The sequence below is a fragment of the Pseudomonas orientalis genome (assembly GCF_001439815.1).
In the GTDB taxonomy this organism is placed as follows: Bacteria; Pseudomonadota; Gammaproteobacteria; order Pseudomonadales; family Pseudomonadaceae; genus Aquipseudomonas; species Aquipseudomonas orientalis.
The window spans coordinates 1-56,719 of the sequence record NZ_JYLM01000016.1 but is presented as its reverse complement, the minus strand read 5'-3'; the positions used below and the strand labels follow the sequence as shown (position 1 = coordinate 56,719).

52 protein-coding genes, 2 tRNA genes and 2 pseudogenes (1 of these 56 cut by a window edge) are annotated in these 56,719 nt (G+C 59.5%); 19 read left to right on the top strand and 37 right to left on the bottom strand.

Annotated features, from left to right (window positions below; genetic code table 11):
* The 20 genes from TU82_RS26400 to TU82_RS26315 all read right to left on the bottom strand — a co-directional run.
* Positions 1-1,865: the 5' portion of a hypothetical protein gene (locus tag TU82_RS26400; protein ID WP_057726182.1), read on the bottom strand. 16 nt of this gene lie to the left of the window's left edge; the window shows 1,865 of its 1,881 coding nt (coding positions 1-1,865); its start codon is at positions 1,863-1,865; the stop codon falls past the left edge of the window.
* 110 nt (positions 1,866-1,975) lie between these two features.
* A complete protein-coding gene (gene topA, locus TU82_RS26395) occupies positions 1,976-3,880 on the bottom strand; it encodes a type I DNA topoisomerase (protein ID WP_057726224.1) in 1,905 nt (634 codons plus the stop codon).
* A 99-nt stretch (positions 3,881-3,979) separates the two neighbouring features.
* Positions 3,980-4,177 (bottom strand): CrpP family ICE-associated protein, encoded by a 198-nt coding sequence (locus tag TU82_RS28455; protein ID WP_082632098.1) that lies wholly within the window; start codon positions 4,175-4,177, stop codon positions 3,980-3,982.
* Between the two features lie 177 nt (positions 4,178-4,354).
* Positions 4,355-4,780: a hypothetical protein gene (locus TU82_RS26390; RefSeq protein WP_057726181.1), complete on the bottom strand. Its 426-nt coding sequence runs from the start codon at positions 4,778-4,780 to the stop codon at positions 4,355-4,357.
* 108 nt (positions 4,781-4,888) lie between these two features.
* Complete coding sequence (locus TU82_RS26385) at positions 4,889-5,353, bottom strand: single-stranded DNA-binding protein (protein WP_057726180.1); 465 nt, start codon at positions 5,351-5,353, stop codon at positions 4,889-4,891.
* A gap of 15 nt (positions 5,354-5,368) precedes the next feature.
* Positions 5,369-5,908, bottom strand: coding sequence for a DUF3158 family protein (locus tag TU82_RS26380; RefSeq protein ID WP_057726179.1), 540 nt, complete (start codon positions 5,906-5,908; stop codon positions 5,369-5,371).
* 5 nt (positions 5,909-5,913) lie between these two features.
* Entirely contained in the window at positions 5,914-6,639 is a 726-nt protein-coding gene (locus TU82_RS26375; RefSeq protein ID WP_057726178.1) for a PFL_4669 family integrating conjugative element protein, read from the bottom strand.
* 507 nt (positions 6,640-7,146) lie between these two features.
* Positions 7,147-8,448, bottom strand: a complete 1,302-nt coding sequence (locus TU82_RS26370) for an STY4528 family pathogenicity island replication protein (RefSeq protein WP_057726177.1) — start codon at positions 8,446-8,448, stop codon at positions 7,147-7,149.
* Positions 8,445-9,140 (bottom strand): DUF2857 domain-containing protein, encoded by a 696-nt coding sequence (locus TU82_RS26365; protein ID WP_057726175.1) that lies wholly within the window; start codon positions 9,138-9,140, stop codon positions 8,445-8,447. Before TU82_RS26365 ends, TU82_RS26370 begins: the two co-directional genes overlap by 4 nt.
* Before the next feature lie 28 nt (positions 9,141-9,168).
* Positions 9,169-10,935 (bottom strand): ParB family protein, encoded by a 1,767-nt coding sequence (locus TU82_RS26360; RefSeq protein WP_057726172.1) that lies wholly within the window; start codon positions 10,933-10,935, stop codon positions 9,169-9,171.
* Complete coding sequence (locus TU82_RS29375; protein WP_057726168.1) at positions 10,932-11,168, bottom strand: Arc family DNA-binding protein; 237 nt, start codon at positions 11,166-11,168, stop codon at positions 10,932-10,934. Before TU82_RS29375 ends, TU82_RS26360 begins: the two co-directional genes overlap by 4 nt.
* Before the next feature lie 33 nt (positions 11,169-11,201).
* On the bottom strand, positions 11,202-12,203 hold the full coding sequence (yejK, locus tag TU82_RS26350; RefSeq protein WP_057726165.1) for a nucleoid-associated protein YejK: 1,002 nt from the start codon (positions 12,201-12,203) through the stop codon (positions 11,202-11,204).
* Entirely contained in the window at positions 12,203-12,442 is a 240-nt protein-coding gene (locus TU82_RS28450) for a type II toxin-antitoxin system HicA family toxin (RefSeq protein ID WP_082632097.1), read from the bottom strand. Before TU82_RS28450 ends, yejK begins: the two co-directional genes overlap by 1 nt.
* Positions 12,439-12,960 (bottom strand): hypothetical protein, encoded by a 522-nt coding sequence (locus TU82_RS26345; protein ID WP_057726161.1) that lies wholly within the window; start codon positions 12,958-12,960, stop codon positions 12,439-12,441. The genes TU82_RS28450 and TU82_RS26345 overlap by 4 nt, the downstream gene beginning before the upstream one ends.
* A gap of 180 nt (positions 12,961-13,140) precedes the next feature.
* Entirely contained in the window at positions 13,141-14,490 is a 1,350-nt protein-coding gene (dnaB, locus tag TU82_RS26340; RefSeq protein WP_057726160.1) for a replicative DNA helicase, read from the bottom strand.
* The gene (locus TU82_RS26335) at positions 14,487-14,705 is read right to left on the bottom strand and encodes a hypothetical protein (protein ID WP_032877851.1); all 219 of its coding nucleotides are present in this window, start codon (positions 14,703-14,705) and stop codon (positions 14,487-14,489) included. The genes dnaB and TU82_RS26335 overlap by 4 nt, the downstream gene beginning before the upstream one ends.
* Positions 14,689-15,408 (bottom strand): HNH endonuclease signature motif containing protein, encoded by a 720-nt coding sequence (locus TU82_RS26330; protein ID WP_057726158.1) that lies wholly within the window; start codon positions 15,406-15,408, stop codon positions 14,689-14,691. Before TU82_RS26330 ends, TU82_RS26335 begins: the two co-directional genes overlap by 17 nt.
* Positions 15,405-16,106, bottom strand: coding sequence for a DUF2786 domain-containing protein (locus TU82_RS26325; RefSeq protein WP_057726155.1), 702 nt, complete (start codon positions 16,104-16,106; stop codon positions 15,405-15,407). The genes TU82_RS26330 and TU82_RS26325 overlap by 4 nt, the downstream gene beginning before the upstream one ends.
* Complete coding sequence (locus TU82_RS26320; protein WP_057726152.1) at positions 16,103-16,861, bottom strand: hypothetical protein; 759 nt, start codon at positions 16,859-16,861, stop codon at positions 16,103-16,105. The genes TU82_RS26325 and TU82_RS26320 overlap by 4 nt, the downstream gene beginning before the upstream one ends.
* Before the next feature lies 1 nt (position 16,862).
* The gene (locus tag TU82_RS26315) at positions 16,863-17,723 is read right to left on the bottom strand and encodes a ParA family protein (RefSeq protein ID WP_032877846.1); all 861 of its coding nucleotides are present in this window, start codon (positions 17,721-17,723) and stop codon (positions 16,863-16,865) included.
* A 241-nt stretch (positions 17,724-17,964) separates the two neighbouring features.
* Here TU82_RS26315 and TU82_RS26310 point away from each other — a divergent pair.
* Positions 17,965-18,041 (top strand) — tRNA-Pro (locus TU82_RS26310).
* A gap of 117 nt (positions 18,042-18,158) precedes the next feature.
* Here the strand turns inward: TU82_RS26310 and TU82_RS26305 are convergent.
* From TU82_RS26305 to TU82_RS26295, 3 genes are read right to left on the bottom strand one after another with little or no spacing between them, the layout of a single operon-like run.
* Positions 18,159-19,457: an NAD(P)/FAD-dependent oxidoreductase gene (locus TU82_RS26305; protein ID WP_057726147.1), complete on the bottom strand. Its 1,299-nt coding sequence runs from the start codon at positions 19,455-19,457 to the stop codon at positions 18,159-18,161.
* Between the two features lie 60 nt (positions 19,458-19,517).
* The gene (locus TU82_RS26300; RefSeq protein WP_057726145.1) at positions 19,518-19,691 is read right to left on the bottom strand and encodes a DUF3094 family protein; all 174 of its coding nucleotides are present in this window, start codon (positions 19,689-19,691) and stop codon (positions 19,518-19,520) included.
* 53 nt (positions 19,692-19,744) lie between these two features.
* Positions 19,745-20,374, bottom strand: coding sequence for a DUF1780 domain-containing protein (locus TU82_RS26295; RefSeq protein ID WP_057726143.1), 630 nt, complete (start codon positions 20,372-20,374; stop codon positions 19,745-19,747).
* Positions 20,375-20,503: 129 nt separating this feature from the next.
* Here TU82_RS26295 and TU82_RS26290 point away from each other — a divergent pair, with 129 nt between their 5' ends.
* Complete coding sequence (locus tag TU82_RS26290) at positions 20,504-21,193, top strand: energy-coupling factor ABC transporter permease (RefSeq protein ID WP_057726141.1); 690 nt, start codon at positions 20,504-20,506, stop codon at positions 21,191-21,193.
* A gap of 63 nt (positions 21,194-21,256) precedes the next feature.
* The gene (locus TU82_RS26285) at positions 21,257-21,472 is read left to right on the top strand and encodes a hypothetical protein (RefSeq protein WP_057726139.1); all 216 of its coding nucleotides are present in this window, start codon (positions 21,257-21,259) and stop codon (positions 21,470-21,472) included.
* Here the strand turns inward: TU82_RS26285 and yacG are convergent.
* Genes yacG through TU82_RS26265 form a run of 4 tightly spaced genes read right to left on the bottom strand, consistent with a single transcriptional unit; the run spans position 21,469 to position 24,357 of the window.
* Entirely contained in the window at positions 21,469-21,669 is a 201-nt protein-coding gene (gene yacG / locus TU82_RS26280) for a DNA gyrase inhibitor YacG (RefSeq protein WP_003188437.1), read from the bottom strand. The two genes, TU82_RS26285 and yacG, sit on opposite strands and share 4 nt — an antisense overlap.
* On the bottom strand, positions 21,666-22,289 hold the full coding sequence (gene coaE, locus TU82_RS26275; protein WP_057726137.1) for a dephospho-CoA kinase: 624 nt from the start codon (positions 22,287-22,289) through the stop codon (positions 21,666-21,668). The genes yacG and coaE overlap by 4 nt, the downstream gene beginning before the upstream one ends.
* The gene (locus TU82_RS26270; RefSeq protein ID WP_057726135.1) at positions 22,286-23,152 is read right to left on the bottom strand and encodes a prepilin peptidase; all 867 of its coding nucleotides are present in this window, start codon (positions 23,150-23,152) and stop codon (positions 22,286-22,288) included. The genes coaE and TU82_RS26270 overlap by 4 nt, the downstream gene beginning before the upstream one ends.
* On the bottom strand, positions 23,149-24,357 hold the full coding sequence (locus tag TU82_RS26265) for a type II secretion system F family protein (protein WP_057726133.1): 1,209 nt from the start codon (positions 24,355-24,357) through the stop codon (positions 23,149-23,151). Before TU82_RS26265 ends, TU82_RS26270 begins: the two co-directional genes overlap by 4 nt.
* Positions 24,358-24,555: 198 nt before the next feature.
* Between TU82_RS26265 and TU82_RS26260 the strand changes: the two genes are divergently transcribed.
* The 3 genes from TU82_RS26260 (at position 24,556) to TU82_RS26250 (ending at position 25,603) form a co-directional block, all read left to right on the top strand.
* Positions 24,556-24,969, top strand: a complete 414-nt coding sequence (locus TU82_RS26260) for a pilin (RefSeq protein WP_057726131.1) — start codon at positions 24,556-24,558, stop codon at positions 24,967-24,969.
* 64 nt (positions 24,970-25,033) lie between these two features.
* Positions 25,034-25,109, top strand: a tRNA-Thr gene (locus TU82_RS26255).
* A gap of 188 nt (positions 25,110-25,297) precedes the next feature.
* Entirely contained in the window at positions 25,298-25,603 is a 306-nt protein-coding gene (locus TU82_RS26250) for a DUF6388 family protein (protein ID WP_057726130.1), read from the top strand.
* 119 nt (positions 25,604-25,722) lie between these two features.
* On the opposite strand, the gene nadC is transcribed toward TU82_RS26250, so the two are convergent.
* A complete protein-coding gene (gene nadC / locus TU82_RS26245) occupies positions 25,723-26,571 on the bottom strand; it encodes a carboxylating nicotinate-nucleotide diphosphorylase (RefSeq protein WP_057726129.1) in 849 nt (282 codons plus the stop codon).
* A 243-nt stretch (positions 26,572-26,814) separates the two neighbouring features.
* On the opposite strand from nadC, the gene TU82_RS26240 reads away from it, so the two are divergent.
* From TU82_RS26240 to TU82_RS26220, 6 genes and pseudogenes are all read left to right on the top strand, one after another.
* A complete protein-coding gene (locus tag TU82_RS26240) occupies positions 26,815-28,971 on the top strand; it encodes a DUF1631 domain-containing protein (protein ID WP_057726128.1) in 2,157 nt (718 codons plus the stop codon).
* 61 nt (positions 28,972-29,032) lie between these two features.
* Entirely contained in the window at positions 29,033-29,596 is a 564-nt protein-coding gene (gene ampD, locus TU82_RS26235) for a 1,6-anhydro-N-acetylmuramyl-L-alanine amidase AmpD (protein WP_057726127.1), read from the top strand.
* Positions 29,593-30,429, top strand: a complete 837-nt coding sequence (ampE, locus tag TU82_RS26230) for a regulatory signaling modulator protein AmpE (protein ID WP_057726126.1) — start codon at positions 29,593-29,595, stop codon at positions 30,427-30,429. The genes ampD and ampE overlap by 4 nt, the downstream gene beginning before the upstream one ends.
* Before the next feature lie 178 nt (positions 30,430-30,607).
* Positions 30,608-31,702: pseudogene (locus TU82_RS29655) on the top strand (methyl-accepting chemotaxis protein); the annotation flags it as partial.
* A complete protein-coding gene (locus tag TU82_RS29650; protein ID WP_428838893.1) occupies positions 31,676-32,605 on the top strand; it encodes a methyl-accepting chemotaxis protein in 930 nt (309 codons plus the stop codon). The pseudogene TU82_RS29655 and the gene TU82_RS29650, both read left to right, overlap by 27 nt.
* 126 nt (positions 32,606-32,731) lie before the next feature.
* Positions 32,732-33,164: pseudogene (locus TU82_RS26220) on the top strand (hypothetical protein).
* Here TU82_RS26220 and TU82_RS26215 read toward each other — a convergent pair.
* Positions 33,111-33,887 carry a TatD family hydrolase gene (locus tag TU82_RS26215; protein ID WP_057726124.1) on the bottom strand — a complete coding sequence of 259 codons (777 nt, stop codon included), beginning with the start codon at positions 33,885-33,887 and terminating at the stop codon, positions 33,111-33,113. The pseudogene TU82_RS26220 and the gene TU82_RS26215 sit on opposite strands and share 54 nt — an antisense overlap.
* 2 nt (positions 33,888-33,889) lie before the next feature.
* Positions 33,890-34,885 (bottom strand): catabolite repressor/activator, encoded by a 996-nt coding sequence (gene cra / locus TU82_RS26210; protein WP_057726122.1) that lies wholly within the window; start codon positions 34,883-34,885, stop codon positions 33,890-33,892.
* Positions 34,886-35,178: 293 nt separating this feature from the next.
* On the opposite strand from cra, the gene ptsP reads away from it, so the two are divergent.
* From ptsP to TU82_RS26190, 4 genes are all read left to right on the top strand, one after another.
* The gene (ptsP, locus tag TU82_RS26205; RefSeq protein WP_057726121.1) at positions 35,179-38,037 is read left to right on the top strand and encodes a phosphoenolpyruvate--protein phosphotransferase; all 2,859 of its coding nucleotides are present in this window, start codon (positions 35,179-35,181) and stop codon (positions 38,035-38,037) included.
* Positions 38,038-38,958, top strand: a complete 921-nt coding sequence (gene pfkB, locus TU82_RS26200) for a 1-phosphofructokinase (protein ID WP_057726120.1) — start codon at positions 38,038-38,040, stop codon at positions 38,956-38,958.
* Positions 38,959-38,969: 11 nt separating this feature from the next.
* Positions 38,970-40,673, top strand: a complete 1,704-nt coding sequence (locus tag TU82_RS26195) for a PTS fructose-like transporter subunit IIB (protein WP_057726119.1) — start codon at positions 38,970-38,972, stop codon at positions 40,671-40,673.
* A 192-nt stretch (positions 40,674-40,865) separates the two neighbouring features.
* On the top strand, positions 40,866-42,407 hold the full coding sequence (locus TU82_RS26190; protein WP_057726118.1) for an alkaline phosphatase D family protein: 1,542 nt from the start codon (positions 40,866-40,868) through the stop codon (positions 42,405-42,407).
* A gap of 196 nt (positions 42,408-42,603) precedes the next feature.
* Here the strand turns inward: TU82_RS26190 and TU82_RS26185 are convergent, their stop codons facing one another.
* Together TU82_RS26185 and TU82_RS26180 are read right to left on the bottom strand one after the other, a co-directional pair.
* On the bottom strand, positions 42,604-45,129 hold the full coding sequence (locus tag TU82_RS26185) for a PepSY domain-containing protein (protein WP_057726117.1): 2,526 nt from the start codon (positions 45,127-45,129) through the stop codon (positions 42,604-42,606).
* Between the two features lie 124 nt (positions 45,130-45,253).
* Positions 45,254-47,542 carry a TonB-dependent receptor gene (locus TU82_RS26180; RefSeq protein WP_057726116.1) on the bottom strand — a complete coding sequence of 763 codons (2,289 nt, stop codon included), beginning with the start codon at positions 47,540-47,542 and terminating at the stop codon, positions 45,254-45,256.
* Positions 47,543-47,746: 204 nt separating this feature from the next.
* On the opposite strand from TU82_RS26180, the gene TU82_RS26175 reads away from it, so the two are divergent.
* Complete coding sequence (locus TU82_RS26175) at positions 47,747-48,427, top strand: Fe2+-dependent dioxygenase (protein ID WP_057726115.1); 681 nt, start codon at positions 47,747-47,749, stop codon at positions 48,425-48,427.
* A gap of 1 nt (position 48,428) precedes the next feature.
* On the top strand, positions 48,429-49,178 hold the full coding sequence (locus tag TU82_RS26170; RefSeq protein WP_057726114.1) for a tetratricopeptide repeat protein: 750 nt from the start codon (positions 48,429-48,431) through the stop codon (positions 49,176-49,178).
* 70 nt (positions 49,179-49,248) lie between these two features.
* Here TU82_RS26170 and TU82_RS26165 read toward each other — a convergent pair whose 3' ends face one another.
* From TU82_RS26165 to TU82_RS26145, 5 genes are all read right to left on the bottom strand, one after another.
* Positions 49,249-50,412 carry a type III PLP-dependent enzyme gene (locus TU82_RS26165; protein WP_003188470.1) on the bottom strand — a complete coding sequence of 388 codons (1,164 nt, stop codon included), beginning with the start codon at positions 50,410-50,412 and terminating at the stop codon, positions 49,249-49,251.
* Positions 50,413-50,821: 409 nt separating this feature from the next.
* Positions 50,822-51,979, bottom strand: coding sequence for an osmoprotectant ABC transporter ATP-binding protein OsmV (locus TU82_RS26160; protein WP_057726113.1), 1,158 nt, complete (start codon positions 51,977-51,979; stop codon positions 50,822-50,824).
* Positions 51,976-52,629 (bottom strand): ABC transporter permease, encoded by a 654-nt coding sequence (locus TU82_RS26155; protein WP_057726112.1) that lies wholly within the window; start codon positions 52,627-52,629, stop codon positions 51,976-51,978. The genes TU82_RS26160 and TU82_RS26155 overlap by 4 nt, the downstream gene beginning before the upstream one ends.
* Positions 52,630-52,641: 12 nt before the next feature.
* The gene (locus TU82_RS26150) at positions 52,642-53,535 is read right to left on the bottom strand and encodes a glycine betaine ABC transporter substrate-binding protein (RefSeq protein WP_057726111.1); all 894 of its coding nucleotides are present in this window, start codon (positions 53,533-53,535) and stop codon (positions 52,642-52,644) included.
* Between the two features lie 19 nt (positions 53,536-53,554).
* Positions 53,555-54,307 carry an ABC transporter permease gene (locus tag TU82_RS26145; protein WP_370671691.1) on the bottom strand — a complete coding sequence of 251 codons (753 nt, stop codon included), beginning with the start codon at positions 54,305-54,307 and terminating at the stop codon, positions 53,555-53,557.
* A gap of 296 nt (positions 54,308-54,603) precedes the next feature.
* Between TU82_RS26145 and TU82_RS26140 the strand changes: the two genes are divergently transcribed.
* Positions 54,604-56,187: a peptide chain release factor 3 gene (locus TU82_RS26140; protein WP_057726109.1), complete on the top strand. Its 1,584-nt coding sequence runs from the start codon at positions 54,604-54,606 to the stop codon at positions 56,185-56,187.
* Positions 56,188-56,719 lie beyond the last annotated feature (532 nt).

The following is a 56,719-nucleotide window of genomic DNA, read 5'->3' as shown; positions in this document are numbered from 1 at the left end:
CGTTGGTTGATCCATTCCGCACAGGCCTGGGCATGCATTTTTTTCCGGTTTCGATTTGTATAGCGCGACATGGATAGTGTTTGGTCGGGCCATTCCAGGTTAATGGCGAGCTCACCCGATTTGATCTTTGCCCAAAACCATTGATAGGCCCGGTCAACCCTGGAGCCCGACTTAGGTGTGCGATTGCGGAGCCCTCTCAGTTGTATCGTCACCAGGTGTTTGGGAGTCAATTTTGCTAACGTTTCGCCCCAGGCACTTTCATCCATTTGGATTTCTGCAGAGGCCAACGATTTCCCGTTTTCGCGAACCGAAAAAAGACGGCAGATGCCCCGATAAGCACTGTAGTCGTAACCATCAATGCAATGGCCCAGCGCTCGATGTTCCGCATCAAGATCGGCGGGGCACTTCAGTTCGATAATTTGCAGCCCATTTGGACTCACGAGGGGTGTGCTGGTTGAATAAAGCAGCGGCTTCCAGGGCGTTAAAGAGTCTGTTCTTGTTTGTGGATCTACTGCATCTAAAGCCTCACGGATGTCTATCAACGCGAGGTGAAAGCCATTCACCAAGCTGGCGATCTGGTGATAGGAAGCAGTAGCAATGAAGCTTTTGAGTTTCTGCAATGCTTCGCCAGAAGCTGGTCCGTCGCTCTCATCAACGTTGTTAAAGAGCTCGTTCAGGTCTCGAAAGTCGTCGGCGATTTTGGACCAATTGTCGTCCGACCAATCAGTTGGACACCCTGACAGCAGCCTGTTCCAGTCCTGCGTTTGATCCAGCAGTTGATACGGGATTTTATCCAGCAGCGCGAAGAGAGTGATCCAGTGCGCTTTTTTAAGAGGACGGCGATTGCCCAGTGAGGCTCCCAGCAGCAGTCGATGCCAGGGTCCTTGTGGCCCCTCGCGGCTGATACGGGTCAATGCACTGCCGGTATCGAATACCCGCTGTTGACCCAGGTAGCGCACTGCAGTGCGCGGCGCCTGTAGCAGCCAAGCCAGTGTGTCGGAAAGGGGGAGGCCCGCGTCGGCTATGCGACCTAGCAGGCATTCTTCAGCGGAAATCAAATAACGGTCCTCACTCCAGTATGGGCGCCACGCCTGAAGTTCATCCCATGGGCAGTTCATGTATACCTGCTGCTGCCCATCCCACGGCCACGGCCATTGATCTGCTAGTACCAGAAGTGGAATCAGTACTGGCTGGGCTTTTAGGGCCTGAAGGCGGCGTTTTCGGTCACCTTGAGCCAGCCAGTTATAGAGCTTGGGTGAGGGACATTGCGCTGAACGAATGGCGAATAAAAGCTCTTGGTCCAGACACTGGCAAAACTGCTTCAGCGTGCTGCCAATCTGCTTCAGGTAAAATCGGGTGCGGGGATTGAAGTACCGGTTGTTGCTCGCCGTCCAATCGAAGCCGCGGCGATTAAAGCTTCCTAGATCTTCAATCGAAAGGGCTTTCGCCCTCTCTCCAGCCGACTTGCAGAAGGAGGTCAGTAGGACGTCTGCATACCAGCGTTTTTCAAACCTGAGCAGTAGCTGCTGGGCCACCATTGCGGTAGGTTTTCTCTTATGCACGCGGTCCTTGCTGAAGATTTTGCAGGCCTTAACCTGATGACCATCGAAGTACTGGAGGTGATCGCCGATTCTGGCCAGGACCGGCCGTGTTTGATCATCTGTAGAGGGCAGGGCTACGCACCAGCAACGAGTATGGACAGTGGAACTCAGATAGGTATCGATGAAGGAGGTCAGCTGGGAGGGCGGTACGTTAAATTGTAAAGCCCATGTCTGGGCGACTTCAATTTGCCGGTCTGAGAACTTCTCCAGCTTCGGCGCTAAGATGCGCAGCCCCACCACCGATTGTCTCTTCTGTACGCTCACCCATGACCTCCTCTGCTATTTCGCAGAGGACTGTCAGGTATAGGAATGGTGGGCTTCTAGGGTTAATGCGTAACGGCGTTGTCGGTGATTTATATCGGCAATGGCAGAAGTCACACCCCTCTGGGTTTATTGAGATCTGGTTTGCCATTCAAGTTTGGAAAACTCACCTTGCATCCATTCGATTTGAAGCCTGTACAACCCCAAAAGTCATAGCCACCGTCCCCTTTTTTCTGTCGCCTTGCGAGGGGCTGATTGCACTTTGGACAGTTGAAAGCGCCACCTGCTGTGGCTGGGCGTGGAGCGGACGCCATCGGCACACTCGGCATTCCACGTTGCTGAGACAGTTCCTCTTCCAGGCGTCTATGCAGACGCGCAACGACAGCTCCATAGGTGTCTTGGCCCTGGGCGATTTTGTCCAAATCGCGCTCCAGCTCCCTCGTAAAATCGAGCTCCACGAAACTGAAGAACCCTTCCAGCTTCGCGATTGTTTCCTCCCCCAGCGGCGCCGGTACCAGCTTGCGGCTTTTTTCCTCAATCATTCCTTTGCTGGTGATGTTCTTCAAGATCGAGGCGAACGTACTGGGACGACCAATACCGCGGCGCTCCATTTCTTTGATTAGACTGGCCTTGGTGTAGCGGGATGGCGGCTGAGTTTTCTTCTTCAGCAGTTCTCCGTTGTGCACAGAGAGGATCTGTTTTGGTGTGAGTGCAGGAACTGGGTTGCTCGCTGCTGCATCTTCCTCATCGTCTGTGTCATCGCCCTTGAGCAGTTTCCGCCACCCAGGATGAAAAAGGGTTTCACCATTTGCATTGAATCGCAAAGCCTTACCATTTGGGCCAACCGCGAGCAGTTTTACAGCACGCACGTCGAATACCGCCGCTTCGATCTGGCTGGCCAGCGCCCGGACCCAAATCAACTTGTACAGGGCGAGCTCCTCGTCGTTCTCACCAGCTTTTGTATCAGCCCAATGCGTCGGGGTAATAGCGGGGTGGCCTTCCTGCGCGCCTTCGGCGGCCTTGAATGTACGTCGCTCGTCGACGGTCTTCAATCCGATAGATCTAGCTACGGTTCTAATATCCTCCATGGCCTCGTCTGGTACGTTGGGATTATCCGTCCTGTGGTAGGTGATCACGCCTTGTTCATACAATCGCTGGGCGACTTGCATAGTCTTGTCCGGGTCCCATTTCAAGGCGTTGCTGGCTGCTTGTTGAAGGGTGGAAGAGATGAAGGGCGCGGGTGGGTGGCGCTCGGCCTTGCGGTCTTCACAGGACTCGACGACGACATTACGTGTGCCGGCGACGAGTTGGGCCAGGTTGGCATCTTGAACGTAAGGAAAGTCTTTGCTCGCGAAATCCGGTACCGGTTGCCAATCTGCATACCAGGTGGTGCCCTGATTCATATCCACAAAGTTCAGACGCACACCGAAGTGGTTGACTACCTGAAAATTGCGGATTTCGCGCTCGCGCAAAACCACCAGGTATACGGCAGGCGATTGCACGCGGCCTGCAGAGGTGGGCTTGCCCATCAGTCGGCGTAGCTCCTGAGTCACCAGGTAACCCACCAAGCGATCAAGTACACGCCGGCATTCTTGTGAGGCGACTCTGTTCAAATCGATTTGGCGAGGATTGGCTAGAGCCTCTGCGACACGCTTGAGGGTGATTTCATTGAAGGTGATGCGTTTGTAGGATTTGACCGCCAGTACTTGCTGAATGTGCCAGCTGATGCTTTCACCTTCGCGATCCGGGTCGGTTGCGAGGTAGATTTCATCGGCCTGTTTAGCTGCGGCCTTGATGGTCCGCACAGCCTTGGCGCTCTTATCCAGGATCTCGTACACCGGTGTGTAGTTTTTGCGTACGCCGGTAGTGATCATGCTGTCGTCCTGTCCTCTGGCCGGCAGGTCGCGGATGTGCCCACCACTGGCGACAACTAGCCAGTCTTCACCTGGACGCAGTTTCTTCATCATTGGCTGAAGCTTTTTGAGCTTCCCAGGTGCCTCGATGATCAATAGCTTCACGGTGTGCCCCTTCTCAATTATGCAGAGAGGGACTGTCACGTCATGGCAGGTAGGGCTTCAATGGGAAATGGTCAATGCACAACGGAAGGCTTTTAGCGGCTAGAGGTTCAGCGTCAGCTGCTGTTCCTGGGCAAAGCCCTTTAGCCACGACGCGCGCATCGCAGGATGGTGGTAAGGGCAGTCATACACCCGTAGCCCTTTTCGGGCGGCGTCAGCACCGGCTATTTGAACGGCAGTATGGGGGTTATTGAATTGCCGCCTATCTGCTGGTTTCAAAGAAGTTCGAGATTGCGCCATTGGCTATCGGTCCCCGAAGAACAGATCTATCAGACAGTAACATCACAACTAGCGCATTTTTTGCAAAAAAAACGGAAGTTTTAAACTTCTGTGCTTGAGATAGCCGAATGGAAGTATGACTCAACCTGAAAGTTAACGAATGGCGCGATTTTTTGCCAACCAATTGGCGTTTTGATGTCAATTCGAAGCTGGCTCGTCCGTCCAGTTCGCAGCTCTGATCCACGCGATGAAGTCCTGAGTGGATTGTCCGCTTTGCACACGTAGTTGTTCCAGCTTTCCGTATAAGTGTTCAGTCATTTCGTCGTCGTCGTCAAAGTCGACGCGGTATTCAGTATCTAAACGGTATTCATCGAGCAAGGTGTTGATAAATCGGTGGGCTTGCCAGGTATCAAGGTCTGTCTCTCCACGGCCCCCCATCAGATACTCTCCCGTTCGCCACCCAACTGGAGCCCATGATGCTCGGTTTAGGTCCAGGGTGAGCCCGTAGTAGTCCGGAGCATTCACCTCGCTTTCATCAAAGTAAGCCCAGTACATACGGCCTAAAGTTGGGTGCTCTGCGCCTATGACAACGTACCCTGTTGGGTCCCTCAAAACTTCATCCATCGGCACGTCCTAATTTGTAGTGGTCCCTATGAGGTCGGGGGAAACGATGAGCAGTTTCCCCCAACACCGACAGCTGCACGAATGGGCCGAAAAATTAAGCCCCTGTTTTCAGAATTGCGGTGGATCGGTATCTGGATATTCATCCGGGCCTGGAGCTGGCTGCGGCCGCGATTCGGGTCTGTTGGACTGTTGCGAGTTCTGGTTTTGCGAAGGCGCCAGATTCACCATGGTCACGCGGTGCGGCAGCATGCCGACCCGGCTGGCCTGAATTTTCAAAGCTTCGAATTCACCTTCGTCGTTCTTCCAACGGTCCATGACGGCGCGACCGGATACCAGCACTCGCATTCCTTTCTGGAACAGTTGCGAATAATGCTCGGCGTCCTTGTGCCACCACTCCACGTTCGCCCAAAAACCGCCACGATCTTCGTAGCCGCCTTTGCCATCCGGAATCGAGTTGTCGAAGTAAACGTTGGCTCGCATAAGTCGACGTGGGTCTTTATTGCCGTTGGGGAATTCTTTGAATTCCGGTGCAGAACCGATATTGCCTTCCCAGCCTTGTACGGGCGTGCCCATGAGTAATCTCCGAGGTTATTGGTGTTGCGTTGGGTTGTTGAGCTGCTGCAGGCGAGCGGTATATACGGCCTCTGCCTGGCCCATTTTTTCTGCGCACTCGGCGGCCTGTTTGGTGATCGAGTGCAGCAAACTCATTTGCATGTTCAAGGTGATGCGCTGCAGCTCCATCACGTAAAGATCCTGCAGCATGGATTCCGGTGTTCTGGGTGAGCCCATCATTTCTGCCCAAACTCCGACGCCCATCCTCCGGTCTGTCACCAGCTGCCATCTCAAAAACTGGGTACCGGCTTGGGTGTTTTGCTCAGTCAACCGCACTGGAACAAGGGTGAATGGATATCGGCGGGCCTGGCTCAGTACTTCCTGGGCAAGAGCTTTTAAGTCCGATTCTTGAGCTCGGCAAAGATCGGCAAATTGGGTCAGCTCCCCCTTACCTTTAAAAGGCTTTAAAAGGCCTTTTAGTGAGGCAGCCTGTTGCAGTCGCTGAAAGGCTTCCTGTTGCAGTGGCCGGAAGGCGGTCTGTTGCAGCGACCCATCATTGGAGGGAATCTGGTCCATACTCTTTAACCCTCAACGGAGTCATCGAGATGATCATCCGTCTCAGTTTGCTGCTGACCGCGGATGATCGGTGGCGCGAAACTCGAACGGCGGGTGCCTTCCAGGATGTCCTGTGGCAGCTCACCGTAGCGCTCGTACATTTTGCGGGCTGCTTCAGCTTTGGCATTGTTTGCCGCGAAGTCGTCGCGAGCAGCGCCTGAGTACTTATAGATCTGGGCCAGGCCAAACAGTCTCCGCAGTACCGCTGCGCCTTCATCGATCCAGGTTTCCATATCGTGCCGCCCGACAAGGCCAACGTGCTGGGCCAGTAGAATGCGCCTGACAATCTCGTCGTAGTTCGTCAGGAGGTACACAGCCTGAAATCCCAGGGGATTGGAGATGTACAGCGGGAGGCTGACAGGCTGGATCGACAGGTTTTCGCTAATGCTGATGGCCGGCGGAAGGGAGGCCATGGCTGTGTCCAGGCGATCTTCGATGGTCTTTAACGCTTCCTTGGAATCGTTGATCTTTTCTTCGAGGAGGATCATCCACCAGTCAGAGTAGGGATCATCCTGTTGGGCGCCTCGATACATTCGATTGACGACAGTGCAGAACCCTGACAGACCGATGATGCCGGCTTTGAGGTCATTTTTAGGGCGCCCCATCCATATACGAGCGGCGTGGTGAGTGTGAAGGGTGAGCTTCACATCGCTGCGCAGTGAACCGATGTTGAGCCGGAAGTTATCAGCCATGGTGCAGTGTTTCCTTGGGAAGAGGATTGACGTACCCATGCTGCAATTTGGCTATAGGCGACGCAGCATTAAATGCGTAGCCCGATGGAAGGGGATTTGTTGATGCTTCTATATATAGGAAGAGATGTAACTCGCCTGTGAGCTGATGACCTCCACTGATGCCGGCCCCTGTTGGTGTGTTGCGGGCCGCAACACTTGCGTAGTGGCCTCCACTGATGCCGGATCCTGTTGGTGTGTTGCGGGCCGCAACACTTGAGTAGCATCGACCACTCCTGCCGGATCCTATTGGGGTGGTGTGAGCCGCACCAGTTGCGTGGTGGTCTCCGCTGATGCTGGATCCTGTCGGGGTGTTGCGGGCCGCAACACTTGCGTAGCGTCGACCACTGATGCTGGAACTTAGCTGGGTAGGGTGGGCCACACCACGTGCGTGGTGGCCGACACCGATATCGAGTCCTGCCAGGGTGATGCCGGCCGCATCACTTCCATAGGCTGGCTCTACACCAAACTTCATGGAGGTGTACCCCGATTGGGCTTCAGCAAATGCAACATTCCGCTGAGTGTGTGTTTCGCGGTTTGTATCGACTCAGGGCTACGCGGCTGAGCAAGCGTCTTCGTAGGCTGCTCTGAGCCCTCTGGCGGGGTTGAAGCGTCTTCACGCTCGGAGCTCGCTTTTGCCTTGTCGTCAGGGTTCCAATGGCTGTTGAAATCGCCGCGAACGGCCATGCCAACGAGCGTCATTAGGTATCCCAGCGGGTTTCTGACCCCTCCCGAGTCACAGCGGTGGACCCATTGTTTGATGAGCGCAGGTTTCAACTCTGCAGGAACCTTTTGCAGCGCCAGGACCGCGTTCTGTTTTTGCTCGACTGGTAGTCGATGCAGTGCACCGAGCAAATCGGCAGCGATATCGTTTGATGCGGGGGGTACATGTACAGAGCTTTTACAAACATCTTTGTGTGTATCTGTATACGTACTATATGAGTTCGGATTCCGAACTAAGTCCGAACTCAGGGATTTACGGCTGAGTTCGGCATCCGAACTTTGCTCCAAAGCGATTCGCTCTTGGTCTTTTATACTGAGTTCGGTATCCGAACTCAGTGGAGATAAAGCTATATTTTGCTGAGTTCGGATTCCGAACTCAGCCGCTTTGATAACGACTTGAGCCTGCGCTTTGGTCCAGGCCTGGCTGTTCATTCGAGATTCGATGATGTCTAGCCGGCTTGGTAAGCGTTGGCCAACGTCAGGATCAGATGCAAATTCCTTCCAGGCAATTTCCGCTACTTCGCGAATCACCTTGGTCTGGTGCTGCATTGACTGCGCGAGTAGCTGCAAGTAGTCCTTGTCGAACTCTAGAGCTTCGGCCGGTGTGACCGGTTCGTCATGAAGCAGGTAGACGTTGCCTTGCACTTGTCCACTCAGATCATTGCGCACCCGTCGCCCCAGGCTAAGCCAACGAGTAAGCCGAAGGGTCACTAATGCTTTTGATACAGTTTCACGCGAGGCAGGCCTACCGGGTTGCATACCCAAATATGGCCGCAGTTGGTCATAGGTAGGGAACGCCGTAAGGCCGTCGTCATTGATCAGTAGGCGAAATACCTGCCAGGTGTTTCTTTCAAGCGGGGTTAAGCGATCATCCAAAAGCAATCGGCGAGGTACCGTTTCGTGTGGGTTCCCGCTGAAAATAATTCCGGAGTAGGGGGAGGACCCTTCAATCCCCGGAGGCGCCGACTCTTTTTTCTGAAGCAAGTGAGCTTCAAGGTGACCCGAGGCCGAGTCTAAAAGCGTCGACAAGGGGAGCCGAGACAACCTCATAATACAGAGTCACCTTCCACCGATGTCGCTGCAGGCTGTGCAAGTCGTTGAGAAGTCACAAGCTGTAGCCTTCTTGGAAGGCCCTGGTTTGCAGGAGGGTACAGCCCTTCCTTTATCCAGGACTGAATGCGATGCCAGATGATGGCCAGGCTGAGGTTTTCGTGGATTTCATCTGGGCTAGTATCCTGTGGAGCATTGAGTTCCTCGGCGACCAACATGGCGATGTCCAGCAACGCGAGACTGTCGCCAAGCTCTACCTGATGCTCTTGCATTAAGTGCGTCCATCGGTACCAAAGCTGAGCGTCCATCTCCTCACTGAATTCCCGCCAACGGCCACGACGTGCCGTCACGCCGATCATGAGGCGTTGAAGTGCCACATCCTGCGGAGACAGCCCGAAGAACTGTTGCAGCATTTGAGTGGTCGCGCCAAGTCGCAGAGCACGTTCAATCATGCGCACTTCTTCATCAGAACGCTGCGCGCCTGACAGTAGTTTTTTTACCATGTCCCCATCAATGGTGACGTTGCACCAAGACACGGGAGTGTTAAGCAGCAAGCTCAGTACTGAAGGTTGTTGGAGCTGAGCCAATATCTCTGGCTCTAGGCCCATTTCGATGCAGCGCCGAAGTTGGCCATTACGCATGTGATGAAGCACCTGTGACAGGATTGCTTCATTTATTGGTGTCTTGGACATGACGAATCCCCCTTGTAGAGTCCGTGTGTTAACTGGCTGAATTCGGACCGTTGTTGGCGACTGACTGGATTTCCAGGTCAATCAAACGTCTTGCGAGACGAATAATGCGGAACAGCTTCACTAGAGCGCCGTCGCTGAGACGGCATTCACTTTCAGGGGGCTGATCTTTTGTGTGAGGCTGGCCCAGTAAGATATGGCCCAGGCCGGCTGCGAACTCGAAGTCAGCCAACGCGTCGATTTGAAGCTCGGGTTGCTGCTGAATCATTTTCAGTACGATGGCCATTGAGCCGCTCAAAGACTGGAGCAGCGTCAAGGTATGTTGGGCTGTGGCAGTAATTTCGACTTCCGCTTCGGGGTGTCGGTAGCTGAACCCGACGCCACCATCGATATCGATAAATTGACCTGGGGCTTTGACCGAGCTGGCTATTTCGCGAGCCAATTGAGCGATGTGCTGACGCAGGGTCGCGGTATTGTCTATTTCGCGTTCGATGTACCAAAGGTCAGAAATGGGATTTAGTCCGCCAGCTTGAACAGGTATGGCCACCAGAGCATTGGAGGCGAAGTCGGGTAAGACCTCACCGTCAAGCGCAGCGAGCTCCCGTTTCATCTTGTCGACTCTGGGAGAAGTCTTCACAGGACTCGCAACGTGCCCATCGATACGTGCTTGGCGCTCTTGTGGGCTCATTTGCTCCTGCGGAGTAGGAGCCAGTTGCTGTTGCACCACTTGAGGTGAAGGACTCTCCTTGGAGGGCGTCATCTTATGTGTGCTGCCCCCCGAAGGAGTCGGGGGTAGTTGTAGAGGGTTCTGATTAGCCTCAATGCCATTGTTTGAGACGTTAAGTCGATTCCCCCCCTCAAATTGCGATGCAGGGTACTGTGGCAGCTCAAGAACCGGCGTAGACCGGCGCAATTGGTCCTGGTTCTGAGTGATTTCCAATAGTATCTGCTCGTAGCCGAGGTTCAGCGGCTTTTTAAGCTGATCAATCAGTTCGTCCTGAAATCGCTGGAATAGAAATTCTTCAGCGTCGCCTTCGAACTGGGACAGTACATCTTGGAATAGCGTATCGAAATCAAGGTGCTGCTCCTGCTCTTGATAATTGCGATCCCAGCACTGAAGAGCTGTTTTGCGTAGAGAAAGCAGTTTCGAGATCCGATCTACGCCCAGCCCTGAGTAAAGTACTCCAGGAATTGCTGGGAGCAAGTAACGTATGCTGTCCTGCATACGACTCAAGTGAGATGCAGATACCGGGTAGCCATCCGATGACAGCCGCCGGGAAAGCTCACGCAATGAGATAGATTCCCCTGCCTCTGTTTCATACAAGGCTCTCGCTTTGTCGACCCCAATAGCCCGCTCAATGAACAGGAGCTGGCCTTGCAGGTCGTTTTCAGCCAAGTGGCCGGTGAGCGAGATGATTTCGCCCCGAACGGCGTCCCAGGGACGAAATAGGCAGTGGAACTTGAAATACTTCTCGTCTCCGGTCTCACGATACAACTCGTTTAAAATTGCCAGACGAGTGTTGCCGCCGTTGCGGATCCGGTACTTATTTTCCCCAGGTTTACGGGTTACGGGAGGTGGCGTATCGAGACCCCGATTCCGTATCGACTCTTTAATTTCATCGTACTTGGGGTTACGCGTCGTCCTTGGGTTTTCGTCATACGGCAGCGTTTCGTCGAGGGTCAACAGCATGGGGGTATCGACGATGGGGTCACTCATTCGCTCTGCCACCGGCGACTTCGATTCAAACGCCGGCAGCAACAGCTTATCTTTCATGGTCTGGGCCAAAGACGCTTTCATACTCTGGCTCCTGGCTGCTCGTAAGCCGGGCTTGCCGCCAAGAGCTGGTCAATGATTTTCAAAGCGCGATCCAGAGCGGCTTCAAGTTCGGCAGTTGTCTCCAGCCGATAAACAATTTCTGAGTTCATCGACCTGGCGTTGTCACGTGCTTCCAACGCGATGCGTTCGCGCATCCCGTCGGGAAGGCGAATAACGAATTTTTCTTCATGCAGACGCTTTGGTTTGGTACTCATGGTGGGCTCCGATGCCTAGGGTAGAAAGTGTGTTCAGCGACGTTTCAACTGATCAGTGAGTTGGGTAGGTAACCCCTTGATGACTAATGAATTGGACGCCTCGTCGTACTCGATCTTGTCCCCTAGCAGATGCGCTTCAAAACTGATGGACAAGCCTTCGGCACGGCCGGTGAACCGACGGAATTGGTTGAGAGTGCGTTTATCCAGGGGGATTTCCGGCGACAGGCCGTAGTCCTTATTGCGGATATGGTCGTAGAACGCCTCGGGACGATCTTCATCGATCAAGCCCGACAGTTCCTCCAGGCCCATGGGTTCACCGAGCTTGGCCTGGCTGGTGGCGTAGTCCACCAGGGCCTTGGTTTTCTCGCGGGCCGATTCGTCTGGCAGGTCTTCGTTTTCAACGAAGTCGCTGAACGCCTTGAGGAGGGTGCGGGTTTCGCCCGGGCCGTCGACGCCTTCCATGCAGCCAATGAAGTCGCTGAAATACCCCGAGATCTTCTTACCGTTCTTGCCTTTGATGTACGAGATGTACTGCTTGGACTGCTTGTTGTTCTGCCACTCGGACAAGTTGATACGCGCCGCAAGGTGCAACTGGCCAACGTCCAGGTGGCGTGAAGGAGTGACGTCCAGGTCGTCAGTAACCACCACGCCTTCACTGTGATGGAGCAGGGCGACAGTTAGGTAGTCGGTCATGCCTTGCTGGTAATGGGCAAACAGTACGTGGCCACCGGTGGAGAGGTTGGATTCTTCCATCAGCTTTTGCAGATGCTCGACCGCCGTGTGGCTGAAGGCGGTGAAGTCCTGGCCACCTTCAAAGTACTGCTTTAACCAGCCGCTAAACGGGTGCGCGCCGGACTCGGCATGGAAAAAACCCCAGGCCTTGCCTTGTTTGGCGTTATAGCTCTCGTTGAGGTTGGCAAGCATGTCCTCAATGGCGACCGATTCGGATAGCTCCGAATCGCGTGCCTGGAGAACAGCTGGTGTGCCATCGGGTTTCTTGTCGATCAGGTGGACGATGCAATGACGGATAGGCATTAGATTGCCTCCTGCGAATGTATGGTTTGAGCTCGATCAGCACGACGAATACGGGCTTTGGCATTGAGGCCTGAGCGGTAATCGCTTGCGGTTGATGAGGTGTAAATCGATCCAAGGCCAGACTTCGTGAACTTGATGTGGCCACCTTGAGTGCGAGACACCGTCCAGCCATTCGCTTCAGCAAACTTCACGAGTACACGAAGGCTCTCGCTTTTTCCGGGTAGGAGATTGGTGGTCATAGCTCTGCATCCCTGTCTGCCAGAACGTTACCGGCCTGGATCGCGATGATTTCAGCCTGGTCGCCAGGAAACTTGGTACCGAGCTCATGCAAAAAGTGACGCGTAGCCTCACGTGCTCCAGGCACGCGGAACACCACGCTGCAGTGCTGAACTTCCGCGGGGTGTTGTAGGTGAGACATGACGCCCACTTTCAGCGAGCAGCACCGGAGGTAGCGGGGCACCCAAACCGACCAGAAGTAGCTGGATAGCAAGGCGCCCGCGCAGAGCAGTTCAACGGTAATTGTTGCGCTGGGCGTGTTGGTCAGCTCGACGTAGCCGAGCTTCTCAAACTCCAACAGATCCTCACGCATGCTCATTGGGACCACGGTGGTGTGGTCACGAGCAAGGCGGCCGATCGCTTGAGCTAATGCGTCGAGCTCCACTGGGTTGATCCCAGATTTATGGGCGTGAGCCACGGCAGAGGCTTCGAACACCGCACCGGCATGGATACTAGGAAATAGCTCGACGCTACTGTGCATCCGACACCTCCTGAAGCTCCTCGATGTCATAGCTATTGCAAGTAGGGCAAATAAGCTCGTCCACCTCACCGTCGGGTAAGGCTGGAGCCCCATTCACTTGATGTTTCGGGTGGTGGCTATCGCATTGAAGGCACCGGTGAGTGATGCGGACGAGAGTATTCATCGCTGAGGAATGCTTTTTCATAGTTGAGCCCCTTGCCAGCCGGCGCTGGGACTGAGGTTGGCAAATCGGGTCTGGTTGGCGATGAAGGCTGTTCGGACGGTTCCAGTTGGGCCGTTACGCGCCTTGCCGAGAATGATTTCTGCAATGCCTTTGTGTTCGCTCTGAGGGTGGTACACCTCGTCCCGGTAGACGAACATAATCAGGTCAGCGTCCTGTTCAATTGCACCGCTATCACGCAGGTCTGCGTTGATCGGACGCTTATTTGGCCGTCGCTCCAATTCCCGGTTGAGCTGGGAAAGCGCAACCACCGGGCAATTCATCTCTTTCGCCAGGGCCTTGAGGGACTGGGATATAGCGCTGATCTCGTTGGCTCTGTTTTCCTGACCTGGGCAGCGCATGAGCTGCAGGTAATCGATCAGGATCAAGCTCGGGTGCCCGAAGCGACGAGCTGCTCGACGAGATTTGGCTCTGATTACTGCAGGCGTGAGCGCTGATGAGTCGTCGATGACCAGGCGCTCGCCATAGCCATTGATACGTGAAACCGCTGCAGTCAGCTTCGGCCAATCATCATCATCGAGCTTGCCCTTCAATAGCCTGCCCAGATCGATATGGCCTAGGATGCCCATCAATCGATACATCAATGCTTTGGCCGGCATTTCCATGCTGAAAACCTGAACTGTACGATCAAGCTTTGCCTGCAGAGCCGTATCTATGAAGTTCAAGGCCAGAGAGGTCTTCCCCATAGACGGGCGCGCGCCGAGGATGATCAGGTCGGCTTCTTGAAAACCCGACGTCAGCTCGTCCAGGTCCTCCAGGCCTGAAGGCAGGCCGGTCACGGTGACATTGCCGTTGAAATGTTCGTCTATTTGTTCGACGACGTTCGTCAGGCACTGGTTGATATTGACGAATTCCGTTGCGCTCTTGCCCTCACCCAGAGCGAACAGTTGCTGTTCAATTGATTCTTGAACATTTTCCGCACTTGCCAACGGGTCTGTCGCCTCGCGAGAGCATTGGTATCCAAGGGACATGAGCTGTCTGAGCCGAGAGCGATTACGCACGATGGATGCGTAATGCTCGATGTTGGCTACAGACGGCGTATTTTTGGCCAGCTCGCCCAGATAGCTCAGCCCTCCGGCTTCGTCTGGCTCCTCCAACGCGTTGTGGACGGTGACGATGTCGAACGGAATCGACTTGTCAGCAAGGCTTGCCATTGTCCGGAACAGCAACCGATGGTCGTGTCGAAAAAAATCAGAGGCATCCAGTTTGTCCGCGACGAGATCCCAGGTGTTGTTGTCGAGCAGTAGCCCACCTAACACACCTTGTTCAGCCTCTACGGAGTAGGGCGGTGATAGGTCAAGGTGATTCATTTCCCTGACTCCTGACCTATCTGAAGAAAACCACTCCCGTTGCGTGCCCCCAGGGCTTTGACCATGTCGACTTCAACCTTCGCTGAATTGATCATGACCTGAGCAACCTCCGCTACCGCTTTAGCCCGTTCAATTTCCATTGGTTTTTCCGGGTCCAGGAGGCTCTCGATCGCGACGAACAGGTGATTACGTAGATCTTCAATCTTGTTCTTCATTTTCAACCTCCCGGATGGTGCGTTTGAGTTTGCCGATAGCGCGTATTGCGGATTTCAGCTCTTCCGGATACCGATGAATGGTGTTACGACGCATGCGTTCTGCCCTCGTCAGCAACTCCAGGTTATTCAGGGCTATATGGGCCTTGTTGCCGTCCTTGAAGCACACGCACATGTTTAAAGGGACTGGTCCGTGATGCTCCTCCCAGAGCAGTACGTGCACCGCTTTCCAGTCAACGGGTGGATAACCTGTATCGGTGATTTTCTTCTGCTGATAGCCGTCAGGAGTCGTGCGCAGGCTGCCAACAGGGAGCCAGTTCCCTGGTTTATTCCCCGCCTTAAACTGCGTTTGAGTCATGCGGCCAGAGGAGGGGAGCCCCTTGAGGCCCTTATTCCACGGGACAAAACCCTTGGGAAAGCGGAATTCAGCTCCCAACTTGCCGTCAAGCCGGCCACAGAGACTACTGCGAAGAAACTCGGTGCTTTTGCTCAAACCCAGCCGTTTGGCTTTGGCGTAGACCTGATAGACGCTGAGCCCCAATTCGGCGGCTAGGACATGAGTCGGTTCATCGGGATAACGGGCAATGAGCGTGCGCTCTTCTGCCTCACTCCAAACATGGTGTTTGTGAACCGGGGTAAGCCCAAGCTGGGATCTGGCTTGTTCCAGCGCAGCCATGGCCAAAGGTGAAAGCGAATGAGTTCTCATTGGCTCCCCCCATGCCCAAGGGCTCCTTGCGACTGCTGTCCAACACCACGATGCAGCCTGGCATGCTTGCCCTGGTCCCATCCCGCTTGCAAAGAGCGGGTGTCATGACCTTTGGCTTCGATGGGCTTGATAATGGCTAGTGTTAGTTTTGGATGGTGCCATTCCAGGTAGGCTTGGATCTCCAGCGCAGTGTTTTCGTCTATCCCACCTGCAAACTGGTTCACCTTGGAGGCGACGGCATTGAGCCAGCCCTCGGCAAACAGTTGGCCGCGGTGACGTTTGGTTTTCAGTTGGCAGCGCTTCTGCTGGGCAACATGAGCTCGTCGGGCTGCGACAAGCTGGTGATGCAGCGATGAATAGGTGTGAGCTGCCAGCTCGGGTGAAATACCTTTCCCCAAGAACTTGAAGGACCAGCCAAGTAACGGATTGAAATACGCCAAGTGGCTGCAATCGAAGGCTTGAGAGCAGATTGAAGCCAGGTGGTGCAGCCAATCCTGCGGTGCCCGACGGGTTTTGGTACCGACAATGGCTTCTTCGATTGTATGGGCAGCGACTTCGGTGTGTTCCAGGTTGTACTGCTTCATCAAATGGCGCGCTTGGCGAAGTGCAATTTCCACTTCGTTTGGGGCAGCGCCTTGTGACTTGGCCAGCGCCATGAGTTTGGCGACCTTGCTGAGGACTTTTTGCTTGTCCATCATTCACCCCCTTCCTGTTGAATGCGGGGGGAGAGCGCCTCAGACCACAGGCGAAGTGTTTCTTCCTCATCAGCAGATAGGTGAGTCCGGGCAAGACAGTCCGCAACCTTCTGTTTCAAGGCATCAAGACGGTCTTGAACACTTGAGCCATCGTCGTAAGCAATCTCTTGCTCAACAGATTGCACAACGTCATTACGCAGAGAGAGAACCGTGCTTATCCAAAAAGCACTTGGACTGGTCCAGCCAATAAGCTTTCGAGTTCTGGCAGGCGACAGGTAATCACGGAGCCTGAGATTGAACTCCCTAGGTGAATAACCATTCCTGAAAACGTCTGCGCGATTGAGCGTCAGCGCTGTTTTAAGAATATCTAGGAGAGGGTCCAAAGCCGTTGACTCAGGGACAAAAGGTTCTAGATATGTTTCAGCTACCAGGCGTTTGGCTTCGGCATATCGACTTTGCTGACGGTGTTTGGCTTGGCTTTCGTCGCGGCCGCGCTTTTCCTTCGCGTGCTTTATGTTTGAGTTCACTGACTCGATTAGCTTCGCTGCGTCTTGCAAAAGCTGAATCTGTTCAACGCTCAACTGGGCGCCAATCCGACCGGGCAGATGGCAACCGCTTGTCAGGGCTCTGATTTCTCGTGCGGTTCCACTGAGCTTGGCTTGCAAGCTGCGCAATTGCTGAGCGCTGTAGTACTTGCCAACCTCTAGGATGAGATCTGCAGTAATACTGCGAGCGTCGGTAATGGAGGGCTTCGCCATTTCAACGACCCTCCCTCACCAAGTTGGCTACCTTTTCCTCGGTCATGGCCTCGAAGCGGTCACGCCATTCTGGGAAAAGCTCAATGGCCAAACGGCGGATGACGACTAGGGCTGCCGGAGATATGCGGTTTGAAGGCTGTCGGTATTCCAGGCGATGTACTGGGACGCCCAGTGAAGAACCGCTACGAAACACCACTGCGCTGGGGACGACGCTATCCAGAACGTTGATTTCGTCATTGTCCTGGAAAATTTCCCGTACCGACTGCTCGATCATTTGCGCGTCAGTGGTTTGGTCGAGATTGTTGACGACGATCCGCACGGGAGGGATTTTCATGCCCAGGCGCCCATAGGCGCGCAGGCCGTCCAACATCTGCATGGTTCCCCGGCTGAACTCCCGAGCAGCGAGCATATTGGGCGGAAGCGGGGAGATGACCAAATCAGAGGCTAGGACCACCATTTCGAGCATGGCCGATCTGGCGCCTTGGGTGTCAATCAGCACCAGGTCGAAATGGTCTTTGAACGCTGGCATCAGGTTGGCGAGTCGCAACCGTCCGTCAGGTGCTTGCAGGAGCAGGCTGTTCAGTTGGTTGTTGATGTCGTTGGAAATGACAAGCGACAGGTTTGGAATCGCTGTGCTGGATATGATCTTGGCTGATTCGGTGATATTGAATGCCAGCAGGTCGTAGATGCCGCCCTGAGCTTCATCGACCAATTGGTAATACGAGGAGAGTGAGGGCTGTGCAGGATCTAGGTCGATGAGGAGCACGCGCAGACCTGCATCCGCACAAAAAGCGCCGAGGTTGGCCTCGATTGTGGTTTTGCCTACGCCGCCTTTGGTCGACACGACCGCAGAGATTTTCATGGTTTGGAGCCTCTAATGTGGGTTCATTAGAGGCTGCGAGGCCACGGAAACAGCTATGTGTAGCGAACACGATCCTGGGCTCTGAAGCACTAAACCAATTGTCTTTTAACCAATTGGTCGTAGGTTCGAATCCCACACGACCCACCATTTTTGAGACCAGTTCACGCTGGAATCAGATCTTAAGATCAGAGGCCAAAAGCGCTGATCGAAGAAGGCGACTGAAAGGTCGCCTTTTTATTACCGGGGTATAGCGCAGTCCGGTAGCGCGCCTGCTTTGGGAGCAGGATGTCGGGAGTTCGAATCCCCCTACCCCGACCATATTAAAAATCCTCGTATCGAAAGATACGGGGATTTTTTTTGCCTGCGCCAAACTCGGTAACAGTGGAGATCAAATGTGGGAGGGGGCTTGCCCCCTCCCACATGGTCATGTGTTTGTTAATGCAGTTTCAGGCGCGGCTCAGTCCCTCGCCCGATCTTGCTGCCCAGCATCAGCATCGCCGTGCGGAAAAAACCATACAGCGCCATCTGGTGCATGCGATACAGCGATACGTAGAACATCCGCGCCAGCCAGCCCTCCAGCATCACACTGCCGGTGAGGTTGCCCATCAAATTACCCACTGCGGAAAAGCGCGACAGCGAGATCAGCGAACCGTAGTCGGTGTATTTGTAGGTCGGCAGCTCCTTGCCTTCAATCCGCAACTTCAGCGACTTGGCGAGCAGTGAAGCCTGTTGGTGAGCGGCTTGCGCGCGTGGCGGCACGTTACGGTCGGTGTCCGGTTGCGGGCAGGCGGCGCAATCGCCAAAGGCAAAAATGTTTTCGTCGCGGGTGGTCTGCAACGTCGGCAGCACCTGCAGCTGGTTGATGCGGTTGGTCTCCAGGCCATCGATGTCCTTGAGAAAACCCGGGGCGCGAATCCCGGCGGCCCAGACTTTGAGGCTGGCCGGTATCACTTGGCCGCTGCTGGTGATCAGCGCGTCGGCGGTCACTTCGCTGACGGCCGAGTTGGTCAGCACCGTCACCCCGAGTTTCTCCAGGGTTTTATGCACCGGCCCGCCAATGCGCTCCGGCAGCGCGGGCAATACCCGTGGGCCGGCTTCGATCAGGGTGATGTGCATGTTTTCCGGCTTGATGCGGTCCAGGCCGTACGCTGCCAGCTCATGGGCGGCGTTATGCAGTTCCGCGGCCAGTTCGACGCCGGTGGCGCCTGCGCCGACGATGGCGACGCTGATCTGTTCGACCGTGTCGGTCTGCCCGGCGTGGGCGCGCAGGTAATGGTTGAGCAATTGCTGGTGAAAGCGCTCGGCCTGTTTGCGGGTGTCGAGGAACAGGCAATGCTGCGCAGCGCCCTCGGTGCCGAAATCGTTAGTGGTGCTGCCCACGGCAATGACCAGGCTGTCGTAGCCAAGGACGCGCGCGGGCACCAGTTCCCGACCTTCTTCGTCGAGGGTGGCGGCCAGTTGGATTTTCTTCTGTTCGCGGTCAAGCCCGCTCATACGCCCCAATTGGAACTCGAAGTGGTTCCATTTCGCCTGGGCGACGTAATTGAGTTCGTCTTCCGAAGAGTTCAGCGAGCCGGCCGCCACTTCGTGCAGCAGCGGTTTCCAGATATGCGTCAGGTTGGCGTCCACCAGCGTGATGCTGGCTTTGCCGCGTTTGCCCAGGGTCTTACCCAGGCGGGTCGCCAGTTCCAGGCCGCCGGCGCCGCCGCCGACGACAATAATACGATGGGTCATGGGGATATCTCGCAAGGCTAAAAGAAATCGGAGCAGTTACCCCCGCGAGCGCCAGGCAGCTCATAGCGTCAGGTAACTCAAAAGGCGGCTCAGCAAACCGAGCCCGATCACCACCGCCAGCACCACACCGAGGAGCAGCCACGGCCTGAAAGGCTTGCGCTCGACTCTGTGCTGGGAGAGTTGCAGGTACTCTTGGACACGCTGTTGGTCATCGGGTTTCAGGCGGCTGCTCATAAAGGCCTCGTCAGGTAGACGTTGCAAAGGGGCGTCACGTTACAGCCTGCGGATCAAAGGCTGATGCCCACATCGAACACTATGCTGCGGCCCAGGTTGTTGCGCAAGAAATCCGGCGCGTCCGGATGGGCGAACAATACTCGCGCAAAGGTTGGCCCCACCAGTGACAGAGAGCGCCAGCCCTGGCGCAGGTATTCGGTGGGCGGCGGAAAGTGGCTGTTGAGGTCCAGCACTTCGCGCTTGAGGCTGGCGAAGGCGATGAGGTCCAGCTCCCCCAGGTCCATGCCGCGTTCTTTGTAGTTATGCGCTTTCTTGCGCAGTGTCGGTGCCAGGCGCAGCAGGAACTCATGGGCGGGAATGCGCCTTGGCTTGGCTTCGCGCCGCACCAGTTGGCTCAAGGAGAAAGCGCTGCGCCTGCGCAGCAATTCGTCGCGCCATTCATCGTTCAGGCGGCGGCCTTCGTCCAATACAAAGAACACTTCAAAACTGGCATCGCGAAACAGCACGTCCGGCGGCTCGGTGCCTGCGGCGTGGAACTCATCGGCGCGATAGGGCACGTTCAAGCCTTGCAACAGGCGCTGGCAGACCCAACGCTCACGCTCCCATTTGCGGGCATTGGACAGAAACGCGTTGGCTTGTTCGGCGGCTACGGTGAGCAGTCGCAAATAGTCTGAGTCATCCATAGTCGCAGCTTAGCGTTCAAATGATGACCACAGGAAGTCTTGCTTTAAAACGCGGGTGTAGACTGTTCATCCGGCAACCGGTCCAGGGATGAGGTGGGCGGTGAGGCTTTTTATAAAGGGAGTGCATCCGTGATCAGTGCCGCTGTTCTGGCGCCCCTGACCCTCGGTCTCGGCGGGTTGTTGTATGTCCCGGTGGTGGTCTGGGCGATTGTGCGTGCGCCCTGGATCGAGCTGTTTGCCGACCGACGGCGCCAGCATTTGCTGTTTGGCACGGTGTTCGCGCTGTTCATGTTGTGGCTGGTGCGGCGCGATTTCGATACGGGGGTGTCTTACCACTTTATCGGCATGACCGCGGTGACCCTGTTGCTGGATTGGCCGCTGGCAATCGTCGGTGGGTTTGTCGCACAGTTGGGGTTGGTATGGCTGGGGCGCCAGGACCTCGCCGCTGTCGGCGTCAATGGCTTGTTGCTGATTGGCCTTCCGGTACTCATCACTGAGCTTTGCGCACTGCTCGTGGAGCGGGCGCAACCGCGAAACCCCTTTGTGTATATCTTTTGTTCCGGGTTTTTCGCCGCAGCGCTGTCGGCGTTGCTCTGCCTGCTGGTCGGCCTGGGGTTGCTGTGGGTCAATGGACGATTTGCGATGCCGCAATGGCTGGAGGATTTTGTTGGCTACCTGTGGCTGATCATCTTTCCCGAAGCGTTTATCAACGGCATGGTCATCAGTGCCCTGGTGGTGTTCTGCCCGGAGTGGCTGGAAACATTCAACCGCACCCGCTACCTCTCGGCGCCTTGGAAGGACGACGATTCGCGGCATTGACCCAGGTCAAAAAGCGGATGACCGCACAGGCCCATGCTCTGCAAAATTTCAGGAGCACCAATCATGGGTGTGTACGAATGGGCGCGGCAGGAGTTGCGCAGAAGTCAGGATGCGGCGCAGGAAATCGGTTTTGATCCGGGCTTGACCCTGCGTGCCATGCTCAGCGCGGTGGTGCAGCAGAGCAAGGGCGTGCGCAGCTTTGAAGACCTGGCCGACGAGTTGCAATACCTTGCGGAAAACCTCGACGACCAGCAGGAATACGCCTTTATGCGCCCTTAGTGGCGCGGCGGCAGGTCTTCGGAAAACAACTCGTCTTCGGCGTCCGGGGCCACCGGGATCTTGTGCTCTTCAGCGGCCCAGGCACCCAGGTCGATGAGTTTGCAACGGTCCGAGCAAAACGGCCGGTTGAGGTTGGTCGCTTTCCATTCCACGGGGGCACCGCAGGTTGGGCAATCGACGGTCAAGGGTTGGCTCATGATCGGCCTCCACGCAAAGTAAGGTAAAAGTGGTGCAGTCGCTCGACCTCGCCGTGCAGCCAGGCAAGGTCCTGGTCATTGACCAGTACGTCATCGGCATGGTTCAGGCGGTCTTCGCGGCTCGACTGGGCCTTGAGAATGGCCTGCACCTGTTGCTCGCTGATGCTGTCGCGCTGCAGGGTACGCTGAATCTGCAGCGATTGCGGCACGTCGATCACCAGGATGCGCTGGGTCATGCGGTATTGGCCGGACTCGATCAGCAGCGGTGACACCAGAATCGCGTAGGGCGACCGGGCGCGTGCCAGGTGATCGCGAATCTCTTCAGCGATCAGCGGGTGCAACAGGCCTTCGAGCCAAAGACGTTCTTCGGGCACTTCAAAAATCAATGTGCGCAACGCCGCGCGATCCAGTTGGCCGTCCGCTTGAAGCACAGCGCTGCCGAAGTGCTCGGCAATGCGCGCCAGCGCCGGTCGGCCGGGCTCGACCACCCAGCGGGCGGCATGATCGGCGTCGATCAGGTCGACACCCAGCCGGGTGAAGTGCTCGGCCGCAGCGCTTTTACCGCTGCCGATACCGCCCGTGAGGCCGAGAATCCAGGGTGTTGCAACAGGAGTGGTCATCTGAAACCGACAGACTGCAAATAGAAGTCGGTTATTTGACCACCCCAGAGCAATGCAATCCAGCCGGCAATTGCCAGGCAGGGGCCAAATGGCATCGGTGCCGACACCTGCGTCTTGCGCCAGCGCATCAGCAGCAGCCCGGCAAACACGCCGAGCAGTGACGCCATCAGCAGCGTCATCGGCAGTATCTGCCAGCCGCCCCAGGCACCCAGCAGCGCCAATAGCTTGAAGTCGCCATGACCCATGCCATCCTTGCCGGTGACCAGCTTGAACAGCCAGAACACGCTCCACAGGCTCATGTAACCGAGCACCGCGCCCCATAACGCATCGGGCAATGTCGCCAGCAGGCCCAGGCTGTTGAGGATAAGTCCCAGCCACAGCAGCGGCAGCACCATGGCATCCGGCAGCAGCTGGTGATCCACGTCGATCAGGCTCATGCCCAACAACCCCCAACTCAGCAGCATCACCGCGCCGGCCTGCCAGCCAAAACCCAAGTGCCAGGCGACGGTGGCGGATATCAGCGCACAGGCCAGTTCGGTGAGGGGATAGCGCGCGCTGATGGTTGCACGGCAATGGGTGCAACGACCCTTGAGCATCAGGTAGCTGAGCAGGGGGATATTTTCCCAGGGACGAATCGGCTGGTCGCAGTGCGGGCAGCATGAGTTAGGGCGCATCAGGTTATAGACCGGCCCCACGGATGCGGCAGGCAGGCCGAGGATCTCATGGGCCTGGGCGCGCCATTCGCGCTCGAGCATCTTGGGCAGGCGCCATACCAGCACATTGAGAAAACTGCCGACGATCAGGCCCAGCATCAGCGCCATGCCGACAAACGCCCAGGGCTGCTCGCCCAGCAACGCGCTCAAAATGCCGAACCCAGTTGAAACACCGGCAGGTACATTGCAATCACCAGCGCGCCGACGATGCTCCCCAGCACCACCATGATCAGCGGTTCCATCAAACTGGTGAGGTTATCGACGAGGGTCTCTACGTCGGCCTCGTAATGATTTGCGACCTTTTCCAGCATGTGGTCCAGGGTGCCGGATTCTTCGCCGATTGCCGTCATTTGGATCGCCATGCCTGGAAACAGGCCGCTGGCGGCCATGGATTGATTCAACTGCATGCCTGTGGATACATCGTGGCGCATATGTTCGATTGCCTGTCTGAAAGGGCCATTACCGACGGCGCCGGCCACTGAGTTCAACGCCTGCACCAGGGGAACGCCTGCCGCAAAGGTGGTTGAAAGCGTACGGGCGTAGCGGGCGACGGCAGCTTTGCTCGATAGTTTGCCTGCCAGGGGGACTTTCAACAAACCCGCCTCCAGCCGATAGCGAAACAGTGCAGAAACACGGTAGGCGTGACGCAGCCCGCCGATGGCTGCGCCCAGACCGAGCGCCAGTAGCCACCAGGCCTGTCGCAGAAAATCGGAGAGGGCGATGACCCCCAGGGTAAAACCGGGCAATGGGCTGTCGACCCCGGCGAACAGGTTCTGGAACTGCGGCACCACCTGCATCAACAACACTGCGCTGACCAGGCCTGCCACCACCAGCACCGCAAGCGGGTAGATCATGGCTTTCTTGATTCTGGTCTTGAGCTGTTGGCTTTTTTCCAGATGAATGGCCACGCGCTCCAGCAGCGTTTCCAGGGCGCCGGCCTGTTCACCGGCGGCAACCAGGTGGCAGTACAGGTCGTCGAAGTAACGGGGGTGTTGGCGCAGCGTGCTGGTCAGGCTGTTACCGGACGCGACCTGTTGTTTCAAGCCCTTGACCAGCTCGCGCAGCGGGCGGTTTTCAACGCCCTCGCTGATGATGTCAAAGGCTTGCAGCAGCGCGATACCCGCCTTCAGCAGCGTCGCCAGCTGGCGGGTGAACAGGGCGATGTCCGCCGGCCGTATCGGCGCAGCCAGGCTTGGCAGGCCTGGCGATTGCCTGCGCACACGCTCGGCGCAGATCCCTTGCTCGCGCAGTCGTGCCTTGACCAACGCAAGGTCATGCCCCGCGATTTTCCCGCACACCCTGCGGCCTTTGCGGTTGATGCCTTGCCAGGCGTAGATCGTCGAGCTGTCATTCATGTCGCGTTCGCACATGCAGATTGAGAATTTACAGCTTAGCCAGCGGACGGATACAGGCAGGCAGGCGTCGGGCGATAAAATGTCAGATTGTGCTTCTGGTATGCGATTGATCGCGCAGGGATGAGTACACTGGCGCCGCTGCACACTGCGGGGCGCAGGACGCGCCTTGTCATGGTTCTATTCTGGAGAGTGAAAGTGATGCGTCAGAAAGGTTTTACCTTGATCGAGTTGTTGATCGTTGTGGCAATCATCGGCATTTTGGCCACCATTGGCTTGCCCATGTACACCAAGCACCAGGCCAAGGCCAAGTTCACGGCGGGGTTGGCTGAAATCAGCGCGTTGAAGGCCGGCTACGAAGATGTCATCAATCAAGGCGCCGTGCCCACGGTGCCGTCGATTGGCGGCAAGACGCCCACCGCCAATTGCAGGATCGATGTGACAGGTGATGTCGCCACGGGCAGCGGCTCCATCAGCTGTGAAATCCTTGATGCGCCTGCGCCCGTGCTGGGCAAGACCATCACCTTGACGCGCAGCGCAACCAGCGGATGGGCGTGTACAACCACGGCCGAGGCGCAATACGTTGCCAAGGGTTGTGGCGCCAGCGGCGCATAACGGCTGTCGGGCGGTGAGCGAGCCGGTTGCCGCATGCCCGATGCGGTGCTAGCTTTAGCCCACCGCCCGTGTAGCTCAGCCGGTAGAGCAGCGCACTCGTAACGCGAAGGTCGCAGGTTCGATTCCTGTCTCGGGCACCAGGGCAACACTGTTTCAAAAGGTATGTTTCAAAAGCCACGTTTCAAAGGCATGTTCCAAAGGCACTGTTTTCAGATGATCCCAGAATGGTTCTGAAGGCCAGACGAGCCGGCATTCGCGCCCGCTCTTTCGTATCTGCGCAACCTTGATGACCCAGATGCATCCCCATTCCTCGATCTAAGAGAACGACATGACCACGACTGAGATGACCCAGGAAGTTCGGCACCAGACAGCCCTCGACAAATACCTCGAGGCAACGCCGCAGCTCAAAGAAGAGATCAAGGACCTGAGCGCTGACGATCAGCGTGATCAGGTCCAGTGGGCATTCGAGGACGAGGCCGAGAGCCAGAACCTCCAGCCTTGGGAACTGACCCTCAAATACACCTCTACACCGGAAGAATTCGAAACCGCACGCCTGGCCTTGCACAAGGAGGCCGCCGAAGTACTGGGTGTCGAATGGGAAGAGTACTGCGAGATGAATAATCTTGTAGTCTAAACGCCACCAGTAGGAGCGAGCTTGCTCGCGAAAAACGTTAACGATAACGCGTGACAGCTGAGTGCACGCGGTGCCTTTGAGTTTTTCGCGAGCAAGCTCGCGCCTACAGCCAAGGCTTTTTAGATACTCAGCCGCATCGACAAATCCACGGCCTTCACATCCTTGGTCATCGCACCAATGGAGATGTAGTCCACACCGGTCTCGGCGATGGGCAGCAGGGTGCTTTCATTGATCCCGCCGCTGGCTTCCAGCCTGGCCTTGCCTGCGTTCAGCCGCACGGCTTCGCGCATGTCGTCCAGGCTCAGTTCGTCGAGCATGATGACATCGGCGCCCGCCGCCAGGGCTTCGCGCAACTCCTCCAGGCTTTCCACTTCGATCTCCACCGGCTTGCCCGGGGCGATTTTGTGCGCCGCGCTGATGGCCTGGGCAATGCCCCCGCACGCGGCGATATGGTTTTCCTTGATCAGGAAGGCGTCATACAGTCCGATACGATGATTGTGGCAACCGCCGCAGGTGACCGCGTATTTCTGCGCCAGGCGCAGGCCCGGCAATGTCTTGCGCGTGTCCAGCAGCTTGACCTGGGTGCTGGCGACGAAATCCGCCAGGTATCGGGCACGGGTGGCGACACCTGACAGCATCTGCAGGAAATTCAGCGCACTGCGTTCGCCGGTGAGCAGCGAGCGCGCCGGGCCTTCAAGGTGAAACAGCGGCTGGTCAGGGTTGACACGTTCACCATCGGCCACCTGCCAATGCACGGCGACGCGCGGATCCAGCTGGCGGAATACCGTATCCACCCAGGCCGTCCCGGCGATAACGGCCGCATCGCGGGTAATGATCGTGGCCTTGGCCAGCCGTTCGGCCGGGATCAACTGTGCGGTGATATCACCACTGCCGATGTCTTCCAGCAGTGCGCGGCGCACGTTGGCTTCGATTTCGGCGGCGAGGTCGGCAAGACGCAGGTTCGGCATAACAGGCTCCACAGACAAAGTGCCGCGATTATAGGGGCTGCGCGGATGGGAACCCAGACTCGTCACTCATTTACCGCGCAGGGCAGAGTTTACTGGCGCAACGCCCTTGATTTGCCGATAATCTCGCGCCTTGCGATTGGCGTCATAGCTTTGACGTCCTGATGGTGATTGGTACTCGCAGCGCCCAGCCGGCCTGCTTGCGTTCCTTGCCCATCTCAACACCCGCCGTTTCAGGAGGCCAGGATGCACAATGACGGGAAGGTGGTGCCTATCAAGCAGGCACAGGCTACGCCATCGCCGCTCGCACGGTTGCCGGTGGTGGTGCTGCAGGTGCGTGATAAAGCCGCGCAACAGTTGCAACAGGGGCTTCAGGAACTGTTCGATAACGCCGACGACACCCTGTTCGAAATGGCCGACAAGGCCCGCAGCACGGTTGACCAGCATATTTTCTTCGAGGCCATGCGCGACCTGCGCCTCAAGCGCAAGAACTTCGAGCGCGTGTTCATGGAGCAACTGTATGCCGCCTTTGCCGCACTGAGCCAGGGCGATAGCGGCGAGTTGCATCCGGTGCCAGTGGTGTCCTACCAGATGACCGGCGTTACCCGGGCGGATGACCGGGAAAAGGCCGTGGCACTGGAGGCAATGGTTGGCCGGGTGCAACACCGTGACGGCTTGGCGCTCGGGCAACTGAGCGCGCGCTTGAGTGAAGTGCTGGGCAGGCCCATGACCGATCATGAGAATCCTCTGGGCCCTGCACGGCTTTGCCAGTTTTTTTTGCAGGCGGGCCGCAGCCTGGGGGTGGAGATCCGGGTCAAGCTGATCATGCTCAAGCTCTTCGAGAAATACGTACTCAGCGATGCCGACCAGCTCTATGGCGAAGCCAATCAACTGCTGGTCGCCACCGGGGTCCTGCCTGGGCTCAGGAGCGTGCCGTCCCGTCGTGCGGGCGCGCGAGCGGCGCGTGAGCTTCAACGCCAGGACAGCCCGCCGGCCGCCGAGCCACCCTGTGATGAAAGCGGCCAGCAAGCTTTTGCCGCCTTGCAAGCACTGCTGGTCGGGATGCGCGGCAGCGTAGCGCCGACCCTTGAAGCCAGTGCTCAACCGCAACCCATCGCCAGCCGAGACCTGCTGCGCCTGCTCTCGCATTTGCAGCAATACGTACCGGAGCCTGGGGCCGAGGACGATGTCGACCTGCGCAACCAGCTCGAACAATTGCTGACCCGCGTCAGCGTCAAGAGCGGGAAGTCGCGGGTGCTGGAGGCGGCCGATGAGGATGTGATCAACCTCGTCGCGCTGCTCTTTGAATTCATCCTCAACGACCGCAGTGTGCCCCACGCCTTCAAAGCCCTGATCGCGCGCTTGCAGATCCCGATACTGAAGGTCGCCGTGCTGGACAAGAGCCTGTTCAGTTGCCCCGGGCATCCGGCACGACGCTTGCTCAACCAGATCGCCAGCGCCGCCATGGGTTGCAGCCCGCGCAATGGCTATCAGAACGACAGCCTGTACCTGCGTATCGAACAGGTCATCCAGCGCCTGTTGAATGAGTTCGTCGAAGATTCGGCGATCTTTTCGCAGTTACTGGTGCAATTCAGCACATTCATGAAACAAGAGCAGCAGCGCAGCGAGTTGCTCGAACAGCACACCCGTGACGTCGAGGAAGGGCGCCTGCGCACCGAGGTTGCTCGCCAGCGCGTGGCGCAAGCGCTGAACCGGCGGTTATTGGGCAAGGTCCTGCCGCCGTTCGTGGTGCAGTTTGTGCAACTGACCTGGAGCCAGGTGCTGTTGCTGGCCAATCTCAAGCACGGCGAACACTCCGTGCAGTGGCAAACCGGGCTGCGCACCCTGGATGAATTGATCTGGAGCGTCGGCCTGCACGAAGACACCGAGGCGGGTCGGCGTCTGCTGGAGCAATTGCCGGGGTTGCTCAAGTCGTTGCGCGATGGGTTGGCCGGTGCGGCGTTCGATCCTTTCAGCACCCGTGAGTTCTTTTTGCGCTTGCAGGCCGTACATGTTCGAACATGCCAAGGCGAGGAGGGCGAGGGACTGATTGAAGTCTGCGAGCCTTTTATTCTCGGCACCCAGCTGTCGGACGCCGTCGAAGACCTGCCGCATGATGACCCGGACCTGCTCAAGGTTCACCAATTGCGGGTCGGCGCTTGGGTGGAGTTCCAGCAGGACGAAGACACCGTGCTGCGGTGCAAGCTCACGGCGATCATGGCGCCGAACCATCGTTATATTTTCGTCAGTCGCTCGGGGCTCAAGGTCCTGGAGAAAACTTCCGGGCAATTGGCCGCGGCTTTCAAGCGCGGGGCCCTGCGCAGCCTGGACGAGGGTTTGCTGTTCGACCGCGCGCTGGCGGCGGTGATGGGCGACCTGCGTCAACTCAATCGCGGCAAGTGATCGCAACCGCAGGGCGGAACGCGGCATACTGGTAACACTTCGTCTCATTCAAGGAGCCTGTATGCAGTTGGACCCCGTCAGCGGTTGGTTCGAGGGCATTCGCCATTGCCCTTCGCCCAACTTCAACGAGCGCCCGGCAGGCGAGGTGTCGCTGTTGGTGATACATAACATCAGCTTGCCCCCGGCGCAGTTTGCTACCGGTAAGGTGCAGGAATTTTTCCAGAATCGCCTGGATGTAACGGAGCACGCCTACTTTGAAGGGATAGAGCACCTACGGGTCTCTGCGCATTTTCTGATTGAGCGCGACGGAACAGTGACGCAGTTTGTGGCATGCCGGGACCGGGCCTGGCATGCGGGCGTTTCCAGCTTTGACGGCCGGGACACCTGCAACGATTTTTCGTTGGGCATCGAGCTGGAAGGCACAGATGACCTGCCGTTCACCGATGCCCAGTACCAGGCGCTGATTGAGCTGACGGGCCAGTTGCTTGGAGCCTACCCTGCGATCACCCTTGAACGTATCTGCGGTCACAGCGACATCGCTCCCGGCCGCAAAACCGATCCGGGCCCGGCTTTTGATTGGAAGCGCTTTCGTGGCGCGCTGCAGGATGGAGGACACAAACTATGAGTTTCCTGGTGCTGGTGCTGGCGGTGTGGATCGAGAAATTCTCGGCCTTGCGTCAGCGGTTGCAGCGCGACGGCGGCTGGCTGCGTGAGCTGGCCAAGCTTGAATCGAGCCCGCGCATGGGCAAGCGGCCCTGGCTGATCCTGCTGGTGCTGGTGGTGCTGCCGGTGGCGCTGCTGGGCTTGCTGCTGCTCGTGCTGGAGCCCGTGGCCTATGGCTTGTTGGCATTGCCGGTGCACGTGCTGGTGGTGATCTACAGCCTGGGCCGTGGCGATCTGTTGGCCGGGTTGGGACCGTTTCGCGATGCGTGGCGTCGTGGGGATCTGCAAGCCGCCGAGCATGTGGCCGAACGTGACCTGAAGCTGGGTGCCGACAGTGGCGAGCAATTGCTCGAGCGGGTGCAAGGCTATTTGCTGTGGCAGGCGTACCAGAGCTTTTTTGCGGTGATTTTCTGGTATTTCCTGCTGGGCCCGGTGGCTGCTCTGGCCTATCGCCTGCTGGCGCTGGCCGGTGAGCACAGCCAGAACCCCCTGGTGGCCGAACGCGCCACACAAATGCGCCATGCCTTTGACTGGCTGCCGGTGCGTCTGCTGGCGGCGAGCTTTGCCCTGGTGGGCAATTTCGTCGGGGTCAGCCGGGTGATGCTCCACGAATTGTTGAGCTGGGATATCAGCGCTGCACGGCTGGTGGAAAAGGTCGGCCTGGCCGCTGCGGAAATACCGCCGCCGGTGGTGGGCGCCGAAGGCATCAGCAGTCTTGATCATCTGTGGGAATTGCTGCTGCGTGCGGCGGTGCTGTGGTATGCCGGGTTTGCCATCTGGACGGTGTTGCCCTGAGACAGCCGGCAGGGGGCAACCCCCTGCCGTTAACTTTACGTTACAAAACTCCCTTTCAAATTGAGCTATACAGACAGAGCGCCAAATAGTGGCTATCTGCCGCCGCCCTGCGCCTCAATAAAAATAAAAGAAGGGGAGATCACCTGTGAAGCGCTTGCTCTATCCCGCCGTCGCGTTGATGAATCGCCTGAGTTTCGGCTTGAAGTTCAGTCTGATCAGCGTGCTGTTCCTGCTGCCGATGCTGGCGACCAACTACTTTCTGGTGCGTGACGCCTGGGCTGAGTTCCAGGGCACCCGCATTGAGCTGCAAAGCCTCGATCTGCTTGGCAACAGCCTGGTGGTGCGTCGCGAGCTCGAGGCGTTGAATAACCAGGTGCAGATCAACGCGACCCTCGGCCAGTCCGGCAAGGCCGGCGACCTTGAGGCCAGGATCAATGCCCTGGAGCAGAGTGTGCTCGGCCGCGTGCAGGGGCTCAGTGCGATGACTACACAGCCCGAGCAGGTAGCCGCCTTCGATGCCAAGCGTGACGAACTGATCGCCGCGTTCATGGCTCAACAACAGGAGACGTCACTGCTCAACAAAAGTGCGTTGATCGGCAAATTGCTCAACCAGGCCCAGATACTCAGCCAGATCATCGCCAGTCAATCGGGCTTGAGCCGAGATTCGCAGAGCGATCTGCGTCAGCTCAGCGAGCTGATTACCGCTGTCACTCCGCAAGTCACGCAGTTGCTCGGCGAAGGGCGGGCGATGGGCGCGTATTCCCTGGGCCAGGGCTTTATCAATTCATCGTCCAGCACACGCTTTGACGAATTGCTGCAGCAATTGGAAAAGCTCCAGGGTGAATATGGCCTGAAGCTGCAGGATGCGCTCGGCGCCAGCCATGCCGCTCAGATGTCGCTTGATACCGTGGCGCAAGCCAGCCGGGCCAGCCTCAAGCAGGGCGCTGACCTGTTCGAAGAACGAGTGGTGGTGGCTGAAACCCTGGACACCGCGTGGCAGGGCTTTTATGACGACGTCAGCCAACTGATGGCCAGGACCTATCAGCTTGATGACGCGACCCTGGCATTCCTCAAGCAGCAACTGGAGCAACGCCTGGCGCAGAAGCGCCTGCACATGCTGCTGTTGGTCACGGCGCTGGTGGCGGTATTTGCGCTGATTTTCTACTTGTATGCAGGCTTCTACGCGTCCACGCGCACGACCTTGCGCAGCCTTGGGGCGATGATGGATAAAGTGGCGGCCGGCGATATGACGGTCAGCTTCGTGGCTGAAAGTCGCGATGAGCTGGGGGAGTTGGGCCAGGTATTCAATGGCACCGTGGCCAGGATCCACGACCTGATTGAGCGCGTCGGGCACACGGTCGGCCAGGTCGAGCTGCAAGCCGGGCAAGTACAAAAGGTCTCGGCGCAGAGCAACCAGGCGGTGTCCGGCCAGCGCAGCCAGATCGAGCAAGTGGCGACGGCGATGAATCAGATGTCATCCACCGCCCAGGAAGTGGCGCGCAGCGCCGCGGCCGCTGTCAGCAGCGCGCACAGTGTCAACGATGAAACCGTCAGCGGCCGTGGGCTGGTGCAGTCCCAGCAAGGCAGCATTGCGCGCCTGGCGTCGGAGATCGACGAGTCGGTGCGGGTGATCAACCAGCTGGCTGCCGACAGCCAGTCCATCAGCAGCGTGTTGGACGTGATCAAAAGTATCGCCGGGCAAACCAACCTGCTGGCGCTCAACGCGGCGATCGAGGCTGCGCGCGCCGGTGAGCAGGGGCGTGGTTTTGCGGTGGTGGCCGACGAGGTGCGCACGCTGGCGCGGCGTACCCAGCAGTCCACCGAAGAGATCGAGCAGATGATCGGGCGCCTGCACAGCGGCGTCGGCGCAGCGGTCAAGGCCATGGGGGCCAGCCATGACATGGCCAACGGCACGGTAGGTCAGTCGGAAAAAGTCCAGCAAGCCTTGGAGAACATCCTCGGGGCGGTAGGCATGATCGTCGACCAGAACCAGCAGATCGCGGCCGCCGTGGAGCAGCAAACGGCGGTCGCCCATGAGATCGATCAGAATATCGTCGCCATCCATCGCGCGGGTGAGCACGCCGCCCAGGGTGCCGACCAGACCGAAGCGGCCAGCCATCAGTTGTCGCAGCAGGTGATGGAATTGAAGCAATTGATTGGCGCGTTTCGCGTGTAGGAATTGTCGGTGGGATTTAACTCGCCAGGGCGTGGCACTTGTCCTGATTTCGCTGATGGCCTTTCAATGCGCTGTGAATAGGTGAGAATTTGTATCACTTGGTCACAGTCTCAAGGAGGCACGGCGATGGCCGCTGTCATCGGCATCAAGGGGCATTGCGCCCACTGCGACATGACGTTTGAACTCAAGCCCTGGCAACTGAACGCCATTGCCATCGACGAACCCTTCGTCTGTACCTATTGCCATGCATGCATGCCTGCAGCTGTGTTGCCGCAAACAGCTGCGGCGATTTCGCGCCCTCGACCAGTGGGCCCTGGTGCCGCCTGGCATGATCATGCTGACGTGCGCGACCCTCCTGGCGGCGCTGTTTGCAGAATGGCTGGGGCTGCTCAGTGTGATCGGGCAATTCAACATTTCGCTGGCGACGCTGTTGATCCACTTTCTGGTGCTGCGCTACGTGCGCCATCGGCAAAGGATGACCTTGAATCTGCAGGCCGTCAGCCGGCTACCACTGGAACAGCTCGCACGCGTTGCGTGTGCTCGCCTCAGCCAGCCGTGATGCGCTGATGCCCATCCGCTCGGCCAGGGCGCTGCAGATAGCCGGCAAGTGTTGTGGGCTGTTGCGCTGGCCCGGATACATGGCCGGGGCCATATCCGGCGCGTCGGTTTCCAGCACCACGGCTTCCAGCGGCAACTGGGCCAGCACCTTGTGCATGCGCGAGGCCTGCGGCCAGGTGGCGGCACCGCCCAGGCCCAGCTTGAAACCGAGCTTGATGTACTCGCGGGCTTCTTCCCGGCTGCCGGCGAACGCATGAATGATGCCGCCGCGCGGCAGCTTGATGCGCTTGAGCGTAGCGATCACCGCCGCATGACTGCGGCGTACGTGGAGCAGGGCCGGCAGGGCGAAATCCACCGCCAGTTTCAACTGGGCTTCGAACAGCGCTTGCTGGCGCTCTCGGTCCAGGTGCTCAAGAAAGTAATCCAGGCCGATTTCACCCACGGCGCACAGTTGCCGATGGCCCTGCAGGCGCGTCAGCCAGTCGCCCAATTCCAGCAGGTCGGCGGGGCGATGCTCATCGAGATACACCGGGTGCAGGCCGAAGGCGGCGAACAAGCCTTCATCCTCCACCACCAGATCCCACAACCGTTGCCAATTGCGCTGATAAACACCGAGCACCACCAGGCGCCGCACACCGAGTTGACGGCTGTGGGCGAGGACCTGCGGACGATCACTGTCGAAGTCCGCGAAATCCAGGTGGGTGTGGGTGTCGATCAGATCCACGCTCAGGCCTCGTGAATGCGCTGCTTGAAGGTTCGGCTGATGCCGTGCACGCCGGGCTGGTAGTGTTCTTCTTCAATGGCCGCCAGGGCCAGGCGCAGGGCAGTGTCGGCGATCAGTTGATGCTGCTGGGCCATGGCGTTGACCGGCAACGGCAAAAAATCCAGCAACTGCGTATCGCCGAAGGTGCCCAGGCGCAGGGGCCGCGACTTGAGCGGGAAGTCGTGCAGGGCGTCAAACACGCCTTGCAGCAGCACGTAGGACGTGGTCACCAGGGCGTCAGGCAGATGCCCCAGGCGCTGCAGTAATTGCTCCATCAGCTGTCGCCCGCAGTCGCGGCTGAAGGCCTCACCCTGTTCGATGATCACCTCGCCGGTAAAGCCTTGCAGGGCTTCGCGGAAACCTGCGGCACGCTCCTGGCTGATGCTCAGCTCCGGATGGGCGCCGATCAGGGCGATTTGCTTGGGCAGCGGGTGCAGCAGGCTGCCGGTGAGCTGCTGACAGGCTTGACGGTCATCGCTGACCACCGAGCAGAACTGGTTGGGCTCCATGACCCGGTCGATGGCGATCACCGGCAAGCCTTTGGCTTGCAGCTCGCGATAGCTGTCATCCTCGGCCGGCAGGCAGCTGGCGACAAACAGCGCATCGCAACGCCGCGCGCGGAACAGTTGCAGCAACTGGCGCTCGCTGTCAGCCTCATCATCGGAGCTGGCGATCAGCAATTGATAGCCGCGCGCCCGTGCGCCCTGTTCGAGCAACTTGGCTATGCGTGCGTAACTGGGGTTCTCCAAGTCCGGCAGGATAAAGCCCAGGGTGCGTGTGTGCCGGCTGCGCAATCCGGCCGCTTGCGGGTTAGGCGTAAAACCGTGGGCCTGGACCACGGCCCGCACCCGCTCCACCGTCGCGTTGCTGATGCGTTGTTGTTCGGCCTTGCCATTGATGACATAGCTGGCGGTGGTCACGGACACACCGGCCAGACGTGCGATATCACTGAGTTTCAAACCGGGTTTCCTTGTTTTTTTGAGCGTGCCCCGACATTTTGTCCAATCGTAACCGATTCCAGCACACGACCAATGTCCCACAACAGGCGCCGAGTGGCCCTTCAAGCTTGCGCAATTAACGCGTAATCTGCCATAAATTCTAGATTAAACGTTTCAGCAAGGGTATTTTTACGATGTTCGCCGCTGAGTGGCTACTGCCAACTGACCGCTCAGTCAGTTACTTTTGAACGCCGCCAAGCTGATTTATTCAAAACAATACCTAGTGCGCACCTCGCACTAACTAGGAGAACGGCATGCTCGAGCTCACTGTAGAGCAGATATCCATGGGCCAGGTGGCAGTGGATAAATCTGCGGCCTTGCACCTGCTCGCGGAAAAACTGGTGGCCGATGGCCTGGTCGCCGAAGGTTATCTCAGTGGCTTGCAAGCCCGTGAAGCCCAAGGCTCGACCTTTCTTGGTCAAGGCATCGCCATTCCTCACGGCACCCCGGAAACCCGCGACCAGGTGTTTTCCACCGGCGTGCGTCTGTTGCAGTTTCCCGAAGGCGTGGACTGGGGCGACGGCCAGGTGGTGTACCTGGCGATCGGGATTGCCGCCAAATCCGATGAACACTTGCGCCTGCTGCAATTGCTGACCCGCGCCCTGGGTGAAACCGACCTCGGCCAGGCGCTGCGCCGTGCCGGTTCCGCCGAGGCCTTGCTGAAACTGCTGCAAGGCGCGCCGCAGGAGCTGGCACTGGATGCCCAGATGATCAGCCTCGGCGTGTCGGCCGATGATTTCGAGGAACTGGTGTGGCGAGGCGCGCGCCTGTTGCGCCAGGCCGATTGCGTGAGCAACGGCTTTGCCGCCGTGTTGCAGCAAGTCGATGCACTGCCCCTGGGCGATGGCCTGTGGTGGCTGCACAGCGAGCAGACGGTCAAGCGTCCGGGCCTGGCCTTCGTCACACCGGACAAACCCATGCGCTACCTGGGCCAGCCGCTCAATGGCCTGTTCTGCCTGGCCAGCCTGGGCGAAGCGCATCAGGCGTTGCTCGAGCGCCTGTGCGCCTTGCTGATCGAAGGGCGCGGACAGGAATTGGGCCGCGCCACCAGCAGTCGTGCCGTGCTTGAGGTGCTGGGTGGCGAACTGCCGCCCGACTGGCCCAGCGCGCGCATCACCCTGGCCAATGCCCATGGCCTTCATGCGCGCCCGGCGAAGATCCTCGCGCAACTGGCGAAAAGCTTCGATGGCGATATCCGCGTGCGCATTGTCGACGGCCCGGTCGGCGCGGTGTCGGTGAAAAGCCTGAGCAAGCTGTTGAGCCTCGGCGCGCGGCGTGGCCAGGTGCTGGAGTTCGTCGCCGAGCCGAGCATTGCCGGGGATGCGCTGCCGGCCCTGTTGGCCGCAATTGAAGAAGGCTTGGGCGAAGAAGTCGAGCCGTTGCCGACCGTCAGCGCCCAGCCCGCCACCGTCGATGTCGAGCCGGTCATCAGCGCGCCGCTGCCCGGTAGCCAGGTCCAGGCGATTGCCGCCGCGCCCGGTATCGCCATCGGCCCCGCGCATATCCAGGTGCAACAGGTCTTCGACTACCCCTTGCGCGGTGAGTCCTGCGCGGTTGAGCGCCAGCGCCTGCACACCGCGCTGAGTGATGTACGTGGCGATATCGAAGGCCTGATCGAACGCAGCCAGTCCAAGGCGATTCGCGAGATCTTCATCACCCACCAGGAAATGCTCGACGACCCGGAGCTGACCGACGAAGTCGACACCCGCCTCAAGCAGGGCGAAAGCGCCGAAGCGGCCTGGATGAGCGTGATCGAAGCGGCCGCCAGGCAGCAGGAGTCGTTGCAGGATGCCTTGCTTGCCGAGCGCGCCGCCGACCTGCGCGATATCGGTCGCCGCGTATTGGCGCAACTGTGCGGCGTCGACACCGCGCAGGAGCCCGATGAACCCTACATTCTGGTGATGGACGAAGTCGGCCCTTCGGACGTCGCGCGCCTGGACCCGGCCCGTGTCGCCGGCATCCTCACGGCCCGTGGCGGCGCCACGGCCCACAGCGCCATCGTTGCCCGCGCGCTCGGTATTCCCGCGCTGGTCGGGGCGGGCGCAGCGGTGTTGCTGCTCAAGGCCGGCACGCCGTTGCTGCTCGACGGCCAGCGCGGCCGCCTGCACGTCGACCCCGATGCCGCCACCCTGCAACGCGCGACCGTTGAGCGCGACACCCGCGAACAACGTCTGCAAGCGGCCTCCGCGCAACGCCACGAACCGGCGCTGACCCGCGACGGCCATGCGGTGGAAGTGTTCGCCAATATCGGCGAAAGCGCCGGCGTGGCCGCGGCGGTGGAGCAGGGCGCCGAGGGCATCGGCCTGTTGCGCACCGAGCTGATTTTCATGGCTCACCCCCAGGCGCCGGACGAAGCCACCCAGGAAGCCGAATACCGCCGCGTACTCGACGGCCTCGACGGGCGCCCGCTGGTGGTGCGTACTCTCGATGTGGGTGGCGATAAACCGCTGCCGTACTGGCCGATTGCCGAGGAAGAAAACCCCTTCCTCGGTGTGCGCGGCATTCGCCTGACCCTGCAACGCCCGCAGATCATGGAAGCGCAACTGCGCGCGCTGTTGCGTTCGGCGGACAGCCGGCCGTTGCGCATCATGTTCCCCATGGTCGGCAGCGTGGATGAATGGCGCGCCGCCCGGGATATGACCGAGCGTCTGCGCCTGGAAATCCCGGTGGCCGACCTGCAACTGGGGATCATGATCGAAGTGCCTTCGGCCGCGCTGCTGGCGCCGGTACTCGCCCGGGAAGTCGACTTTTTCAGCGTCGGCACCAACGACCTGACCCAATACACCCTGGCCATCGACCGTGGCCACCCGACGCTGTCGGCCCAGGCCGATGGCCTGCACCCGGCCGTGTTGCAACTGATCGACATCACCGTGCGTGCCGCCCATGCCCATGGCAAATGGGTCGGCGTGTGCGGCGAGCTGGCGGCGGACCCGCTGGCGGTGCCGGTGCTGATTGGCTTGGGCGTGGATGAGTTGAGCGTGTCGGCGCGCAGCATTCCCGAAGTGAAGGCACGGGTACGTGAATTCAGCCTGAGCCAGGCCCAGGGCCTGGCGCAACAGGCACTCGCGGTGGGTTCGCCCGCCGAAGTACGTGCTCTAGTGGAGGCCGTGTAAATGGCAAGGATTTTGACCCTGACGCTGAATCCGGCGTTGGACCTCACGGTACGCTTGGCGCGTCTGGAACCCGGTGAGGTCAACCGCAGCGAAACGCTCATCACCCATGCCGCCGGCAAGGGCGTGAACGTGGCGCAGGTGTTGGCCGACCTGGGCCACGAGCTGACGGTGGGCGGCTTTCTGGGCGAAGGCAACCCGCAGGCTTTCGAGGCACTGATTGCACAGCGTGGTTTTACGGACGCATTTGTTCGTGTGCCCGGCGAAACCCGAAGCAATATCAAGATTGCCGAACACGATGGCCGCGTCACCGATATCAACGCACCCGGACCTGAGGTGTCGGCGCAGGCGCAGAACGCGTTGCTTGAGAAACTGGCGCGGATTGCCCCGGGGTTCGATGCCGTGGTGGTGGCCGGCAGCTTGCCGAGGGGCGTGAGCCCGCAATGGTTCCAGGCACTGATCGAGCAATTGAAAAACCTCGGTTTGAAGGTGGCCCTGGACACCAGCGGCGAAGCCTTGCGCGCCGGATTGAAGGCGGGCCCCTGGATGGTCAAGCCCAATACTGAAGAACTTGGCCAGGCGCTGGATAACGCCACGGATGCCATCCGCCAGTTGCATCAACAGGGTGTGGAACATGTGGTGGTCTCCGACGGTGCCGCCGGCGTGAGCTGGTACAGCTCGGGGGCGACCCTGCAGGCCACGCCGCCCAAGGTGACGGTTGCCAGCACCGTAGGCGCCGGCGACTCGCTGCTGGCCGGCATGCTTCACGGCCTGCTGCGCGACGAAGCGCCCGAGCAGACCCTGCGCCGCGCCACGGCGATTGCCGCGATGGCGGTGACGCAGATCGGTTTCGGCATCAGCGATGACGCGCAGTTGGTGCGTCTCGAAAGCGGCGTCGCTGTGCGCACGCTGACAGAACAATAAGAGGGTTTGTGATGAAGTTAGCCATTGTTACCGCCTGCCCGAACGGCATGGTCACCAGTGTGCTGTGCGCCCGCTTGCTGGACGCCGCCGCACAGCGCCAGGGCTGGAGCACCAGTGTCGAAGTGGTGGACGTGCAACGCCCGGACAGCCAGCTGTCCCAGGCGACCCTCGATGACGCCGAATGGGTGTTGCTGGTCAGCAGCACGCCGCTGGATATGCAACGTTTTGTCGGCAAACGCGTGTTCCAGAGCACGCCGGCCCAGGCGCTGGCGGATGTCGATGCGGTGTTGCGCCGCGGCGCCGAGGAGGCGCAGGTCTATGTGGCGACGGATGCACCGGCCAAGAATGCGCCGCGCATTGTCGCGATTACCGCTTGCCCGACCGGCGTTGCGCATACGTTCATGGCCGCCGAGGCCTTGCAGCAGACCGCCAAGCGCCTGGGCTATGACCTGCAGGTCGAGACCCAGGGCTCGGTCGGTGCGCGCACGCCGTTGAGTCCGCAGGCCATCGCCGATGCCGATGTGGTGCTGCTGGCGGCGGATATCGAAGTCGCCACCGAGCGCTTCGCCGGCAAGAAGATCTACCGCTGCGGCACCGGCATTGCCCTCAAGCAATCGGAAGCCACCCTGAACAAGGCGCTGGCCGAAGGTGCGGTGGAAAGCGCCGGCAGCGGTGCGGTGGCCAAGTCGGAAAAAACCGGCGTGTACAAACACCTGCTCACCGGGGTGTCGTTCATGTTGCCGATGGTGGTGGCGGGCGGTTTGTTGATCGCCCTGTCCTTTGTGTTCGGCATCCATGCCTTCGAGGAAAAAGGCACCCTGGCGGCGGCGCTGAAAACCGTCGGTGACCAGGCGTTCATGCTGATGGTGCCGTTGCTCGCAGGCTACATCGCCTACTCGATTGCTGACCGTCCCGGCCTCGCGCCGGGCATGATCGGCGGCTTGCTCGCGGGCACGCTGGGCGCCGGGTTCATCGGCGGGATCTTCGCCGGTTTCCTGGCCGGCTACAGCGTCAAGCTGATCTCACGGGCGGTGCGCTTGCCGCAGAGCCTGGAGGCGCTCAAGCCGATCCTGATCATCCCGTTGCTGGCCAGTTTGTTCACCGGCCTTGCCATGATCTACCTGGTCGGCCCGCCGGTGGCGCGCGTGCTGACCGGGCTGACGGATTTTCTCAGCACCATGGGCACCACCAACGCGGTGCTGTTGGGCATCCTGTTGGGCGGCATGATGTGCGTCGATCTGGGCGGGCCGATCAACAAGGCGGCGTATGCGTTTTCCGTCGGCCTGCTGGCGGCGTCAAGCGGGGCGCCGATGGCCGCGACCATGGCCGCCGGCATGGTGCCGCCGATTGGTATGGGCATCGCAACGTTCCTGGCCCGACGCAAGTTCGCCCAGACTGAACGCGAAGCCGGCAAGGCCGCGATGATTCTCGGGATGTGCTTTATCTCCGAAGGCGCCATTCCGTTTGCGGCCAAGGACCCGCTGCGGGTGATCCCGGCCAGCATTGCCGGGGGCGCGTTGACGGGGGCGCTGTCGATGTACTTCGGTTGCAAACTGGCCGCGCCCCACGGCGGGTTGTTCGTGCTGGTGATTCCGAACGCGATGAATCATGCGCTGCTGTATCTGCTGGCGATTGTGGCCGGCAGTGTGCTGACCGGTGTGGTGTATGCGCTGCTCAAGCGCCCGGAAGCGGTGGAGCTGGCAGTAGCTGCCTGACGCGGTAAAAAAATGTGGGAGGGGGCTTGCCCCCGATAGCGGTATGTCAGCCAGCTTATTTGCAGCTGACACACTGCTATCGGGGGCAAGCCCCCTCCCACATTTGATCTTCATTGGCGGTGAGAGCGGTGTCATGTCTGCTTCATCGACGCATGCTTTAGTGGCCCTTTTGATACTCAAGAGGGCACCCGTATGAGCCACTTCGATCTCGGCCGTCGCCGCGTGATGCAAGCTGTCGGCGCAGGCCTGCTGCTGCCGGGCCTGGCGCCGGCGGTGATTGCGTCGGTCAAGGACCGCCCGCTGCTCACCGATGGCGTGCAATCGGGGGATTTGCTCGGCGATCGTGCGATGATCTGGAGCCGCAGCGACCGACCTGCGCGGATGGTGGTGGAGTGGGACACCCGCAGTGTGTTCAGCAACCCGCGCAGATTCGTCTCGCCCCTGGCCGATAACCGCAGCGATTTTACCGCCCGCGTCGAACTCACCGGGCTGCCCGCCGACCAGGCGATTTTCTACCGCGTGCATTTTGAAGACGCCCAGACCGGCATCGCCAGCGAGCCGTGGTTCGGCCACTTGCGCAGCGTGCCGCAACAGCGTCGCGACATCCGCTTTGTATGGAGTGGCGACACCGTCGGGCAAGGCTTCGGCATCAACCCGGACATCGGCGGCATGCGCATCTATGAAGCCATGCGCCTGCGCCTGCCGGACTTCTTTATCCACAGTGGCGACACCATCTACGCCGACGGCCCGGTGCCGGCGCAATTGGCCACCGAGGGCGGACGCATCTGGCGCAACATCACCACCGAAGCCAAGAGCAAAGTCGCCGAAACCCTGGATGAATATCGCGGCAATTACCGCTACAACCTGCTGGATGAAAACGTGCGGCGCTTCAATGCCGAGGTGCCGCAGATCTGGCAGTGGGACGACCACGAGGTGATCAACAACTGGTCATCCGGCAAGCAGTTGGATGAGCGTTACCAGACTCGCGACATCAATACCCTGGTCGGCCGCGCGCGCCAGGCCTGGCTGGAATATTCACCGATGCGCCGGCAAAGCGCCGACGCGGGCGGGCGGATTTATCGCACGCTCAGTTACGGCCCGCTGCTGGATGTGTTCGTGCTGGACATGCGCAGTTATCGCGGCCCCAACGACGACAACCTGGGCGGTGAAAAGCCCTTCCTCGGCCGCGAGCAACTGGACTGGCTCAAGCGCGAACTCAAGGCGTCCCGGGCGCAGTGGAAAGTGGTCGCGGCCGACATGCCCATCGGGCTGGGCGTGCCCGACGGTGAAGTCAGCCCCGGCGTGCCGCGTTGGGAAGCGATTGCCAACGGTGATCCCGGCCCGGCCCAGGGGCGAGAGCTGGAAATTGCCGAATTGCTGGGGTTCCTGCGCGCGCACAAGGTGCGCAACCATGTATGGCTGACCGCCGATGTGCACTATTGCGCGGCGCATCACTATCACCCGGATCGGGCGGCTTTCCAGGATTTCGAGCCGTTCTGGGAGTTCGTCGCGGGGCCCTTGAATGCCGGGAGCTTCGGGCCCAATCCGTTGGACAAGACCTTCGGTCCCGAGGTGGTGTTCGAGAAGGCACCGCCGGCGCAGAACACTTCACCGTTTGCCGGGTTTCAGTTTTTCGGCGAGGTGCAGATTGATGGGCAGACGGCGGAGTTGACGGTGATCCTGCGAGACTTGGATGGGCTTTCAGTGTTCGAACAGAAGCTGCAACCCACCTGACTTGGAATACAGTAAAACGGTGGGAGGGGGCTTGCCCTAATGCCAGTCTGTAGGAGCGAGCTTGCTCGCGAAAAATTCACAGGCACCGCGTTCATTCAGAAAACACGCGTTATCGTTGACGTTTTTCGCGAGCAAGCTCGCTCCTACAAAAAGCCTTAAGCCCCTCCCACATTTGATCTTCAGTGTCTGTAAAGGATCAGTACACATCCCGGCGATAGCGGCCTTGTTCGATCAGGCGCTCCACCGCTTCACCGCCGAGGATAGCCACCAGCGCCTGGTCCACGCCCGTGGCCATGCCCTGCAAACTGCCGCACACATAAATCGCCGCACCGTCCGCCAGCCACTTGCGCAGCACATCGGCGGACTCGCGCAGGCGATCCTGTACGTAGATTTTTTCCGCCTGATCCCGCGAGAACGCCAGGTCCAGCAGGGCCAGGTCACCACTGGCCAGCCAGCCTTGCAGTTCTTCCTGGCACAGATAGTCGTGGGCGATATGGCGTTCGCCGAACAGCAGCCAGTTACGTTGTCGGCCGTCGGCAATGCGCGCCTTGAGCAAGCTGCGCAGGCCGGCGAGGCCGGTGCCGTTGCCCAGCAGGATCAGCGGCACCGGCGCATCCGGCAGATGAAAGCCGCTGTTGCGGCGCAGGCGCAGGCTGATGCTTGAGCCTACGGCGGCATATTCAGTCAGCCAGCCGGAGCCCAGGCCCAGGCTGCCATCGGGATGACGCTCCTGGCGCACGATCAGCTCCAGCACGCCGTCGCTGGCAATCGAGGCGATCGAGTATTCGCGCATGCCCAGGGGGATCAGCGCATCCACCAGGGCCTGGGCGTGCAGGCCGACCAGGTGCGTGCGGTTGTCCGGTAGCTGGCGTGTGGCCAGGGCCTGGTTCAGTGTTTGCGCCAGGCCTTCGATCAGCACGCCGTCGCTGCCGGCCAGGCCCAGCCCTTCCAGGAAGTGCTCGACGGCCCGTGGACCATTGCGCGGCAGGATTTCCACCAGGTCACCGGCCAGCCAACTGATGGGCGAGGGCGGCGTGAGGCCCAGCAGGTACACGGGGGCGCCGATGCTGCCGGGGTTGAGCAGGGTGCGTTGGCTCAAGGCCCAGTGTTCAAACTGGGCCATCTGCCACGCGGCTGCCGGCGCGTGACCGGTGAGCTGGCCGAGCTGTTGTTGCCAGGTCATCAAGGCTTCTGTGTCGCCATTGTCGACTTCCACCGGCGCGAACAGCGGGGTACCGCCCTGGTGCGTCAGCCAGAAATGCAGACGCCTCGCAAAGCCGCAAAAGTGCGCGTACTGCCGGTCGCCCAGGGCCAGTACCGAGTAGTTCAAGCCTTTGAGGGACAGGTCCTGGCCGAGCACGCTGCGCTCAAAGCCGCGGGCGCTGTCGGGCGCTTCGCCGTCACCGAATGTACTGACCACGAACAACGCCTGTTGCGCCTGGCTGAGGTCATCGCGGCTGACGCTGCCCAGGGGCTGCACCTTCACCCCGAGCCCTGCGGCCTGCAATTGCCCGGCGGTTTGCCAGGCCAACTGTTCGGCAAAGCCGCTCTGGCTGGCAAAGCCGATCAACCAGGCCGGCGCGTCGCTGTGGCTGACCACCAGGCCGTTGCGCGCGTCCCGCACCTGGCGTTTTTTGCGCCGGCGGTCCAGGTACAGCAGCCAGCCGGTAATAAAGAACAACGGCATGAGCAGCGCGCTCACCGTGAGGACGATTCGCCCGACCAGCCCGAAATAACTGCCGGTGTGCAGTGCATAGACACTGGTCAGCAACTGCGCCTTGAGGCTCTTGCTGGCGTAACGCTCATGGGACGTGACCTCGCCGGTGGCCGGGTCGAGGTTGATCTGGTTCAGCGCGCGGTCATGGGGCGAGCTATCCAGCAGGTAATACACGGTGGCCGGTTGCCCGGCGACGGCCGGCAGGCGGATGTTGTAGGCGCTCAAGCCAGGGCCGGCGTTGCTGTAGATGCTGCTCCAGATCGCCTCGTAGTTGGCCACGGGCGCGAGGCCAGCAGGCGGCGGGCCGCGCTTGCGCATACGCTCGTTCTGCGGCGCATCGGAGAGCAGTTTGGTCACGCCCTGGTTGTACCAGTCATAGGACCAATACAGCCCGGTCAGCGCTGCCAGCAGGTAAAACAGCAGGCACCAGGTGCCGAACACCGAGTGCAGGTCCCAATTGAAGCTGCGGCCCTTTTTGCGCCAGTCCAGGGTCAGCCATACGCGCCAGTTTTTGACCTGGCGCGGCCAGCGCAGGTACAGGCCGGAAAGGCAGAAGAACAGCAGGATCAGGGTGCAGGCGCCGGTGATATTGCGTCCGGTATCGCCGATGGCGAGGAAGCGGTGCAGCTGCAGGATAAAGCCGAATACGTCCTGGCCGACGGCGTCGCCCAGGTAGTCGCCGGTGTACGGATCGAAGTAACGCATCTGGCCGCGCCGCTCGCCCGGCGGTGGGGTAAAGGCCACTTGGCCGGCATTGCCGCTGTGGTCTTCGACCCACAGCATCGCCACGCGCTTGCCTTCGGCGGCTTCCAGCTTGCGCACCAGCTCGGCGGGCGGCAGCACGCCTGCTTCGCGTTTCTGCACGCTCAATACCGTGGGGTTGAGCGCCCGCAGGATTTCATCCTGGAACGAGTACGCAGCCCCGGTGATCCCCATCAAGGCCAGCACCAGCCCGGCCGTGATGCCGAAGAACCAATGCAACTGGAACAGGGTTTTCTTCAACACGTCGGAGCGCCTCGCTTAGCTGGATATAGGTATCACGGCGCGCATTATGCCGTGAGTTGCCGGGAAACACGCAAAAGCCCCACGCATCCGATGCGTGGGGCTCCTGGTTGAACTGGGACCGCTTTTAGAAGTGGAAGCTGGTGGTCAACAACGCCGTACGACCGGCCGCCTGGTTGGCGAAGTGCGTGGAGAAAGCCTTGTCGTAGTAGGTCTTGTCGGTCAGGTTCTGCACGTTCAATTGCAAGTCGACGTTCTTGGTCAGCTTATAGCTGGCCATGGCGTCGTAGCGGGTGTAGGAGGGTACATACACCGTGTTGCCGACATCGCCGTAAATCTGGTCGACATAGAAGGCGCCGCCGCCGATGGTCAGCTTGGGCGTCACGTCGTAGGTGGTCCACAGGCTGAACGAGTTCTTCGGCGTATTAGGCATCTGGTTGCCGGTATTGGAACCGGCGCTGACCACACCGTTACGCCCGTTGAGGCCGGATTTAACCAGCTCGCTGTCCAGATAGCTGTAGCCCGCAAACACCTGCCATTGTTCGGTGATTTTGCCGCTGGCGGACAACTCGATGCCATCGACCTGAGATTCACCGGCGTTCTGGTAGGTGAGCGCATCCACCAGGATGCGGGTGTTTTTCTTTTCGGTGCGGAAGATAGCTGCGGTCAGGGACAGGCGGTCGTGGAACAGGTCCCATTTGGTGCCCAGTTCGTAGTTGACGGTTTCTTCTGGCTGCAAGTCGCTGGTGGCGGCACCGGCAGACAGTGGGTTGCCGTCGGAACCTTCGCCTATCAGGCCACCGGCTGGCGTGGCCGATGTTGCGTACGAGGCGTAGATGCTGCCGTTCTCCACCGGCTTCCAGACTAGGCCGGCTTGCCAGTTGAAGAACTGGCTGTCGTCCTTGATCCTGGTGCGTCCGGCGACGGCGTTGGTGTTGGCTTCAGTGTCAAAGGTGTCGTAACGCAAGCCTACGTTCAGCAGCCATTTCGGATCGAGCTCGATGGTATCGAATACGTACGCGGCGCGGCTGGTGGCCTTGGTGTTGGTGCCGTTGTAATTGCGCGCGATGCTGCCGTTCCAGGCGTCGTCGGGGTTCGGGTTGCTCAGTGAGGTGCACTGGCCGCCCAGGCTGCCCTTGGCCAAGGTGCAGACCGGGTTGGCGTTGGGGCTGACGGTGTAGCCGCTGACGCGGGTTTCTTCACCGGTGAATTCCAGGCCGGTGGAGTAGCTGTGCTTGAAGCCCAATGCCTGGAAGCTGCCGAACAGGTCGGTCTGGTTGGTAGTCGTGGTGGTGGTGGAAACGCGACTGTTGGCGCGGCGCCACACGGTGCCGAACTGGTTGACGTTGTGCTGGCTGTCATCAGGCTGCGTCAAGATGTAGTCCTGGCCGGTGCTGCCATGGCGCAGGGTGTTTTTCAGCGTCATGTTGTCGTTCAGGTCGTGCTCGATGGAGAACGTGCTGATGTCGGCGCGGGTCTTGCGGAAGTCGCGGCTCTTCAAACCGTAGAAGTTGTTGCTGTCGCCGCCGTCGGTGGGCTTGTCGTGCACGTGGGCCGCACGCGCGCCATTGTTGCCGTAGGCGTAGGGGATCCCCGAATCCGGCAGGTCGTCGCTTTCCATGTGGTAGTAGCTGAGGTTGACGCGGGTCGGTGTGCCCAGGCCAAAGGTCAGCGAGGGTGCCACGCCCCAACGGTCGTAATTGACCGCATCGCGGCCGGCGACGTTTTGCTCGTGGCTCATCAGGTTCAGGCGGAAGGCGGCGCTGTCGTCGAGGAACTGGCGGTTCACGTCGAGCACGTAGCGGCGGGTCTGGTCGGAACCGTAGGTGAAGCCGCCGTTGGTGAAGTCCCGCGCTTGCGGGGTCTTGCTCACCAGGTTGAGGCTGCCACCGGCCGAGCCGCGACCGCCGAAGGACGAGTTCGGGCCTTTGCTGACTTCGATGGATTCGATGTCGAAGATCTCGCGGCTCTGGCCGCCGGTATCGCGCACGCCGTCCAGGTAAGTGTCGCCCTGGGCGTCGAAGCCCCGGATGAACGGACGATCGCCCTGGGGGTTGCCGCCTTCACCGGCGCCGAAGGTAATCCCCGGTACGGTGCGCAGGGCGTCCTGCAGCGAGGTGGCGGCGGTGTCCTTGAGCACTTGCTGCGGGACCACGGTCACCGAGCGCGGGGTGTCCACCAGCGGCGCGGTGTATTTCTGCGAGGAGGCTTTTTCCACCTGATAGGAAGTGGTGTCCTGATCCTGGCCGGTAATGTTGGTGGCGCCGAGGGAGATAGGGTTGCGCCCGCCTTGTGGTTCGGTGTTTTCAGCCGCCTGCGCCAGGTGGGCGACAGAGCTGGCGCTGAGGGCAACGCCGATGGCCGAAGCCAGCATGCGTGGTGAACTGGCGGTTGTTGTTGGTGTGGTGCGCGACATGACGTGTCCTTTCCCCAAGGATGTGAGGTCGCGGAATATAGGGTGAACAAGACTTTCTATCAATTGCGATACATTACTATTCGCGTTGAATTTACATTCTTTACACTTTTTGCTTACGGATTTTGCGCTCTCGTTCGTCGCGTCGTTTTACAGGGAGGATAAGAATCAATACCATTGCCAGCTCTCTGACCTCAGGTATCGCTCATGTTGCTGCATATTCCCGGCCTGTTCTCTCGCGAGGAGGTGCAGCGTATTCGCCAAGCCCTGGAACAGGCCGAATGGGCCGACGGCAAAGTCACCGCCGGGCACCAGTCCGCCAAGGCCAAGCACAACCTGCAATTACCCGAGGGCCATCCGCTGGCCAAGGAAATCGGCGCGGCGATGCTGGAGCGCTTGTGGAGCAACCCGCTGTTTATGTCAGCGGCGTTACCGCACAAGGTGTTTCCGCCGCTGCTCAACTGTTACACCGCAGGCGGCAGTTTCGACTTTCATATCGACAACGCGGTGCGTCAGCCCACAGGCAGCCACGAGCGCGTGCGCACCGACCTGTCGTCCACATTGTTCTTCAGCGACCCCGACGACTACGACGGCGGCGAGCTGGAAATCCAGGACACTTTCGGCCTGCAGCGCGTCAAGCTCCCTGCGGGCGACATGGTGCTGTACCCGGGTTCGAGCCTGCATAAAGTCAACGCGGTGACCCGTGGCGCGCGCTACGCCTCGTTCTTCTGGACCCAGAGCCTGGTGCGCGAAGACAGCCAGCGCACCCTGCTGTTCGAGATGGATGGCGCCATCCAGCAACTGAGCCGCGACGTGCCCGACCATCCGGCGCTGATCCAGCTCACCGGCACCTATCACAATTTGTTGCGCCGTTGGGTTGAGGTCTGAGATGGGGTTTTTACTGCGTCGCCAGGAAGTGCTCAACGTCGAGCAATTGCAGTCGATGCTCGATGATTCTCCGGTGCGCGCCGCCCAGGCGATTCTGATTGCGGCCAGGGAAGGCGTGGTCGATGCCCAGGCGTTGCTCGGGCAGATCCTGCTGGAAGGACGCGGCATTGCCCGCGATCAAGCATTGGCGCTGCGCTGGTTTCGGATTGCGGCGCAAGGCGGGCACTTGATGGCGCGCAATATGGCCGGGCGTTGCCTGGAGCATGGTTGGGGGTGCGCCGCCGATGAAGCGGCGGCTGCGCGGGATTACCGGCTGGCAGCAGAGGCCGGGCTGGATTGGGGGCAGTACAACTACGCCAACCTGCTGGCGACCGGCCGTGGCGTTGTGCAGGATCAGGTCCAGGCGCTGGTGCTGTATCGCCAGGCGGCAGAGCAGGGCCACGCCAAGTCGATGAATCTGCTGGGGCGCTATCTGGAAGATGGGCAGTATTGCCCGAGGGATTTTGAAGCGGCCGTTGAGTGGTACCGACGTTCAGCCGAAGCCGGGGATTTTCGTGGACAGTTCAGTTATGCGGCGGTGTTGGCCGATAGCGGCCAGATCGAAGCGGCACTGGAGTGGTTGCGCAAAGCGCTGGACGGCGGGAATTCAAAGTTTTTGCGGGGGGCACACAAGGCGCTGGCAATCGCCTACGATCCGCAGATTCGCGCCATGGCCGATGCATATCAACAGCGTGCCTTGAGCGTTTCCTGAGGCATAAAAAAACCCATGAAATGTCATGGGTTTTTTCTTATAGCTTGTAGCTTAAAACTTACTGCTGCTTTTAAACGTAAAACGACTTCAACGGCGGAAACCCATTGAACTCAACCGCGCTGTAGCTGGTGGTGTAGGCACCGGTCGACAGCCAGTACAAGCGATCGCCAATCGCAAGGTTCAACGGCAGGCCGTACTTGTAGTTTTCATACATGATGTCGGCGCTGTCGCAGGTCGGGCCGGCAATGACCACCTCTTCCATCTCGCCTTTTTTCTCGGTCCAGATCGGAAACTTGATGGCTTCGTCCATGGTTTCGATCAGGCCGGAGAACTTGCCCACATCCGTGTACACCCAACGCTCGACGGCGGTACGCGACTTGCGCGCTACCAGCACCACTTCGCTGACCAGGATACCGGCGTTGGCGATCAACGAACGGCCTGGCTCCAGAATGATTTCCGGCAGGTCGTCGCCGAAGTCTTCCTTGAGGAAGCGGATGATTTCTTCAGCGTAGGTTTCCAGGCTGTTGGTGCGGGTGATGTAGTTGGCCGGGAAGCCGCCGCCCATGTTGATCAACTTCAACTCGATGCCGTCTTCTTCCTTGAGGCGCTCGAAGATCACTTTGACCTTGGCGATCGCCGCGTCCCACACGCTGATGTCGCGCTGTTGCGAACCGACGTGAAACGAAATGCCGTACGGCACCAGGCCCAGGTCACGAGCCAGGATCAGCAGGTCCATGGCCATGTCGGTCTGGCAGCCGAACTTGCGCGACAAAGGCCAGTCAGCCGTGGTCGAGCCTTCGGTGAGGATACGCACGTACACTTTCGAACCCGGCGCGGCCTTGGCGATGTTGCGCAGGTCGGCTTCGGAGTCGGTGGAGAACAGGCGCACGCCTTTCTCGTAGAAGTAGCGGATGTCCTTGGATTTCTTGATGGTGTTGCCGTAGCTGATACGGTCGGCGCTGACGCCACGGTCCATGACCTTGTCCAGCTCGTAGATCGAGGCGATGTCGAAGCTCGAGCCCTTGTCTTTCAACAGGTCGATGATCTCGACGGCCGGGTTGGCCTTGACCGCGTAATACACCTTGGCGAATTCGAAACCGGCGCGCAGGTCATCGTAGGCCTGGCTGATCATCGCGGTGTCGATCACCACGAACGGGGTTTCCTGTTTGTCGGCGAACGCCTTCATTTTGTCAAAGGTGGCGCGCGCGAAATAATCTTCGACGTTGATCGACATGCTGGGAACTCCTAAGGGCAAACTAATTTGATCAATGGGTGCAAATGAACGTCCTCCGTATCCCCACTTTGGTTCGCCTACTTCCCAAGGCATGTCGCCGAAAGCAAAAAGGCCATGGGTTAAGCTTCCCTTGGCCTTGCTGTCTCGTCGTCAGTACTTGAGCCGGATGGATCGTTTCCAGCATGGACGTTCGGCGCGAACTTTAGGGCTTGGCGGGCGTGGGATCAACTAAAAATGTCGCGTTTGTGCACGCGTTCGTCGCGCGACCCCGTGCAGCTACTTATGTAACCGACCGGTGTGACGGATTGATGTTCCCCGCTGAAGGGGAATTGAGCACATTTCCCTGACTCACCGTGGGGCAAATGTGGGAGGGGGCAAGCCCCCTCCCACATTTTTTTACCGCGTTGTGTCAGGCCAGGGCGGTCTCGGCAGGCGAAACGATACTGGTCTTGCCGCCACGGGATTTGCCGGAACTCAGGTACTCGGCAATCGATTCCTGCGTCACTTCCCCGAGGAACACCCGCTCGGCATCCATCACCGGCAACCATGAACGGTTGAACTCGTACATGCGCGACAGCAGGATGCGCAGGTGCTCGTCATACGCCGCCGTGGCGTTGAACTCGCGCAGGTACTGGCCGCAGGTACCGGCCTGACGGTGCAGGTCGCGACGGCGTACATAGCCCAGCGCCTTGTTCTCGGCGCAGGTGACCACTACATAGCGGCGGTCGTGCTCGTCCATCAACTCCAGCGCATCGGCTACCGGGGTTTCCGGGCTCACCGACGGCGCGTTGTCCGCCGCGTCTTCGGCCTTCACCAGCAGCAGGCGCTTGAGGGTGCTGTCCTGGCCGACGAAGTTACTCACGAACTCGTCCGCCGGGTGCGCCAGCAGCGTGTCCGGGTGGTCGATCTGCAACAGCTTGCCGGCGCGGAAGATCGCAATCTTGTCACCCAGCTTGATGGCTTCGTCGATGTCGTGGCTGACCATGATCACGGTCTTGTTCAGCGCGCGCTGCATTTCGAAGAACTCGTTCTGGATCATCTCGCGGTTGATCGGGTCGACCGCGCCGAACGGTTCATCCATCAGCAGCAACGGCGCATCGGCCGCCAGGGCGCGGATCACACCGATGCGCTGTTGCTGACCACCGGACAGTTCCCGCGGGTAGCGATGCAGGTACTGCTTGGGTTCCAGCTTGATCATGCTCATCAACTCGCGGGCGCGGTCGTGGCATTTCTGCTTGTCCCAGCCGAGCAGCTTGGGCACCACCACGATGTTTTCTTCGATGGTCATGTTCGGGAACAGGCCGATCTGCTGGATCACGTAGCCAATGTTGCGGCGCAGGGTCACTTCATCCAGGTCGGTGGTGTCCTCGCCGTTGATCAGGATCTTGCCCGACGAGGGCTTGATCAAGCGGTTGATCATCTTCAACGTCGTACTCTTGCCGCAGCCCGAAGGACCGAGGAATACGCAAATTTCGCCTTCGTTGACGGTCAGGCTCACATCGTTGACGGCGGTGACAGTCTTGCCGTTGCTTTGAAAAGTCTTGGACAGGTTTTGAAGTTCGATCATTTGAGCAATCCTTTTGGAGTCAGCGAGCGTTGCAGCCATTGCAAGAGCAGGTCGGCGAAGATGGCCAGGAGACTGACCAGCACGGCGCCGACAATCAGCATCGACATGTCGCTGCGGCTGATGGAAGCCAGAATCAGTACACCCAGGCCACCGGCGCCGATGGTGGCGGCGATGGTCATCACACCGATGTTCATCACCACGGCGGTGCGCACACCGGCGAGGATCACCGGCACGGCAATCGGCAATTCGACCATGCGCAGGCGCTGGCCGAACGTCATGCCGATGCCTTTGGCGGCCTCGCGGATACCCGGTTCAACACCGGTGAGCGCCAGGTAGGTGTTACGCATGATCGGCAACAGGGAGTAGAGGAACACGGCGGTAATCGCCGGCATCGGTCCCAGGCCCTGGCCAAATTTGGAGTAGAACGGCAGCAACAGGCCGAACAGGGCGATGGAGGGCACCGTGAGCAATACCGTGGCGCTGGCTTGCAAGGGGCCTGCAAGTGTCGGATAGCGGGTCATCAGCACGCCCAAGGGCACACCGACGACAATCGCGAGAATCACAGCAATACCGACCAGGGTGATGTGCTGCCAGGTCAGGTGCAGGACCTGGGCCCAATCAAGATGGGAAAAGGCGTTCAAAAATTCCATGTCTTCTCCTTTTTAGTTGATTGGATGTTGGCGCAGGAAATCGGCGGCAACGGCGGACGGGCTTTCATGGTCGACATCGACCCGCGCATTCAGCTGGCGCATGGTTGCGTCGTCGAACAGAGTGGCCAAAGGCTTGAGCTCGGCGGCCAGTTGCGGGTGCTGGTCGAGGTACTCCTGACGGATCACGGGGGCTGCGGTGTAGTCCGGGAAGTAATGCTTGTCGTCTTCGAGCAGCTTCAACTTGAACGCATTCAGGCGCCCGTCGGTGGTGTAGACCAGGCCGGCAAACACCTGGCCATTGCGCAGCGCGGTGTAGACCAGTCCAGCGTCCATCTGCCGGGTGTTCTTGCGCGTCAGGTTCATGTCGTACAGCTTGACCATGCCCGCCAGGCCGTCGGAGCGGTTGGCGAACTCGGTGTCCAGGGCGACCAGGCGGTGGTCCTTGGTGTCTGCGGCCATGGCTTGAGTGAGATCGCTGATGCTGTTGATCTCGGGATGTTCCTGAGCAACCTTCTCCGGCAACGCCAGGGCGTAGGTGTTGCTGAAGCGCGATGGCGACAGCCAGACCAGGCCTTTTTCCGCGTCGAGTTCTTTGACCCGTGCGTAGGACTGTTCGCTGTCGAGCTTCTCGTCGATGTGGTTGTAGGCCACCAGCGACACGCCGGTGTATTCCCAGATCAGATCCAGTTGCCCGCTTTCCTGGGCACTGCGCGCCAGGTTGCTGCCCAGGCCGCCCGTCACACGGGCGTCATAGCCCTTGGTGCGCAGGTACTGGGAGGTGATTTCGGCGAGCAGGGTCTGTTCGGTGAACACCCGGGCGCCGATGCGGATTACGGGTTTGTCGGCGGCTTGCGCAATACCTGCAAGCAGCAGGACGCAGCCTAATATCAAGCTTAGTTTTTTCATCTGGATTCCTTACCTGGCGTTAAGACGGGCGCAACCCGCGTTCCAGCCAGAGGCGGCTGGCCATGGTCACCAGGCCGTCAAGCAGCAATGCCAGCAGCGCGGTGCACGCAGCGCCGAGCAGCAGTTGTGGCTGGTTGTTCAGGGCAATGCCGGGGAAGATCAGGCTGCCCAGGCTGTTGGCACCAATCAGGAACGCCAGCGGCGCGGTACCGACGTTGATCGCCAGGGCCACGCGCACACCGCCGATGATGATCGGCACAGCGTTGGGCAGCTCCACACGAAACAGCACCTGTCGCGGGGTCATGCCGATACCGGTGGCGGCTTCCTTCAGGGAGCCCTGAACATTCTTCAGGCCTTCGTAGGTGTTACGCACGATGGGCAGGAGGGAGGCGAGAAACAGCGCGAAGATCGCCGGGCCGCTGCCGATGCCGAGGACGCCGAGGGCGATGGCCAGTACGGCCAGAGGAGGGACGGTGTTGCCGATGTTGAAAATCTGCATGAAACGTTCTGCGCGCCCGACCATGTTCGGTCGACTGAGCAGGATACCGGCGGGGATCCCCACGATCAGGGCGGCCAGCATGGACACTAAAACCAGAATCAGATGAGCTTGCAGGTAAAACAACAAATCGTCGCGGTACAGTTCGATCGTGTTGATGCCGATCCAATGGACCAGCAGGGCCAGGAGCGCGACGACAACCGCTGCTCCCATAAGCCCTTTGCCATAGCGAATAGCCACAGGCGGACTCCTTTTTTCTTCTGTCGACGAACACATTCCTGCGTGGCAAGCCATTGCTGGCTGTCAGCGAAATGTGATCGCGAAATGCAGCTCGCCAATGCCGTCAAAAGCGGCATGAGTTCGAGCCATAAGCGCAGCCTCGTCAGGCTAACTTGCTGATTTTCCAGCCCCTGTTCCGAGTGCGTAAGCAGGGGAGTGGACGTCTCTACCTTTTAAAAGGTTCCACACTTGGGCGCATTTAGCCACCCCCAATGGGCTCAACGGTGGTCCGTACCCTCGTGTTTGCGCTATACTCGCCGCCCTTTTTTGACTCACCTGCCAGGCGATTTCCCATGACCCACCAGGCCGCCGAAGTCGCGAAACGCCGCACTTTCGCCATTATTTCCCACCCCGATGCCGGTAAAACCACCATCACCGAAAAGCTGTTGCTGATGGGCAAGGCAATCGCAGTGGCCGGCACGGTGAAATCGCGCAAATCCGACCGCCATGCGACATCCGACTGGATGGAAATGGAAAAGCAACGGGGTATTTCCATTACCACGTCGGTCATGCAATTTCCGTATCGCGACCACATGGTCAACCTGCTCGACACCCCGGGCCACGAAGACTTCTCCGAAGACACCTACCGCACCTTGACGGCGGTGGACTCGGCGCTGATGGTCCTCGACGGCGGTAAAGGCGTCGAGCCCCGCACCATCGCGTTGATGGACGTGTGCCGGTTGCGCGACACGCCGATCGTCAGCTTCATCAACAAACTCGACCGCGATATCCGCGACCCCATCGAGCTGCTGGACGAAATCGAAGCCGTCCTGAAGATCAAGGCCGCGCCGATCACCTGGCCGATCGGTTGCTACCGCGATTTCAAGGGCGTATATCACCTGGCCGATGACTACATCATCGTCTACACCGCCGGTCATGGGCATGAGCGCACCGATGTGAAAATCATCGAGAAGCTCGACTCCGACGAAGCCCGCGCCCACTTGGGCGACGAGTACGACCGCTTTGTCGACCAGCTGGAACTGGTGCAGGGCGCCTGCCACGCGTTCAACCAGCAGGAATTCCTCGACGGTCAATTGACCCCGGTGTTCTTCGGCACGGCCTTGGGCAACTTCGGTGTCGACCATGTGCTCGACGCCGTGGTGGATTGGGCACCCAAGCCCCTGGCCCGCGTGGCCAACGAGCGCACCGTGGAGCCGGTCGAAGAAAAATTCACCGGCTTCGTGTTCAAGATCCAGGCGAACATGGACCCCAAGCACCGCGACCGCATCGCCTTCATGCGTATCTGCTCCGGCCGCTACGAAAAGGGCATGAAGATGCGCCACGTGCGCACCGGCAAGGACGTACGCATCGGCGACGCCCTGACATTCTTCTCCTCCGAGCGTGAACAGCTCGAAGAAGCCTACGCCGGTGACATCATCGGCCTGCACAACCACGGCACCATTCAGATCGGGGATACCTTCACCGAAGGCGAAGCGCTGGGCTTCACCGGCATCCCGCACTTCGCCCCGGAACTGTTCCGCCGCGTACGCCTGCGCGATCCGCTCAAGTCCAAGCAACTGCGCCAAGGTCTGCAGCAGTTGGCGGAAGAGGGCGCCACCCAGGTGTTCTTCCCCGAGCGCAGCAACGACATCATCCTCGGCGCCGTGGGTGTGCTGCAGTTCGATGTGGTCGCCAGCCGTTTGAAAGAGGAATACAAGGTTGAATGCTCCTACGAGCCGATCACCGTGTATTCGGCGCGCTGGATCGAGTGCAGCGATAAGAAAAAGCTGGAAGAGTTTTCCAACAAGGCCGTGGAAAACCTCGCGGTGGACGGCGGTGGTCACCTGACCTATCTGGCGCCGACCCGGGTCAACCTGGCGCTGATGGAAGAGCGCTGGCCGGATGTGAAATTCCGCGCGACCCGCGAACACCATTAAAGTCTGAGCGGTAGCAGAGAGGGCGAAGCTGTCATGGCTTCGCCCTTTTTGTTGGCTTTGAAATGCAACCAAATGTGGGAGGGGGCTTGCCCCCGATAGCGGTCTTTCAGTGACATGTAACGTCCTGACCCACTGCTATCGGGGACAAGCCCCCTCCCACATTTTGCCCTCTATACGGCTGGGGATTGGCGAGAACCCTGCATCGGGTCTAGCGTTCACACATTGACTGCGAAGGAGACCACCGTGCGCAATGTTCGATACGCTATTTGTCTGATGCTACTGGCAGGCCCGGGGCTTACGACGCTCCCGGCACTGGCCGGCGATGGCACGCCCCAATGGAAGGACACCGGCCCTGTCACCAAGAGAAAGGCCAACAGGTCAACTCCGGCAGCTGGAAACCGCAGTCTCAGCCCACCGATGTCAGGGATCCGGAAAACCCCGTCAACGAAGGGGAGGACAGTGAGACCTTTGACGACGGCGAGACCTGAGACGCGGCGCTAACCCAAAAAGAAGCCCTTCCCGCCAGGCTGAT

What these genes read in the sequence shown, in the direction of transcription:
- TU82_RS26360 (WP_057726172.1), bottom strand. Translation starts at nt 10,935, where the DNA reads ATGAAAGCGTCTTTGGCCCAGACCATGAAAGATAAGCTGTTGCTGCCG.
- nadC (WP_057726129.1), bottom strand. Translation starts at nt 26,571, where the DNA reads ATGCCGAACCTGCGTCTTGCCGACCTCGCCGCCGAAATCGAAGCCAAC.
- TU82_RS26380 (WP_057726179.1), bottom strand. Translation starts at nt 5,908, where the DNA reads ATGGACCAGATTCCCTCCAATGATGGGTCGCTGCAACAGACCGCCTTC.
- TU82_RS26345 (WP_057726161.1), bottom strand. Translation starts at nt 12,960, where the DNA reads ATGCACAGTAGCGTCGAGCTATTTCCTAGTATCCATGCCGGTGCGGTG.
- TU82_RS28455 (WP_082632098.1), bottom strand. Translation starts at nt 4,177, where the DNA reads ATGGCGCAATCTCGAACTTCTTTGAAACCAGCAGATAGGCGGCAATTC.
- TU82_RS26265 (WP_057726133.1), bottom strand. Translation starts at nt 24,357, where the DNA reads ATGAATGACAGCTCGACGATCTACGCCTGGCAAGGCATCAACCGCAAA.
- TU82_RS26260 (WP_057726131.1), top strand. Translation starts at nt 24,556, where the DNA reads ATGCGTCAGAAAGGTTTTACCTTGATCGAGTTGTTGATCGTTGTGGCA.
- TU82_RS26330 (WP_057726158.1), bottom strand. Translation starts at nt 15,408, where the DNA reads ATGAGAACTCATTCGCTTTCACCTTTGGCCATGGCTGCGCTGGAACAA.
- TU82_RS26150 (WP_057726111.1), bottom strand. Translation starts at nt 53,535, where the DNA reads ATGAAAAAACTAAGCTTGATATTAGGCTGCGTCCTGCTGCTTGCAGGT.
- ampD (WP_057726127.1), top strand. Translation starts at nt 29,033, where the DNA reads ATGCAGTTGGACCCCGTCAGCGGTTGGTTCGAGGGCATTCGCCATTGC.
- TU82_RS26160 (WP_057726113.1), bottom strand. Translation starts at nt 51,979, where the DNA reads ATGATCGAACTTCAAAACCTGTCCAAGACTTTTCAAAGCAACGGCAAG.
- TU82_RS26195 (WP_057726119.1), top strand. Translation starts at nt 38,970, where the DNA reads ATGAAGTTAGCCATTGTTACCGCCTGCCCGAACGGCATGGTCACCAGT.
- TU82_RS26155 (WP_057726112.1), bottom strand. Translation starts at nt 52,629, where the DNA reads ATGGAATTTTTGAACGCCTTTTCCCATCTTGATTGGGCCCAGGTCCTG.
- ptsP (WP_057726121.1), top strand. Translation starts at nt 35,179, where the DNA reads ATGCTCGAGCTCACTGTAGAGCAGATATCCATGGGCCAGGTGGCAGTG.
- TU82_RS26385 (WP_057726180.1), bottom strand. Translation starts at nt 5,353, where the DNA reads ATGGGCACGCCCGTACAAGGCTGGGAAGGCAATATCGGTTCTGCACCG.
- TU82_RS26375 (WP_057726178.1), bottom strand. Translation starts at nt 6,639, where the DNA reads ATGGCTGATAACTTCCGGCTCAACATCGGTTCACTGCGCAGCGATGTG.
- TU82_RS26305 (WP_057726147.1), bottom strand. Translation starts at nt 19,457, where the DNA reads ATGACCCATCGTATTATTGTCGTCGGCGGCGGCGCCGGCGGCCTGGAA.
- TU82_RS26140 (WP_057726109.1), top strand. Translation starts at nt 54,604, where the DNA reads ATGACCCACCAGGCCGCCGAAGTCGCGAAACGCCGCACTTTCGCCATT.
- TU82_RS26170 (WP_057726114.1), top strand. Translation starts at nt 48,429, where the DNA reads ATGGGGTTTTTACTGCGTCGCCAGGAAGTGCTCAACGTCGAGCAATTG.
- TU82_RS26250 (WP_057726130.1), top strand. Translation starts at nt 25,298, where the DNA reads ATGACCACGACTGAGATGACCCAGGAAGTTCGGCACCAGACAGCCCTC.
- TU82_RS26145 (WP_370671691.1), bottom strand. Translation starts at nt 54,307, where the DNA reads ATGTGTTCGTCGACAGAAGAAAAAAGGAGTCCGCCTGTGGCTATTCGC.
- TU82_RS26365 (WP_057726175.1), bottom strand. Translation starts at nt 9,140, where the DNA reads ATGTCCAAGACACCAATAAATGAAGCAATCCTGTCACAGGTGCTTCAT.
- TU82_RS29650 (WP_428838893.1), top strand. Translation starts at nt 31,676, where the DNA reads ATGACGGTCAGCTTCGTGGCTGAAAGTCGCGATGAGCTGGGGGAGTTG.
- TU82_RS26285 (WP_057726139.1), top strand. Translation starts at nt 21,257, where the DNA reads ATGGGTGTGTACGAATGGGCGCGGCAGGAGTTGCGCAGAAGTCAGGAT.
- TU82_RS26295 (WP_057726143.1), bottom strand. Translation starts at nt 20,374, where the DNA reads ATGGATGACTCAGACTATTTGCGACTGCTCACCGTAGCCGCCGAACAA.
- dnaB (WP_057726160.1), bottom strand. Translation starts at nt 14,490, where the DNA reads ATGAATCACCTTGACCTATCACCGCCCTACTCCGTAGAGGCTGAACAA.
- TU82_RS26300 (WP_057726145.1), bottom strand. Translation starts at nt 19,691, where the DNA reads ATGAGCAGCCGCCTGAAACCCGATGACCAACAGCGTGTCCAAGAGTAC.
- TU82_RS28450 (WP_082632097.1), bottom strand. Translation starts at nt 12,442, where the DNA reads ATGACCACCAATCTCCTACCCGGAAAAAGCGAGAGCCTTCGTGTACTC.
- TU82_RS26335 (WP_032877851.1), bottom strand. Translation starts at nt 14,705, where the DNA reads ATGAAGAACAAGATTGAAGATCTACGTAATCACCTGTTCGTCGCGATC.
- TU82_RS26240 (WP_057726128.1), top strand. Translation starts at nt 26,815, where the DNA reads ATGCACAATGACGGGAAGGTGGTGCCTATCAAGCAGGCACAGGCTACG.
- TU82_RS26180 (WP_057726116.1), bottom strand. Translation starts at nt 47,542, where the DNA reads ATGTCGCGCACCACACCAACAACAACCGCCAGTTCACCACGCATGCTG.
- TU82_RS26325 (WP_057726155.1), bottom strand. Translation starts at nt 16,106, where the DNA reads ATGATGGACAAGCAAAAAGTCCTCAGCAAGGTCGCCAAACTCATGGCG.
- TU82_RS26370 (WP_057726177.1), bottom strand. Translation starts at nt 8,448, where the DNA reads ATGAGGTTGTCTCGGCTCCCCTTGTCGACGCTTTTAGACTCGGCCTCG.
- TU82_RS26390 (WP_057726181.1), bottom strand. Translation starts at nt 4,780, where the DNA reads ATGGATGAAGTTTTGAGGGACCCAACAGGGTACGTTGTCATAGGCGCA.
- coaE (WP_057726137.1), bottom strand. Translation starts at nt 22,289, where the DNA reads ATGACCACTCCTGTTGCAACACCCTGGATTCTCGGCCTCACGGGCGGT.
- TU82_RS26175 (WP_057726115.1), top strand. Translation starts at nt 47,747, where the DNA reads ATGTTGCTGCATATTCCCGGCCTGTTCTCTCGCGAGGAGGTGCAGCGT.
- yacG (WP_003188437.1), bottom strand. Translation starts at nt 21,669, where the DNA reads ATGAGCCAACCCTTGACCGTCGATTGCCCAACCTGCGGTGCCCCCGTG.
- TU82_RS26315 (WP_032877846.1), bottom strand. Translation starts at nt 17,723, where the DNA reads ATGAAAATCTCTGCGGTCGTGTCGACCAAAGGCGGCGTAGGCAAAACC.
- TU82_RS26165 (WP_003188470.1), bottom strand. Translation starts at nt 50,412, where the DNA reads ATGTCGATCAACGTCGAAGATTATTTCGCGCGCGCCACCTTTGACAAA.
- ampE (WP_057726126.1), top strand. Translation starts at nt 29,593, where the DNA reads ATGAGTTTCCTGGTGCTGGTGCTGGCGGTGTGGATCGAGAAATTCTCG.
- pfkB (WP_057726120.1), top strand. Translation starts at nt 38,038, where the DNA reads ATGGCAAGGATTTTGACCCTGACGCTGAATCCGGCGTTGGACCTCACG.
- TU82_RS26320 (WP_057726152.1), bottom strand. Translation starts at nt 16,861, where the DNA reads ATGGCGAAGCCCTCCATTACCGACGCTCGCAGTATTACTGCAGATCTC.
- yejK (WP_057726165.1), bottom strand. Translation starts at nt 12,203, where the DNA reads ATGCCTATCCGTCATTGCATCGTCCACCTGATCGACAAGAAACCCGAT.
- TU82_RS29375 (WP_057726168.1), bottom strand. Translation starts at nt 11,168, where the DNA reads ATGAGTACCAAACCAAAGCGTCTGCATGAAGAAAAATTCGTTATTCGC.
- TU82_RS26190 (WP_057726118.1), top strand. Translation starts at nt 40,866, where the DNA reads ATGAGCCACTTCGATCTCGGCCGTCGCCGCGTGATGCAAGCTGTCGGC.